Below are 57,671 nucleotides of genomic sequence, written 5' to 3' on the forward strand. Positions count from 1 at the left end.
TGGCCTCGATGAACTCACCACCACAGGTCCGTCCACTGTGTGGGAAATCAGGAACGGGCAAGTCACCGAGCAGCGGTTCTCGCCGGCCGATCTTGGGATCGCCGCGGCGACCGTCGCCGATCTTCGAGGCGGCAACGCCGAGGCGAATGCCGCCGTCGTGCGCGAAGTACTTGACGGGAAGCCGGGCCCGGTCCGGGACGCCGTAGTGCTCAACGCCGCAGCAGGCCTCGTGGCCTTCGACACTGCCGCCGACGGGCCGTTCCTGGAGCGAATGAAGTCGGCCTGGCTGCGGGCTGCGGAATCCATTGATTCCGGAGCGGCCATCCGGGTCCTCGACACCTGGGTGGGACTCACTCAAGGGTAGGCATGACGCCAGGATTCTGGCGGTTACTGCTCGAAGCCCAGCGAAAACGCGGCGTCCAGATCATGCTGCGAGTAGGCGCGGAAGGCGATGTGCGTGGTGGTGTGAACCACTGCCGGGACCTTGGAGAGCTTGTCGGCGATGACGTCCGCCAATTCCTCATGCTTCGCCACACGCGCCACGGCAATAAGGTCCCATTCCCCAGTGACGGAGTAGACCTCGCTGATCCCTTGGATGGCGGAGATCTCCTCGGCCGTCTCCGGGATGCGTGAAGCGTCGGTCTTGATCAGGACGAAAGCGGTGATCACTGGGGGCAGCCTTTCCGAAGTGCAGCACTGGACGTAGCAAGCCTAGTCCATCGGCGGGTGCTTAGGACTGGCGGCTCCGTCGACGGAGCCGCACCACGAGGGCGAGCACGGCGCGGTAGCCAAGCAGCAGGATCGCCAAGCTGATCAAGGCGACAATGATGAACGCGAGCACCACGGTCTGTCCGGTAGCCGCACGCAAAAGCATGCCCACGGCCACGGTTCCAATCCATATGGCGACGCCGGCCGGCCAGGTCTGGAAGGGTGCCCGCCAGGCCCTCACAGCGAGCCATCCGATCGTGGCACCGGCAAGAAACGGCCAGGCCGTGGCAAAGACCCCGGTCAGCACATCAGCCCGCTGGTGTGCGTCGCGGCCGATTGCCGCGAAAACAAGAATGAGAACGGCGTCGGCCAGTCCGGCGATGAGGGCGGTGCGGGGCAGGGCGGGTTTTGCAGCAGGCATGGAAACGACACTATCCCGCACTGATGCCGAACTCTAACCGAAAGTCCCACGCATGCCGCGAGGCTCTTGAACCCGCACCTCTTGAACCAAGGTTGAGTACCGCGGAAGACGTGGCTACGACACGTGAAGCGATGCCAACCCCCGGAGGTCCAACATGAGCCACGTCGACGGGAGCCTCGGGCCGGCCGGAACCGAGGAATGGATGGCCTTCATCAAGGACAGCGAGGGCAACACAGTGGGCCTCGTCGGCCGCGAGGCAAGCCGAGCCTGAAAACCAGGACTGCCGCCGTCGGGCACGAAAAAATTCGGCTGTAGATGGTCCCGGCCGGCGCTGTTAGCATGACGAAAAGGTAGCTGATCGTGCTGCCCCCAAACACTGAGGAGCCATGTAATGACCACGAACCTCAACCCCTACATCAGCTTTCGGGACAACGCCAAGGAGGCCATGGCTTTCTACCAATCGGTCTTCGGCGGCGAGCTGACCCAAAGCACGTTCGCGGAGTTCCACGCGAGCGAAGACCCCGCCGAAAGCGACAAGATCATGCACTCGGCACTCAAAACAGACAACGGATTGCTGCTCATGGCCGCAGACACCCCCAACAGCATGGATTACAGCCCGGGAAACAACATCTCGGTTTCGCTCAGTGGCGACGACGAAGCAGAACTTCGCGGCTACTGGGACGGACTGGCCGACGGCGGGACGGTCACGGTGCCGATGGAGAAGGCGCCCTGGGGGGACATCTTCGGGATGCTGACTGATAAGTTCGGGATTGCCTGGCTGGTCAACGTTTCGGGGGAGCAGCCCCAGTAATACAAAAACGGAAAGCGCCCTCCGTCCCGCGCAATGCGGGTCGGAGGGCGCTTCTGTCTTACGGCTATCCGACCGGGTTGGTTGCCTGGCAGGTCTGGTCCTGGGCGGTCTGGGCAACCACATCGTTGGGCTTGGGGGCGGGAAGTGTCGGCTTGTCCCCGCTAGCGAAGTCTTGTCCGGCGTAGAGCTGGACTCCTTGGACACTGGCGACCTGCTCCACGCTCGTCGCTGGCAACCCGAACATTGTGGCGACGTCCGCGGCAACGTCGGCAAATCCGGCACCGTAGTAGACCATGGTCTGTGGCCTTGCATCGGCTTGGATCTTGGCCAGCTTCGTGAATCCACCGGCGGAGAGAATCGATCCGATCTCCTGGCTTCTGCCGGTCACGCCCGTTCCATTGGCGATGGTGATCGGTTGAAGGGCCTTGTCGTATCCGGCTTTCGAAGTTTCCGTGGATGGAGCAGGGGACGCCGCGGCGCTTGGTGCGGGCTGGCTGAGGTCGGGGCTCTTTGTCAGGGCAGCAAAGAAGTTGCCCGCCGCCGGTTGGTCGAGGTCGAGCCGGTTGGGATCGGACGCGGCCGGGACGTTGGGCACGGTGATGAAGTTGACCTTGGCCGGGTCGATGTTCTTGAGCCTGCCCGCGATGGTCAACAGTGCCGGAACCGATGCGAGTCCGTTGTCGACGGTGAGGTTCTTCGTGACTGTATCGGCGATGCCCAGCATCTTCTGGGGGTTTCCGAGCGTTCCGTCCGCTTTGAGCTTCCGCACAAGGGAACCGAGGAACGATTGCTGAGCCTTGATCCGTCCCAGGTCTCCGCCGTCGGAAAATGCATGGCGGGTGCGCAGGAATGCAAGGGCCTGGTCGCCTTCCACCTGTGAAGTGCCCTTGGGCAAATGCAATCCGGAATCGGGGTCGTTGACCGCAGTGCTCACACAGACGTCGACGCCGCCGACGGCCTTGGATAGTTCGGTCACGGCGTTGAAGTCGGCCATCATGAAGTGGTCAACCTCCAAACCCGTGAGCTTGTTGACGGTATCAACCGCGCAGCCGATGCCGGCCTCGGCCATCGCACTGTTGATCATGGCATTTTGCCGTTCAGGGTATTGCTTGCCGGTTTTGTTGTCAGTACAAGCCGGAACGTCGACCAACAAGTCCCGGGGGAAACTGATGACGTTGACATGGTTGTTGTCCGCGGAAATATCCAACAACATCATGACGTCCGATTGGCCGTAGCCCGAGGACTGGTCGGTGGTGCCGAACTGCCCGTTCTTCCCGCTCCTGGTATCGGTACCCAGAACAAGGATTTGAAGCCGGTCCTTGCTGTCGTCCACCGGTCCTTCCGTCCTGATGCCTCCGGCGCCGAGTGCGGATGACGAGATGTTGGACTGAAGGCGCCATACCCAATAGCCTCCAAACGCGATGACTGCGATCAGCAAGACAGCCACTGCGGCGCTGGTGATTTTGAACCAACGGGGCGAACGGCGAAAGCTGAACCGCCGGCTGCGGGCAGCCAGCTTTCCCTGGCCCGGGTAGGCAACAGGGGGTGACTGACCCGGCTCCGGGCTGGGTGCATCGTGGCGAGTGACCAAAAGGGAACTACCTCTCCGGGGGAAATACGGACGGCCCTATTGTAGCCGGGGGGTCTGGGTAGCTTCCGTGAGGCCCGCGGCACCCAGTGCGGATACCACTCAATGATTCAATGGGAACATGACTCTGAGTTCACTCGTGGCGTTCGTCGGATTGTGCGTGATTTTGGCCCTCACTCCGGGCCCTGACTCGTTCCTCGTCTTGAGGTACAGCCTGTCAAACGTCAAGGCTGGCCTCTCAGCGGGTCTCGGTTCCTCACTCGGCAGCATCTTTTGGGCAGGGCTTGTCGGCGTTGGATTGGCGGCCCTTCTGGAGCAGTCGGCCGAGGCCTACCGGGTAGTGAAGATCATTGGTGGGTTGTATCTGATCTACCTGGGGATCAGCGCCTTTATCCACAGCCGGCGCGGGCAGCCAGCCCACCAGGAAGAGGACTTCCCCGGGTCGGTCCCCAAACTGCGCTCAAGCTTCTTCGCGGGACTTGTTTCGTGCATGCTCAATCCTAAAGTTGGCCTGTTTTTCCTCGCTGTAGTGCCCCAGTTCCTTCCTCCCGGGGAAGCATCCCTTGGGCTGACGATGATGCTCGGAGTCATCGACTTCGCAATTTCGATGCTTTACCTCGCAGTCCTGTCCGTAGTGGCAACCAAGGCCGTTCTCTGGCTGAAGAGGCCATCTGTGACGAAAGCACTCGAACGGACCTCTGCCGCGATCCTTACGGCGCTTGGCCTGGGGACGGCGGTTTCAGCAAACAGCTGAGGGGGAATCACCTATTCGTTGTGAATAGTATTTGATCCCGTGGAAGGGGCTGGCAGCGTCCTGTACTTACTGTTCCCGGTATGAGGGCTCTTTCAGTACGCAAGCCGTTGGCTGTGCAATTGTCCATGTTCGTGCTCGCGGGTGCCGTTGGAGCTCTAGGGCTCGGCGCTCCTCCTGCACATGCTGCGCCAACAGCTCTTTCCGTCGCTCCGGATCCAACTCCCACCAAACTAGACTTCGCCAACGTCAATGGAGACACGTGGATCGTACCGGCCGGTGTGCGCTCCATCGATGTCCGGGCCACGGGCTCCGCCGGCGGCGGTGGCGGACCAATCAATATTCCAGGTACCGCTTTTGTTGTGAGCAATGATGGTCCCGGCGGAGCAGGGGCCGACATTCGCGCCACGCTGCAGGTGACGCCCGGCGAGACCCTGAAGATTTACGCTTCAATACCTGGCGGGGGAACAGGGTCGCGACACAACCCAGGCGGCGGGGGACTGGGTTTCATTCGCGGAGGGTCAGGTGGTACCGGTTCCCTCGCTGGATCTGCTGGTGGGGGTGGCGGCGGCGCGAGTGCCGTAGTCAACGGGCAAGGGACGCCGCTTGTTGTCGCCGCCGGTGGGGGCGGAGGTGCAGGCCACGGAGCTGCCTTCGTGTACTGCAACGGCGGTGCGGGCGGTGCCGCCAACCAGAATGGCCAGTCAGCTGACGGGTGGTGTGCGGGCGGGGCACCTGGCGCTGGCTCTGGAGTTATCGGGCCTGTCGGCGCAGCGGGAACCGGCGGTGGTGGAGCCGGAAATTCGTCCAGCGGCGGCGGTGGAGGCGGTGGCGGCGGCGGTTGGCTAAGTGGTTCAGGTGCTCTTGGCAGCCGCGTAGGTGGCGCCGGGGGCGGTGGTGGCGGCGGCGGCAGCAGCTACGTTGACCCCACCGCGAGCAACGTGATCAGGGGCTACAACGCGGGTAGCGGCTGGGTCAGCATCTGGTACACCCCCGACTACGCAACAACGACCAGCGTCGTCGCGACGACGAATCCTTCCATCTTCGGCACTCCCGGCGGCTACGTCGCAACAGTCGTCAACTCCGACCTTGGCATGGCGGTTCCAAGCGGCGAGGTTGCAGTCACGGACAATAGCGGCACGGAGCTTGCAACAGCTCCTGTCGACGCCGCCGGGACCGCCAACATCAGCGCAATCGACCTACCCGCGGGTTCCCACGATCTCACCTTCACTTACCGGCCACGCAACACTGATTCCTACAAATTCCAGTCCTCCATGGCATCCTTGACCCAACTCGTACAGCCTCTCCCCACGCGGTTTGTCAATACGACGGTTTCCGCAGACCTGCTGAGCAAGCCTCCTACGATAACGGGCACGGTGTCTGCTGACACGACCGCGGTGACCGCGAAGGTCGCGACTGCTTCAAGCGCTTCTTCTCCTGCTGTGCCCACGGGGCACGTGACGTTGACTTTGAACGGCAACGTCCTCGGAACGGCACTCCTGGATTCACGAGGCGACTTCACAATCGCGATCCCCTGGGTTGAGGGCAACCGCACAGTTCAACTCAGCTACGACGGCGACACCAACTTCAGGCCCGCAGAACCGGTCACGGTCCAAGTGAACGCCGCGCGGGCCCAAGCGACCGTCCTTCTTGTTCCATCGTCAACTTCCGTCGTGGAAGGCCGAACCGTGGACGTACGGGTAAACGTCGCCGCGAGCAGTTCACTCCCGGTGCAGCCAGGCGGAACCGTCATTGTGACAGTTGACAACCAGGTCCGTCTGCCCGCGGTGACCCTGGTCTCCGGCTCGGTCACTGTCCCCCTTCCGGCGCTGTCCACGGGGAACCACGAAATAAAAGTGGACTACTCAGGCGACGCCTATTTCCTGCCCGCTTCGGGAGCGCCCGCTTCAATTGCCGTGAAGGCTCCGGTCGTGCCCACGGTTCCGGCAGCAGTGCCCGGCGTGGCGGGCACGGCGTCGTCCACCGTGGTCTTGCCCGCAGCGTCGACGGCGTCGTTCGGCACCTTGGCGTACACCGGGTCCAACGGTCCCGTCTTTGCCGAATTGGGACTCGGGGCCGTTGCCGCGCTCGTCCTGGGTTTGTTCCTCCGGCTCTGGAGCCGACCCCCACACCTTGGCGGACCCCGCGGCCCACAGGGAAGAAAAGGGTGATTTGCCCATAAAATGGCGGCATGGCGTCACGCACGGTCGTACATCCCGGACTATCAAACGATGACACTCCCGCCGCTGTATTGAAACGCACACGCCAATACAGCGGCGGGATTGTTGTGCTCACCGGGATCCAGGGGATAGGAAAAACGACGTGGTGCTTGCAGCTCATGGATACCCTGAAGCGGGCGAACGTAGTGGCATGCAGTGCGGACGCTTTTGAAAGTACCCTTCCACTCTCCTTTGTTGACAAGCTTCTTGTAGCTCTAGGCCATCGCGAGGCCGAGCCCCTCTCAGATCCTGTCATTGCCGCACGCCAACTATTGTCTGCGCTAGCTTCCCGGCCCAAGAACATAAGTTGCATTGTCATAGACAATGCCCAATGGATAGATGAACGCTCCGCCAGGGCCCTGCGGTTCGTGCTTCAGAGACTCGCCGACGACAAGATCACAGTTGTCTTGGCAGGCGTCTCAGGAGCCGGTACCGCCGCCATCGATCGGATGGTGAGTGATGACCTGTCCTGGGGCATTATCAAACGGGTCACCCTGGAACCGCTGAGTCCTGAACAGGTGCAGGACTACGTGGCGCGAGTCTGGGATCGGACGATGTCGGCGCGCACTGCGGAACGGCTTCGAGGGAGCACCGGAGGTACTCCCTTGTTGATCAACGCCGCAATGGAGCATGCCGCCGGGCCGGAATATTCCGCCCGGGACCCCTGGCCCGATGCGATACCGTATGTCGCCCCCGGAAACAATCCATTTGCCACCATGCTCGACGCATTGGAGCTTGGACCTGCCCGATCCGTCGTCGAGCTTGTGTGTGTCAGTCGCGACCCGATTGAACAAGAGCGCGTGCAGCGGATTGGGGACGCTTTGAATGAACCAATGGACGTCGCGGCGGCACTGTCGAGCGGGCTGGTCCGCGGCACACGGACCGGGCAGACCGTGCAATTGCGCCCGTTTCATGATCTGCTCGCAGTCGGGGTACGGGACAATCTCAAGAGCCAACGCTTGTCTTCCATCCACCGCGCAATTGCAGGCGAAGTCGATGACCCGAGACTTGCTTTGCAGCATCGATTGCTTGTACAGGAACCCGGGACGGCCGAACTTTTTGCCGAGGTGACCTCCGGCGTCGACCACGCTTTGGCCGACGGCCAGCCGGAACTCGCGTTGCAATACCTACGCTCGGCGATAGACAGGTTCTGCGGAAGCCGCCGGGACGACTGCATCATCGAAGCCTGTCTCGTTGCGTCCGTCCACCATTGCATTGCCGAAGTGATGGACCTTCTGCCTCAGGTGCAATCCATGCTTCCCGGCGCAGTGCGGGACTTCGCGCTGCTGCAGTTGCTCCAAATGAGGCCGGACCTGGACCGTGTCGGCCAATTTGCCGAGGAGCTGATCGCCAAAGAACTGGACCACCCTGACGAGGCCCTGTTGCGGGCCCACATTTCGTTGGCGATAGTCGTCTCACGGATGGTCTCCGACGATAAGTCCTCCACCGCCGTCGCTGTCGCCCAGGCGCACCGATACTTGGAGCATCTGGGCCAGACCAACGGGGCAGTCCACGACCCCCGGCTTCGGCACCTGCCGTCAGGAACGCATCTAGGCCTGCAATTCGATGGATTCAACCTCATCGGCGCAAGCGGTACCCGGGATCCCGAGCTGATCTCGAAGGCTTTCGCGTCGCTCAGCGCACGGATCGCTGATGCGAACGACAGTACTGCCCTGGCCGACGCGCTGACCTGCAGAGCCGGCTTCCTCAGCGTTACTGGTGGCATCGAGCAGGCCACGGTCGATCTGGAGAGGGCCATGGAGGTCTCCGCCTCGACCGGGGCGGGCCTGGCAACCGGGCACACCAGGGTCGTGCTTGCATACTGCTATTTCCTGTTGGGAAGAGTGCAGGAAATGCTGACGGTGATCCGCACGGCGCAATTGCTCTCCCTGGATGTCAGCGATGTCTCCTCCCGCCCCCTTGTCTTCTCAATGTCCGCGGTCCTCGAGGCAGTGCAAGGCCGTTCGGAAACATACGACGCTGCGTTGCGCCGCGCGGAAGAAGTCCGAATCAGCGAATATGACACTTTTGGAGTCGAACTCAGTGGCCTTGCAAGGCTCGAACGGGCCCGTTCCTTGGCTGAATGGCAACAGCAGTTGGAAGCATCCGAGACGATCACTTTGGCCACGCCGTCGATGCACAGCTACAGGATTGACGCCTTGGCTGGACTAGGTCGGGCGGAGGAAGCGGACAGGTTGTTACAAGCCTGCAAGGACATGAACGGCCGCGGATGGTGGCCAGTGTATGGCTCGCTGGACTGGTTGGAAGGCAGGGTCAGCGAAGCGTATGGACTTTCAAGCCAGGCGGCCAAGTTCTACCGGCTCGCGGCGAAGGAATCACGCTTCCCGTTGTCGCAAGGTATTGCCCACCTCGATCTTGGCCGGCTGCTCATCTCGCTTGGAAATACGAAAGCCGGTGGTACCGCACTGAGGGGCGCCGTACGGATCTTCCTTGCACTCGGTGCCGCCCCGTACCTCAGCCGCGCGATGAAGTTGCTCGACGGGATGAGCGACAGGCCCGGCAATCCGTACCTACAGGCATTCGAGTCCCTTACCGGACGGGAACGGGAAATCGCCTTCTATGCCGAACGCGGCATGACCAATAAGCAAATCGCCGCCCAGCTATTTGTTTCGCCGGCAACTGTGAACTTCCATATTCGGAATGTCCTGGCCAAGCTTGGCCTCCGCTCCCGCCGGGAACTCGGTCAGCTATTCACTGCCGGCTTTGAAGGCTCCGCCCCGAGCCAAGCCCGCACGCCCCAGCGTCATCGCTTCTGATCATCGCGCCGTTTCAATGCTCCGCGCTCAATGCTCCGCGTTCAATGCTCCGCAGCGACGGCCGGAACGCTGCGGTCAAACGCCGTCAGGAGCACCATCGATGCACCGATGGCGAGCAGAATCCAGGCCAGCGCGTGGAAACCCGCGTCGGTGGCAGACGGCCCGAAAGATATGCCGATGAGGCTTGAGGAGCCGATCGCGCCCAGGTACATTGACGTCCGCAGCAACCCCGAGGCAACCGCAATCTCCGCGGCGGTCGTTTGCAGGTACAGCGCCGCCTGATTGGCGAAGCTGCTGAAACCGTTGGTCAGGCCCAGCAGGAGGGTCATCCCGATGAGCAGCGCGACGCCGGAGCCGTGGTTCACGAGCAGCATCACGCCGGCGGAGAGTGTCAACGCGACGCCTGCAAGGATCAACGGCCAACGGACCCACGCCCGACCCGAGACGACCCGCGCCACGACGATGCTCAGAAGGCTCAGCGGAATCAGAACCAGCCCTACCATCGCCGGATTCAGTCCCATGCTTTGTTCCATCCACTGGCTGGCCCCGTACATCGAGGCGTACGTTGCCAGTGCCGCCAGGATCGAACGCAGGTAGGTACGCTGCAACGGCCCGTTCCTGCCCAGCATCCGGACGTCGATCAGCGGACTGCGCGCATGGCGTTCCCGCAACAGCAGCACCCCCGCCAGCACCACGGCGAGGACGGCAAGCCACCAGGCCGGCGTCGTGAGCGCCGAAAGGAACACCAGCAGCGAGATGATCGCACCAGCAAAGAGGGCGATCCCCGGCAGGTCCAGCATGGTGAGCAGGCTACCCAGGCCCTGTTTGCGAACGGGCGCGTCTTTCGCCACTCCGAGCAAAGTGAAGGTGAAGGCAAGCAGGGCCAGCGGAATGTTGACTGCGAACAGGGCCCGCCAGCCGAACGCGCCGGCCAGCACTCCACCAAGGGGCAAGCCGACGACGGCGGTCACCTGGGCTGCGATCGAAAAGTTGCCCAGGACGCGGCCCGGCACGCCGATGCCGGACTCGTCGGCCCGCCTGCGGACCAGCGCCATCGCCGTCGGGTAGCACGCTGAAGTCCCGACGCCAATGAGTGCCCGCGAGATGAGGAGCACGCCCAGGTTTGGAGCCAGCACGCCTACAACCCCAGCCAGCAGAAGGACGGCGACGCCGGAGAGGAACACGCGCCTGGGCCCAAAGAGGACAGAGAGTTTGCCCAAGGTCGGTTGGGCTACTGCGCTGCATAGGTACAGGACGGATATGAGCTCGGCGGTGGCGCCCGGACTCGAGTGAAAGTCAGCCCCGATGCCCACCAGCGCAGTGGCGATCATCGAGCTGTTGATCGGGTTCAGGGTGGAGCCAAGCAGCAGGGGTGCCGTGAACCTCCATCCCAGCGGGTTCGAAGACAGATTCCCATGGTCGGAAGCCGGGGCGCCGGCCGCGTTCCGTGGGGGAGCAAGTGGTGAATTGCCCGAGTCCGCCGACAGGCTCGCTGGCCGGGCAGCGTCGGGCGCGGTCACGGCCGGGTGGCTTCGAGCACGTCCAGGATTTCTTGCGTCGTTCCGCCCTCGCCCAGACGGGGGAAGATCGTCGTGACGGAGTTTTCGTGGGCGTTCATCGTCAGATCTGTCATCGCGTCGAGAGCGAGGGTGACGTTAAGGCCGGCTTCGTGGGCGCTTCGCGCGGTGGATTCCACACCAATGCTGGTGGCTACACCGGTCAGCACCACTTGGGTCACACCAAGGTCTTCCAAGAGTGCGCCGAGACCGGTGTTGGTGAAGGCACCCCATGTCTTCTTAGTGACCAGGTGATCGCTTGGTTGCTGGTTCAGTTCAGGCAGGAGTTCGGCGAAATCGGCGGGGAACTCCCTTCCCCCGCTGCTGCCTTGATCTGTCCGGCCGGGCGCACCGCCGGTGACGTTGACCAGCACCACGGGCAGTCCCTGGCTGCGGAAGGCATCCGCGAGTGCAGCGGAGTTCCGAACCACTGGCTCAAGTGGATGAGCTTTCGGAGAGGCAACTATTCCCCGCTGAAGGTCAACAATAATCAGGGCGGTCTGCGGGTCCAACGTGGTGATGGGCATGTGTGTCACGGCTCCAAAAGGCGTTTGAGTAGGTGAATGGCGCCGGGCAACCGTCCCCGCTCGTCCGGCGTGAGTTTGGACTGGATGGTGCGGTAAAGCCAATCGGCCTTTGCCGCTCGGCTGGCGCTGATGCTCTCCCGGGCTTCGGTTGTGAGGGACAGGATCCTCTGGCGGCCATCGGCAGGATCAGGGCCGCTCTCAACGAGTCCTGCGCTGGAAAGGGCGGAAATGATGGCTCCCATGGACTGGGGACGCATTCCCTCGGCGCGGGCCAGCGCGGACGGCGTGGCGCGGCCGTCACGCTCCAAGTGGATCAGCACGGCTTTTTGCGCATTCGTCAGGTTGTCCACTTGGGACTGCTCACGCAGCCGCCGGGTCAACTGGCCGATGAGGACACGGAGCTCGGCGGCAGCTTCGAGCATGCCCGTCGCATCTGCATCCGGGTGCGGGTTCATAACAATGACGCTACCAGATAGTAAGGCAAACTGAAAAGGTTACCTTACTATCTGTGTTTTTCGTGGCGTGACTGATTACGAGGGATCGGCAATCTCCACGGCTTCACCACTCACGACAATTCCGCCCTTCGGGGGAATGTCGACAGTGAGGACACTCGCGCGGCCGACGTGGCTGCCTTGGTGCACAATCACCCGGCTTGGGGTCTCCACGAGCGAAAGCGACCGGAGGTATCCGCCGAAAGCCGCGGCGGCCGAACCGGTCGCCGGATCTTCAGTGATGGTTCCCACAGGGAATAGGTTGCGCGAGTCAAACTCGCCGATACCGATCTCACGGAGCGTCGTGACGGTGCCGGCCCAGCCTTGGGCATCCATCAGCGCACGCATGGCATCCGGGTCGAAAGCGAAGGAGTCAAAAGTGCTCCGTTCGGCGAATACAAGAATGGGGTGCCAGTTCCCGGCAAAAGCAACCATCGGAGGGTAGCCCGGGTGCAGCTCGCCTTGGCCCACGCCGAGCAATCCGAGCAGGGAATCCAGAACACCGTCAGGGAACTCGGCGACCCGGGGTTCCACGCTCGTGAAGCTTGCCGTGACCGCAGCGCCGTTGCCCGCCGTCTCAATCACCACGGGCCCCACCTCCGTATCGAACACAAAGGTTCCCGCACCATCACGCCCTGACAGCGCGACAGCCAAAGCGATAGTGGCGTGGCCGCAAAACGGTACCTCGGCGATGGGGGAGGAGTACCGCACGCGGTTTCGGCGGGCGTCCCCGTCAACGGTCTTCTCGGTGACGAAGACCGTTTCCGCATAACCGATCTCGGCCGCGATGGCCTGCATCCCGGCGTCGTCAACGCCGCTTGCGTCGAGGACTACTCCTGCCGGATTTCCTCCGTCCGGCGTGGCGGTAAAGGCGGCATAACGCAGTACATCAGGGGTCTGTTCCATCCGGATATCGTCGCACGGAAGGCGCCGTCATGACCGAACCACCTTGGCCATGTTTAGCGTTCGGCGCAGATACCCCGCCTTGGGCGTAAAGGCTTGGGAGAATGAGGGCAAGCAGCGTGGATCCAGAAGGGGTCCGCGGCCGTTGTTCGACGGGGTGAAAAGACATGAGGTTAACGACCACGACCAACGTCTCAGTGGACGGCGTGATGCAGGGATTGGGCGGAGCGGACGAAGATCGCAGAGGCGGCTTTGAGCGCGGGGGATGGGCAATACCACTTCTGGACACCGAAGCCGGGGACTATCTCAGCCAGGTCTATGACGGGGCGGCAGCGTTCCTCTTCGGCCGGCGGACATACGAGATCTTCGCCCCGTATTGGGGAGCGATGATCAATCCCAGCACGAACCCGATCGCGGCCGCGCTGAACAGTCGGCCCAAGTACGTGGCATCAACGAGCCTTACCGACCCGCAATGGGCGGGCACGACGGTCCTGGCCGGCGACCTCGCCACGGCCATCGGCGAGCTGAAGGCGCATCACCACGGCGAACTGCTAGTGCCGGGCAGCGGCGTCCTGGTCCGATGGCTACTCGCCAACGACCTGGTCGACCAGCTCGATCTGCTCACTTATCCCGTGGTCGTCGGCCAGGGCATTCGGTTGTTTCCTGAATCCGGTCCGGACCTCGCGCTCGACCTGGTCAACTCACGGACGACGTCCCGCGGCATCACCATCCAGAGCTATCGGCCGGCCGGGCGCCCGGAGTACGCAACGTCCACGGTGGATCCGGAGGATGTGTTCTGAGGCAGCTGCTGTTAGTGTCCTGTGTCATCTAAATTGGCGCAGATCGCAGGCTTGAGGAGCAGTACGTCAACTGTAATGAAACCAACTCAGCCACAAATGTTCATTACAGTTGACGCAAATCGGCTAATCCTTGTTCGTCAGGGTGAGTCTGGCTGGTGGTTAGGTCCCTATATATGGGAATCCGACCGGCGCCGTCGTTGAGACCCGGCGCCGTGCCGCCGTTGCGTGGGGCGCTAATCCCAGACAAGCCGTCAGGGCGGCACGATGCCTGTGTCAGGATGCCTGGCGGCCTGATGGTTCTTCCTCTGCTTCGCTGCCGCAATCTGTACGGCGATGCCGAAGATCAGAAAGACCACCCCGACGGGGATGAGCAATGCGGCGTAGACCGCGTCGGCTGCCAGTCCGAGGACAATGCCCCCGACTAACCCCATCATCCCCAGACTGAGGACCAAGACCAGGAACCCTTTGGTTGTTTTCATCCACGGAGCGATGCCGATGACCAGGAAGAACAGCCCGACGGGGAGGAGCATGAGGGGGTCGATGGTGCCGGTGATGGGCCAGAGCACAATACTCGCGGCCAACATCACACTCCCTAGGACCAGCAGGGGCATCAGCAGCCTCCTCGAGGCCGCCACTTGTTCCGCCGTCGGCGGCGTGACGGGTGCGCTGCTGCGCGGCGGTTCTAGGATGAGCGCCAGCCCTAAAGCCACCAAGAGCGGGCCCAGGCCGACGACCGGGAGCATGCGGGGCGATCCGAGTGCGAGGATGGTCAAGGGGAGGAAAACAGCGGCCACCCCGATGAGGTTGTAGATTCTCCAGCGCGACCGGGTCAGGGTCAGCCTGATTTTCTTCCGGCCGGCCCTCCCCGACATGACCATGACGGCCAGCGCGACGGTTATCGTTTCCATGATCCCCAGTCCGACCAGGTTGACGGGGTTGAGCCCTGGTGTCTCCCGGACGTAAGGCCAGGTGACGAGGACCGAAACGAGCGCCAAGACTATCATTCCGGCCCCGCACAGCATTCTCAGTCTGGGACTGTCGCTGCGCATGTCGGCCTCGGGATCCATGGCCGGTCCTTCCTCGGTTCGCCGTTACAACGATCATGACCGCGGGCACCGGCGATGACAAGACCGACGGTCCGCTATATATGGGTGGATCATTTGGGAGTGCGACGACCGGACTCCTTGTCTTTGTTCATTTCAGTTGTCGATGGACGGTGAATGGTGTGAACGGCTGCCGGGGTCTGGTGGGCTGAATGAGTCGGACACAAGATCGTCTGCGCGGTCTGCGCGGTCTTCGCGGTCGGCTGGAACTGGATCGACGTTAGTGGCTCTTGCCGCAGTTCAGGCCCTGTTGCATGTGTCGTTCGGCCGTAAGTTGGGGGAGCGGCCGCGGGCGGAGGCCGTACCGGGTCGAACCTGGTGAGCCGACGATGTCTGCCCCTTTGAAGGTCGGTTGCCAATCCGTGTCCATCCAGTGGCGCAGGGAGTCGAAAGCACCTCGTGGCTGCCAGCCGTCGGTCACTTCGTCGCTGATTCTGTCCAGGAACGCGTTTGGGTGCCGTGAGTGCGCGATCCGGGCCCAGAACGGGGATGCGATGGTGGCGGTCAGCGAGACGATGGACGGGTAAAGCGATGCGGCGACCATGGCCTGGCTTTGGCTGTGGCGCGGCTGGTCCGCAGCCAGTGCATCGTAGATCTCGATGGCATGGGTGAAGTGGTGGAACTGGTCGTACCAGCGCCAGTTAATGACGCTGGAGATGTGGAAGGCCTTGCGGACTCGGGAGCGGCTGTGCCGGGTGATGAGGTTCTTGTGGTGGTGCCAGGCGGCAATAATGTCGGGGCAGGCGAGGATGGGTAGTTGGTCTGTGAAGCCTTGGATGCCGTCGCCGATCCATAGCCCGTGGCGGGGGCAGATGACGCGTTCGTGGGTTGTGTAGATTTCAACGTACCGGCCTGCCCCGCGGGCGAGGGCGCAATGCCGGCAGGCGGTACCGAGGATCGTCCGGTCCGGGCGGCCTACCAGCTTGGACCGCGGGACGGCCGTTTCGTTGCGTTGGCGGAGCTGGGGCATTGCCAGTGACAGCACCTGCGGGTTGTCGCCCGTCCAGGCGGCGAGTGTTTCGATCCATGGGCGTCGGGCCCGGCGGAGTGTCTTTCGCAGCTGGCCCGGGTGCAGCGCGTTGGCTGTTTCCAGTCTGTGGAGGAAGGACCGTGTCGTCTCGTCCGGGTGGGGGTGGATCTTCAGGGGCAGGGGGCGCATCCGGCTCTGGTCCGCAGCGTCTACTACTTCTGTCCTTGTCGCCGGGGTTGTCATGGCAGCCGTTAAGCGTGGATGGCCGGCCGCGGGACGAGTGATTCGGCCGCGTGATCGAGGATGGTTGCATCCAGCAGTTCCCGGTCGATCCGTTCGGTCTGGAAGAGAATGGCGCTGATGGCGGCTTGCCGGATCAGATGCGAGAGGCTGCTGATCCCGCCCCCGGTGCGATGATGCAGGTATTTGGACTCGCGTGTGAGCGTGCCCTGGTCATGGTCGTGGAGCCGGAGTGCCTCCTCAAGGGAGGCAACCAAGGATTTCCATTCATCACCGTAGGGGAACGGGCCGGTGTTGGTGAGAATGGAGCGGGCGGAGATCTGCCGGCCGCGCAGCCCGGTGAAGAGTCCTGAATTCTCCACGTTGATCCCGGCGTAGATGAAGGTGGCCGGCATGTGCTCGGCGAAATATTTCAGATGGTCCGACATGTCCTCACCGGCGCTGGTAGCCAGGTTCAGGTTATGAATTTCGTCGACGATAACAAGGTCGGTCCGGGCAGCGGTAAGGACATTACAGACCGCGTCGGCAATGTCGGTGACGTTGTGCCGCGGGCGCTGGGGAAGTCCAAGGAAATTGGCGAATTCACTGGCCAGCTTCCGCGGGGAGCCTTTGGGCGGCGTCGTGATGTAGACGACGGGGATACGGTTTTGGCCGGGGTAGCGGAGCCTGACCCGCAGTTCGTGGGTCTTTCCGAGTTGTTTGATGGCCGTCGTTTTCCCCGAAGCCCACGGGCCCGAGACGATCAGGCCGCGCCGGGCGCTGACTTCGCGCTGGTTGAGCATGGTCAGCAGCCGTCCCTGGTGGATGATGCCGCGAACTGTCGAGGTCTGGACGATGACGAGTTCGGAGTGGTAGCTGACCCGTTTCTCATCGTAGAGTTCACGCCGCGCCGGGGTGAGCGCGTTCAGATCACTGCCGGCGAGCAGGGCGATATCCATGGGTTCGCTGTTCACGAAGCTGCGCCACCCTTCCAGGGTGGTCGTCGGTGCACGGCTGAAGGTGGGAAGGTCCGGGTTTACCACCATTTTTCTGCCTCTTTCCGGGCATCGTAGATCTTCAGCGGGATGATTTTCGCCAGTTCCCCGGCATCGTCGTGATCAGCCGGGGTGTCATAGGGATCCGTCGATTCGTCGCTGATTTCTTGCGTCTGCTTCGCTGGCGGGCGGGGCCAGCTGGGTTCCGTGGTGGCGGCCTGCCGGGCAACGGTTCGTTTGTCTTTTGCCGACTTCCGACGCTTATTCGGTGCCGGTGAGGCCCTGTCCAGCAGGTCATCCACTGCGGCCGCAATGGTCGCTTGGGAGGGGCCGGTCACACCGCGTTCGGCGACGATTTGGCGTCCGCGTTCCCAGATCGCTTCCCCGAAGGGCTGGGGTGCGGCGTTCAGATGCCGCCAGTAGGCGGTGATCCATCCGCCGTCGTGGTGGTTGCGTATCCAGATGCGGGTGATGTCGTAGGGGTCGTAGTGGATTTCCCAAAGTTGATTGAGGGCTTTTATCCCCGAGGCCTGGCCCCGGTACGGGTTGAGTTCCTTGGCATCGTAGATGCGGTGTCGGATCTTGATGCCGTAAGAGTTGATGACCCGGGTTTGGGCCGGGAGCAGCTCGATGTAGTCGGTGCCGCTCAGCGGCACGGGAACATATCCGGTGATGGCGAGCAGAGCAGCGTACTTTTCGTTGGGGGTGAGGACGCGGTCCGGGGTAAAGGGGTCGCGCAGCCCCTCATGGGGGCGGTTCTGCCAGCCGGTGATGATCCACTCATCCAGAAGGTCCTGCAGCTCCGGGACCGAGAAAACGGCGTCATGCTCGGCGTTTTTACCCCGCCGTTCGATGGATGAGCCGAGATAGCCGGTGACGTACTGGGCGAATAACGTGCCAACGGACTGCAGGGTCCGTTCGACGACGGGCTTGTCGGTCGGAGTGTCCGGGTGTGCAGGTTGAAGGCTGATGCCCAGGGAATGGCAGGCGTTTTTAAACGCGGCGGACAGGTAGGCCTTGCCGTGGTCACACACAATGGTTTCGGGCATGATCACCGGTTTCGCGGCGGCTCCCTCCAATCGTTCGTCGACTGAGCGCATGGACCGGTAAGGCAGTGCCGATGCGGCCATGGACACGGCCTCGGGCCAGCCGGGCCGCATTAACTCCGGTGTCATGCAGCGTGCCAGGAGCAGGGCCGCATCGACGGCTTTGGTGGTGGGACGCAGCACCGCCGCGCAAATGCTGCGCGTGGCGATATCTACGAGTGCTGTCAGTTCCACCCTGCCGACGGTCTCCGGGCCGAGTTCGACAGCGATGTCCACGGGAGTGGAATCTATTTGCATCAACTCGCCGGGGCGCACCGGGTACACGGCTCCGAATGGCCCATCGGGTTGCTGGTCCAGGGTCCTGCGGGTCCGGGCCGAACCCGTCGCATGACGGCCTTCCCGTAGCCTGGCGACCAGGCGCCGGAATGTTGATAGCGACGGAAAGCTGACCGGTTCATCCACGTTTTCGGCGGCGACGCGCTTCTTCACCTCCCGGAAGAGCCGGTCCATGGTCCCTGAAGAGCGGTTCGTGTTCTCTTCCAGAACCCGCAGCAGCACCTCTACGACCCGGGAATCCACTCGGCCGGCCACCGGTGTGCGGCGCATGAGCCGCTGGTCAACGAGGGCTGTGATGCCGCGCTGCTGGTAGCCGGCGCGGAGCCGTTGGAAGGACCGGAACGGCAGGCTCTCACCGTCGGCGATGAGCTCTTCGTGCTTGGCCAGTTCGCGCTGCCGCAGTGTACGCAGGACCGGGTCGTAGGCAGGGCGTGGCCTGGAGCCCGGTTCGGCCACGACGGGCAGGCCGTCGATGACTTCGGTGATGTGTGCTTCCAGCCATCGTGCCCGGTGCTGAACGTCTGGCGGAAGTGCCTCGAAGATCGCTGACGAGGCAGGGGACTGGCGGCCGGGAGCGGACCGAGTGCTGGGTTTGAATGATGGATCGGCGAAGAGTTCATGGACGTTGACGGCGGTGGGAGCCATCTCCGGGGCGGTAAGGACGGCGATGTTTCCGTTCAGGCTGAGCAGGCGGTATGCCTGACCGTGGAGTTCAAGGTGTCCGCCGACCCGGAGTGTAGGGTCTGCCATAGGACTCATCGCTATTCTGCAATCCGAAGGGTGCTATGGGGGCCCAGCGGGGCTTCATGGAGCTCCGCGGTGACGGTGCCGCGCCACATCAGGTGAAACAGGGTCGGATAGACGATGACGGGATCGCCGACGGCGGATGCCACCTGACCAATCGTGCGGGGCACAGGGGCTGCGTTGAGGAATTCGGTGATGGAAGCTGCTGTGCTGGCCACCAGGCACCGGGAGTGGCGGTAGCCCGAGAGCCATCTCAGATTCGCCATATAGACGCGGGGGAGTTCACCGACACGCTTGTAGAGCCAGCCAAGTAGTTGGCAGAGTGCATCTGTCGCGTCGAAGACTGTGCGGTCCCGGTCCTTGATCCTGTTGTCGGGGCGGACATCGACCACAAGGGCAGATCCGTCATCTAGGCGGACGAAATAGTCCGGGACATGCCACCGGGGCCCCTCGGGCAGATTGAAATCGATTCTGAATGGTTGGGAGGCGACGCCGACGACAGTCGGAGCGAAGTCCATCCTGACCAGGTGATCGCGTTCCAGCCACGACTCGTACGGGACCATGCGGTGGTTGGTTGAGCACCACCACTCGCCGGAGAAATTACGCTGTCCCTTGTAGGCGGTGGTCGACCGGACCGGCGCGAAGTCCTCGAACTTCAAGCTTGACGCTCCTGCCGCACCCTGCGTACTCAGCGGCGCACGGGCGTGTTCCCGCACCGTAAACACGCCTGAGCGGTCGAGTTGATCAGGCTTGCTTAACTCGTGCATATTCAGCGCCGCCGACGTGAACATGCGTCAACTGTAGTGACGCGGCTAACGGTAATGCGTCAACTGAAGTGAAACACGCCGACCAATGCGTCAATTTAGATGAATCTGCGTCAACTTGGATGGAAAAGGACAGTTAGGGGATACGCGTGATCTTCATCAGATGCAACAATCACGACTTTACTTTACATAATGTAGATTATCGGCGTTAAAACCACGGGAGTAGAAGTGGATGCGATAACTCCCGTTCACCGAAGACTCGGACGTTTCCCAAAGGCTCACCGCCGGGACCAGGCATAGCCGGAATCGTCCGCCACACCCTGAAAGAAAGCGCCAGCACGGAACAGGCGGACGAGGCGGCCGTGAAGCCGGTGATGGCGTCGGACTTGGTCACCCATAGTCGGACTTGGTCACCCATAGTCGGACTTGGTCACCCATAATGGGAAGAGCATTCGCACCGCGAAGCCCATCAAACTCACAAAACTCACAGGCACTTACACCGAGGTCGACTTCGCCATCCCCGGTCTACGCCAACACCTCCGCGCGCAAGCAAGAACCTGACGACGCGCAACCCTGCCCGGATAACGACCAGGCGCCGCAGCCCAAGCCAGCGCTGGTGACCACAAGCGCAAGAATCGACCGCGACGCTGGGATTCCTACCAGTCTCGGGTTTCAAAGTGCCCTCGATGCAGAAGAAGTCCCTCCTGGTCCGCCTTTGAAGCGAAAGATCGTCCGGATTGGGCCTGGTACAGAAAGAATCCCGGGCAAAGGTTGTCATCGAATTCGCATTGGCCTTTGTCAGCCCGTTTCAACTGTCAAGTTTCTGACAATTGAAGGCTCTGAAGATGTCTCCTTTCACGTCCTGACAGTTGAAAACCAAAGCCCTTCTCTCGGATTGCGATTTGTCCGGCTCTCTACAAACAGGACCACCCCAAGCGTGGTCGTCGCGCGTATGGGCGCGGTTGAAGAGAGGGGAACATAAGTGAGTCAAAGAGGATTCGAACGAGACCCCGGCACCCCGCCGGGACAGACAACGGGCTGGCGGGCGTTCGCCAAGACCGGTGCCCTGGCAGTCGCCGGCGCCTTGACCCTGTCCGCCGTCGGAGCCGGTGGCATCTTTGCCGCGCCTGCAGCGCAGGCGGCAACTGATCTGCCGGGCATGCACCAATCGGGCATCAAAGTCCAGGCTCCGCCGCCCCGGGCGTTTGGAGATTGGTCGATGTGGCTGGGATCCCTGAACCTGAACGGTACCGCCGGGGGTCCCACGGCGTTCTGCTTCGATGTCGGGATTCCGGCCGGGCCGGCCGGATCCGGAGCTGTGGGTTCCCTGGGCAACCCGCAGCTTAACTACGCGATCCAGAAGTACCAGGGTGACCCTGCTAACCATCCCGCTTTGGCGTACCTGGCGCACGAGCTCGCGGATCCGAGGTTCAACGTGCCGTGGAACGGCACTGGGGCTCCCTACCCTAACCTACGGGACTCATCTGATCCGCAACTGCCCGGTGTCCGCGCTCAGGCCGCGGCGATGCTCGCCGACGCCCGGGCCAATTCCGGTCCGTATTCCACGCAACCTAAACTCTCGATGGACGCAAACGGTCGTGGCGGCACGGTCACCTCGACGGAACTGGTTTCCGCAGCGGGGAACAAGCTAAGCGGCTTCTCGGCCCGCGCTGTCCTGAACGGCCCCGCCGTGTGGGCAGGTACGAATTCCCAGGCAGTCAACCTCCATGCCGGTGATCAGCTGGGCTTCGCGGCTACAGGAAACGGGACAGTGTCCGTGACGCTGACGATCGACGCCCCCGGGGTGTCGGCCACAACCTATTCGGTGCCGGGGTTCCAGAACCTTCTCGTTGCCGGCGGCGCTCAACCCGTCGCGGGAACGTCAGCGGATGCCAAGGTGGTCTTCGACTTCCAACCCGAAGCAACGTCGACAGCTGGCCGATTTGTGGAGGGCGGCCAGCCCCTGTTGGATGTCCTGCACGTGAATACGTCCACGGGAAACGCCAGTGACTGGGCATTCGTGAACGGTGGCAACGTTCCGGCCCGCTTCGACGTCGACTGGTATTACAGCCCGGTCAAACTCGCCCCGACCGCCCAGATCCCGGCAGCGGTCGTGAAGGTTGCTTCCGGAACGGGCACCGCAACGGGACCCGGTGACGTCAAGGTGACCGCAGACAAGACGGCGGACAAGGCCGGCTACTATTACCCGGTTGCCCGCTTCTCCAAGGCGGCCCAGCCCGCCAAGCTGCAGCAGTACTTCCGTGCTGACTGGACGGCAGGCTTCAACGATCCTCATGAGGAGACGATCCAGAAGTACCAGCCCGAAGTGGTGACCAAGGCATCGGTCATTGAAAACGGCAAGGTCCACGATGTCATCACCGTGACCGGCAACGAGCCCGGCAAGGAACTCTCCGTGACAACGGATCTGGTTCTGACCTCTGCCGCCCCGGTTGCCGGCGGCACCGACACAGCGCCGGCTGATGCCGAGATCATCAGTACTGTCACCACGAAAGTCACCGGCAACGGCGAGTTCAAGACCCCGGCCATCGAAGTTCCGTGGGAGACGATCGTCACCGAGAAGTGGGCCAAAGGCCTGAAAGCCAACCTCTACTTCTCCGAGAAGATCGACGGTACCGAGTCCACCAAGGCGTGGAACGGCAAGCAACTGCTACCCAACGAAACAGTTCCGGTCGACAAGCCTTCCATAGTCACCAAAGCCTCCGAGGGCGGCGTTGTCCCTCTCGTCGCTCACGATATCGGCATTGTCACCGGCTCCATCCCGTCGGGCACCGGCGTCAAAGTCACCACGAAGGTGAACCAGTACAAGTTTGACGATTCGACTGACGGTTCCGCCCAGGCCGTCTGCGCCAACCCGTCCTGGACCTCCACGGATCAGGGCGTCACCACCACAGGTGAAATCACCTACCCGAGCCACACCATCGCCCACAAAGGCACCTACGGGTACGTCGAGGAACTTAAGCTGACCATCGACAAGGGCCAGGGCAAGGAACCGTTCACCGCGCAGTTGCACAAGGGCAACTGCGGCGAAAAGAACGAAAGCGTCATCGCCTTCCCCGAACCCGTCACTGTCACACCGGACAAGCCGGCCCTGATGGTCAACACCGGATTCGCGCCCATCACTGGCACGGCACAGGAAGCCGGGCCGAACATGCCTCTGCTGATCGCAGGCGGCACCGCCACCGCGCTGGCCATCCTCGCCGGAGCAGGACTGTTCTACCGCAAACGCTTCGCCAATCGCGGAGCTGAAGCGGCCAACGTCCAGGACGAACTCCCCAACTAGAACCCCTTAGCCGACCACCAAAAACAGACGCGGGGCACCCGGATCCATCCATCCCGGGAGATCGGCCGGGCGCCCCGCCCCACACCCAAGGAAAGCCCAATGATCGAAACCCGTAACTATCCCGGAGCCAAGTGGAACCGCCTCGTTGCACTGACTGTCGTGGTCTTTTGTGGCGTGGCCGGAGCCACCGCGGGCGTCTTGGCGTTCGCATCACCGCCTACTCCCCCACCGGCTCCGCAGGCACCTGTACTGGCACCTTTTACGGCGGCGGGACCGGACACCTACACCGGCCCGGCCGAGATCTCCAGCCTTCCGCCTAACACGCTCTCCATCCCCGGCGTGGGCCTCAAAGTAGGGCTCGTGGACGAAGGTCGTGACGATTCCGGCTACCTGGTGGTCCCGGAAGCCTCCAAAGCTGCCCGCTACACAGGGTCCGCGGCCGTCTGTGCCGTCAAAGGATCGACCTTGCTGGCCGGGCACGTGAACTTTCCGGATGGGTCGCTGGCGCCGATGGCTTCCCTCGTGCGGGTGACCAAGGGCATGCCCCTCTATGTATCCGACAAGTCCGGCGGTACCTGCCGGTACAAAATCACCAGCCTGGAATCGCTGTCCAAAACGTCCCTGCCCGCAGGTACTCCCGCCGCCGAGGGCCCACCCGTTCTGCGGGTCGTCACCTGTGATCTTGCCAGCCCCTTCGTGCCCATTGCCGGGCTTACCCAGTTCGCTAACAACACAGTGGCCACTGCGGTTCCCTGGCCGTGACAATCCCATGACGCGAGGAAAACCTCATGCAGGGATGTCCTCTCGGGAATGCATCACGAGCGACGAGTAGGTATTTGTTCGGGTCTTCTTGGGTCTCGCTTTGTTCCAGACCAGCGATGCCAACGCCGCCTGGACCCCGGGCAGGGCCAGAGCATTGGCAGGGGAAATTCCGTGGAGGCGGCCCCAGAGATATCCGCGTTCGCTGCACACGAAGTCCACAAGTGCCCTTTTGTGGCCCTTGGGCACGCAGCTCAACGCCCTGTTCGTTTCCAGCCGGGACATCGCGGCCCCCGGCTCTGACCGGAATCCGGCCTCCTCCATGTGCCGGGCTGCTCGATGCTCGATCACCTGCAGACCCTGCTCTGCGACGTCCCCACGCCAGCCAGCCCTGATCAACAACGCCTTCAGTTCCTCCCAGAGAGGCGATGAACCGGCGGGTAATGGGGACATGGCCAGCGGAATCTGAGGCCACTCGCACTCATGGCCATACACCGATACCAGCGGCGCTCCCTCCCCCAGGCCGTGGTTCTCCTTCACATCCGCCCAGGCGCCGTCCCGCACATCACGCTCTGAGAGCCAGTGGCGTTGGGTGACAGTCAAGGTTCGGAGCCCATTGCGGACAACCGTTAGGAGCCATGCGCAGGCCGGGACATCAGCGGGGATCCCGCTGTCGCAAAGTACTTCCGTGGCGTAGAACAGTGGATCTTCGGGGTCAATCGAGGGGAACTCGTGCTGAAAACGAGACAGCAGCGCCGGAAGAAATGAACCGAACAACTCCCGGGTCGATGGACCGTTTTGGTCTTCGCGCTGCCAGCTTGCTACCAAGTCCCGCAAAAAGGTGTCGCGTTCGGCTGAAATCGAAAACCGGCCGTGGGTTCCGGAACTCATGCGGCGACGCCCCACTGCCTCGCAACATCGCTCATCAGTTCCGCGGCAGCGTGGAACTGGGCGGCCACGCGGCGTCGTCGTACCGGATGCGCCTCGGGCAGTCGGCGGACGACAAGCTCAGACGCTCCGAGATTCCGGATGGAATCCATCAGCTCCCGCAGCTGGAGTTCCGCCAGCACGGCGGCGTCGGAAGGACCATGATCCACGCCCAAGGCGCCGACATCCGCGAGGAACCCCTCCACATCGAAGATTCCCTCGTTGGAATCAGAGTTGGAATCAGGGTGAACCACTTCGCCCGCGATCGCTGCGCGTGCATTGCGGCGTATTTTGCCGTCTAATGACAACCTCACGGGCGGCAGCGTTCCACCCTCTGCAACGCCCTTTGCGAGCAGGGTTTTCACGGTCTCGTGGGATACGCCCAGGACCGGGGCGATGGCACGCAACGACAAATTTCCGGCCGCCAGCTCCATCGCGACACTCACCCGGGCATTGCCTCTCAGGCCGGGAAGGACCAGCCGTTCAGCCTCCACCAGTTCAGCCCACGTACTCAGGCCAAAGGCCTTCCACGCCCTCGCCTCATACAACTCCAAGGCGAGCTTCACGACGTGGCCGAGCAATCGGTCGACCACACCCACTTGGCGGTCAAGCTCAGCCAAACGCAGGCGCAACCGGTTCACCTTGACACGCGCTCCCCCGACATCCAGCTCCCGCTGCATACCTGCGCACCTCCCCAAAAGCACTAAGGACCACCCTGTTTGCCGTCCAGCCGCTCGATGAACTTGGTGAAACGGTCAAATGAGCTGTTATTAGAACTAGTGGTTCGTCGCTTCAATTTGTGTCGCAGAAGCTTTTGGGCCCTGAATGCGGTTGAGTCCGCGGCTCGCCGGAAAACGGCGGAAACCCCTCAAAAACGTCCACTTTTCCACCCTCTACCATTGTCAACAGCATCTTCGTCGCCAACAATGAAGCATGCCGGTCTACGTGAGGTCTCTGGAAACTGCCGTACCGCCCACAGTGCTTGTGCAACCACAAGCGCGCGACGTTTTTGCATCCCAACCCGGTCTGACACGGCTTGGATCCCGGCTGGTGCGAACCTGCTTCGATTCAGCAGCCATCGACACCCGCTTCACCGCCGTCGCCGAATTGTCCCTTGATAATCACTCCGAGAATCCGTCGTTCTTTGATCCTGCCACCGGCCGTGTGCTTAGCCCCAGCACCAAGGTCCGCAACGAAATCTTCGCGGTCGAAGCCACCAAATTGTTCATTGAGGCCGCCAAAGCCGCCGTCGGGAAATGTCCCGACATTGATTTACTTGACATAACTCATGTCATCACTGTTTCCTGCACCGGATTTTTCAATCCCGGACCCGACTACAAAGTAGTCCGGGCCCTCGGACTCAGCCCGGCCGTGCAGCGCTATCACCTTGGCTTCATGGGTTGCTACGCGGCGTTCCCCGCCCTCCGTGCAGCCCGGCAGTTCTGCCAGGCTGATCCCGATGCCGTCGTCCTCGTTATCTGCGTGGAGCTTTGTTCACTCCACGTCCGCACCTCAAACGATCCGGACACCATCATGGGCTCGGCGATCTTTGCGGACGGCGCGGCGGCCGCCGTCGTGACTTCCCGTGAACCCGAGGGGCCGGACCCGGTGATCAGGCTGGATCACTTCGAGACGGTCCTGACGCCGGTCGGCGAAGAAGCCATGGCCTGGAATATCGGCGACGAAGGCTTCGAGATGGTTCTCGGCACGTACGTGCCGCACATCATCGAGGAACACATCACCGGCGCGCTCAAGCCGCTGCTTGCCCGGGACCGCTCCTTGGCTGGGCTCCCCTACCGGGACATTACGCATTGGGCCATCCATCCGGGTGGCCGCAGCATCCTCGACAAAGTCGAGTCGAAACTTGAACTCACCGAAGAACAGATGATTCCCGCGCGCGAAGTCCTTCGCGACTACGGCAACATGAGCAGCGCCACCGTGCTTTTCGTCTTGAAACACATTCTGGGGCAAACTCCGGCAGAGCGGGAGGAACGCATCTGTTCCATGGCATTCGGGCCCGGCCTCACCGTGGAGACGGGGCTGTTCACCCGGGTCTCCCCGGCTCTGTGATGCCGAGTCTGTGATGCCTGCCCTCCCCCGCCCAACCGGCTTTCTCAACGCGCGGGATGAAGCCGCGGTGGAAGACATGGACCGCCCCGATTGCGAGCTTGATCGCCTCAACAGGAGTTACGCGCGGTTTCCGATCGTCAACGCTGTGGTGTCCGGCTGGCGGGATACCTACAAATCACGGATCAAGCCATTGCTCACGACGGCGACCCCCACCACGGTACTTGATATCGGCTGCGGTGGTGGAGACGTCGCCCGTAGCCTCGCGCTCCGGGCCGCCGTAGACGGTTACCGCCTGGAAGTCACCGGAATCGACCCGGACGAACGCGCCTTCCATTTCGCGAACTCTGCCCCGCCCGTGGAAGGCGTCAGCTACAGAAAAGCCCTCAGCTCAGAGCTCGTCTCAGAAGGGCGCACGTTCGACGTCGTTATTTCCAACCATGTCCTGCACCACTTGACCAACCTGGAACTAGCCTCGTTCCTTCGCGATTCCGAACAGCTTTGCGGCCGGATTGCCCTGCACAACGACCTCACCCGCAGCCGCGTCGCATACGCACTTTTCTGGGCCGGATCCTTGCCCCTCGGCATTGGATCCTATATCCACGGTGACGGCCTCACATCGATCAGACGGAGCTACACAGCAGCAGAACTACGTGCCGCGGCTCCTCCGGCCTGGACGGTTGAACCGAGCGGCTTGTGGCACAACCTGCTGGTCTACCGGCGCGGCGAGGTCCCCGATGTTTGACGTCGTGGTGGTTGGAGCCGGACCTGTCGGGCTGTTCATGGCAGCCTTGCTGCTGCAGAACGGGCACCGCGTTGCAGTTCTGGAAAGGCGCGCGACGTCGGGCCGCCAGACGCGCGCCATCGGAATCCATCCTCCTGCCTTGGCAGCTTTGGACGCAGTTGGTGCTGCCCATCCACTGGTCTCTTCAGGCGTCCGGATCACCCACGGTGCCGCGTACAGCGGCGGCAGGAAAGTTGCGGACATGGACTTCGCCCGCCCCTCGGCTGAGTACCCTTTCATCCTTTCCGTTCCGCAATATCTCACCACCCGTGCCCTTGAGTCCAGGGTGATCGACCTCGATCCAAAGGCAATCCACCGCGGGGTGCAGGTTGAGGAAGTCGTCGACGACGGCGGGCACCTGAGTTTGCGCGGACAGCAAGTTGGGGCTCCAGTGGAGTTTCTGGGCCGCTTCGTGGTGGCAGCCGACGGTGTCCATTCGGCAGTGCGCGAAGGACTGGGACTGGAGCCGCGCTTGCGCACGTATCCCGACTACTACGTGATGGGCGATTTCCGGGATGAATCGATGTACGGCAACAACGCTGTCCTTTTCCTTGAGCCGGGAGGAATCGTGGAGTCCTTTCCCTTACCGGGCGGCATCCGCCGGTGGGTGGTCCGGCTTGGCGCCCCGTGTCAGGAACCCACTCCCCATGCGCTCGCCGCCCTCATCAGGAAGCGGACCGGCAGTGCGGTGGACTCTGCAAGCAATACGATGATCAGCACCTTCGGCGTCACCTCGCGGCTGGTCTCGAGGATGGTCCACGGACGGGTCGCCCTGCTTGGAGACGCCGCGCACGAGATCAGCCCGATCGGTGGCCAAGGCATGAACCTGGGCTGGTTGGACGCCGTTGCCTTGGCGCCGATCGTCAGCGATGCATTGCGAACATCCGCGGGTGGCCCTGCCAGCAAGGAACTCGCGGGCTTCGAACGGGACCGTCAGCGTGCGGCGAAGAAAGCCATTTGGCAGGCGAGCCTGAACATGGCGCTGGGCCGACCCCTGCCCCCGAAGGTCCTCAGCGCACGGAATGCCCTGATAGGCCGGGCCATTACCCTGCCCATGTTCTCGGAGCTTGTTGCCCGGAGATTCACGATGCACTAAGAGCGTCGCACTAAGCTCAATCCATGGACTTTGAGACCCGCCCCCTGGCTGCCGGCCCGGACACGACGTTTACTGCCTCCGAAATCCGCAGGGCAGTTCAGGACCTACTCGGTCTCGACGGCCTCCCGCCCATCCTGCAGCTCGGCCATCCCGTGCTGCGCCAGCGCGCCGCGCCCTACGACGGCCAGCTCGAGGACACCGAATTGGCGCAGCTGATCGAACGGATGCGGGATGTCATGCATGCCGCTCCCGGCGTGGGCCTCGCAGCACCGCAGCTCGGCATCCCCTTGCAGCTGGCTGTGCTCGAAGATCATTTCGATGTTGATCCTGTTGCCTCGGAGATCCGGCAAAGGACTCCGCTGGGTTTCTTCGCGATACTGAATCCCAGCTACGAGCCCGAGGGGACTTCAACGGCGTCGTTCTACGAAGGTTGCCTGTCGATGCGCGGATACCAGGCCGTGGTCACACGGCACCGCGACGTTCGCCTCCACTACCAGCGTCCTGACGGCAGTGCAGCCTCGGACGGATTCTCCGGATGGCAGGCCCGGATAGTCCAGCACGAGACCGACCACCTGCGCGGCGGACTCTATGTGGACCGCGCCGAGCTGCGGTCACTGGCAAACGATGGGGAGTACTCCGCCCACTGGGCGTACCCCGGAATCGACGAGGCACGCCGGGGGCTGGGTTTCCTCAACCCGTAATTGAACCGGTCTCGTGCGGCGGGTTTGCTGCGGAAGGCAGGTGCCTTGCCCACCACGCGAGGATCTGTTCGAAACGCTGTCGCCTGTGGTGTGGGGTGCCCGACCGCGATAGTTCGTGGTCTTCACCCGGGAAGAGGAGCAACGCCGCCTCCACACCTTGCGCCTTGAGCGCGGCAAAGTAGCGCTGGCCCTGTTCAACCGGGCATCGGAGATCGTCCTCACTGTGGATCACCAGGGTAGGCGTCCGGACTCCGGTCACTACGGCCATGGGGCTTTGGGCCGTCATCTGCTCGGGCGAGCCGCCCGTGTATTGGCCGCCGAAGAACCATCCGATATCCGAGGAACCCGCAAAGCTCACCGGGTCAAGGAATCCGCGCTCCACAATGGCTGCTTTGAAGCGGTGTTCGTGGCCGATAACCCAGGCAGTCAGATATCCGCCGTAGGACCCGCCCATGATGCCGATCGATTCCCTGTCCATCGCCGGGAAGGCTTCCAGGGCGCCCTCCAGGAAGGTGAGGACATCCGCCATGTCCACGGTGCCCATCTTTTCCTTGATGGCTCCACCGTGCGCCTGGCCGTATCCGGCCGAACCCCGCGGGTTGCACATCAGCACGGCGTATCCCGCCCCGGCGTACACCTGGGCCTCGTCGAAGAAGGCCCCTGTGTACTGGGCGAAAGGGCCGCCGTGGATCGTGAGGAGCACGGGGTGGGGTCCGGGGCCCTCGGGCAATACAGCCCAGCCGTGGACCGGGTAGCCCTGAGCGCCGGTGGCAGTGAACTCATGCGGCTCCAGGATGGTTGCTTCGTCCCGGAGCGCCTTCGTGAAATCAGTGAGTACCCGGAGTTCACCCTTCTCCAGAACGCCGAGCTCGCCATTGCTGGAAGCGTCACCGTAAGTGACAGACACCAGGTCTCCCACCGCGGAAGCGCCGATCACTACCCGGGGTCCCTTGACGAGGACCTCGCTCTCGCCGTCGGCCGTCCATAGGATCAGCTGGACGCTCCCACGGCTCGTGTTGAGCGCGAGCACCCCATCCACTCCAAAAGTTTCGAGGCGGCCGCCAATGTCCTGGTTTTCGACGTTGCTCAGCATCGTTGCCTTGCCGCCCCCGACCGGCATTGCGTACAGCGCCGTGTTCCTCGCGACGAAGTCCAGGCCGTCCTCGCCGAGGTCCTGTGCCGTAAAGAACAGCCACTCACCGTTCGCGGATTCGCAGACTTCTTGCACGGACTGCGGCGCAGCGTCCGGACGCAGCGCCGTGGCCTCGCCGCCCGCGGCGGGGACGCGATAGATACCCGAGGCGACATCCGCGTCGTGCCCTTCGTGGAGCGAGGCGACAAAGTAGACGCTCTCCCCGTTGCGGCTGAAGGACGGCGAGGTGTGGTCGGCTTCGCCGAACGTCAACTGCACGGCCGGCGGCGCCAGGCCCGCCGCATCGGCCCCGCGGGCTTTGGCAGCCCTCCCCACAGGAACCACGGGAGGTTCCGCTCCGAGCTCGGGGACGTCGACGACGAACAGCTGGGCGGGCTTGTCTGCGGTGTAGCCCAGTCCATTGAGCCTGTATTGGTTGTCGGTGATCAACCGGGGGTCTTCGCTGCCTGCGCCGACCCCGTCAACTGTTCCGTAACGGCCTTCTTCGGGAACCCGTGAGGAAAACACAATCCTGCGCGAATCGGGCGCCCAGGAAAACTCGGAGACTCCCAATTTCTGTTCCGTCATCGCTTGCGGTTCCCCGCCGTCGGCCTCCACCACGTGCAGTTGCGGTTTGCCGTCCGGCGTCGCCCGAAGGAATGCCAACGCGCCGCCGTCGGGCGAGAATGCGGGCGCGGTGTCCCGGAAGCCACGGGTGATCCGACGGGGTGGTATCGCGGGGTCGAAAGGAACACTCCAGAGCTGCCCGACGTACGCATCGGCGTCGAAGTCGGGCCGCGTGACGGACACGACGGCTCGGGTGCCGTCGGGATGGGAGGCAGGGGCGGAGACGGAATACAGCAGCGGGAGTTGTTCGGCTTTCACGCTGGTGAGCCTAGCGGCCGTCACGGCATGACGATATGTGCCACTCCGCCCGCCGTAGGATTGTCCATATGCTTTCCGACGCCGTCTCCGCCTTGCGCTGCCCGGTCTGCCAGGGTCCTTTCGGCCTGAGCGGCGCAGCGCCGTTCTCGTTGAGTTGCGTCGCCGGCCACAGTTTCGACGCCGCCAAACAGGGTTACTTCAACCTGCTCACCGGCAAGGGCACGGTCTTCGAGGCCGACACGGCAGAGATGGTCGCGGCCCGCAACGATTTCCTCGGCGCGGGCCATTACGGTCCCCTCGCTGAGGCCATCGCGGAGTTGGCGGCACCGGTCCTGCCGGCGCCGGGATCCCTCGTCCTGGATTCGGGGACCGGCACCGGCCACTACCTCCGCGCAGTGCTGGACCGAACTCCCGCAGCAGCCATCGGCATCGACATCTCGAAGTTCGCCCTCCGCCGGGCAGCACGGTTGAATCCCGGCGCCATCAATCTCGTGTGGGATATCTGGCGTCCCCTGCCGCTCGCGGACCATGCCGTGGATGCCATCATCGTGGTCTTTGCGCCGCGGAATCCCCCGGAATTTGCCCGCGTGCTGCGTCCAGGCGGCCGGGTCATCGTGGTGACTCCGCGCAAGGGACACCTTGGGGAGATTGCGGAACGGGCTGGAATGTTGGGCATTGAGCCGGGCAAAGACGAGCGCCTCGCCGAGTCCATGCAGGAGTTCTTCACGCTTGCGGACACTATTCAACTCGACGTGGATCTCAAGCTCGACGGGCGGGACATCGCCGATGTCGCCTTCATGGGACCGGCAGGCCACCACCTTGAGCGCTCCGCCCTCCTGGCGTCGACGGCCGCGGAAACATCCGTCCATGCCACCGCGAAGTTCACCCTCAGCGTTTTCACAGCGGCGGAGCAAGGCTCCTAACGGGAACCTTCGCGCCGGGCTAGGATGGAAAAACAGCGACTGTGATCTTGCCGACGCTGCAGTCCGGATCAGGCGGGCTGCCGCCGCAGGTTCCGAAACAGGGGGAACGATGTTTGAATGGCTTGGCAGCAACTGGTGGGCCCTCTGGCTCACCGTGTTTCTCGCATTTGCCGTGGTGGAGATGCTCACGCTCAGCTTCTTCTTCATCATGCTCGGGGCCGGTGCGCTGGCTGCCCTCGTCGCTGACTTCGCCGGAGCCGATCTCTGGTTGCAGATCGTCGTCCTTTGCATCGTGTCCCTGCTGATGATTGCTTTCGTGCGTCCTATCGCACTCAAGCATCTGCACAAGGGGCCCGCCGAGCAACGTACCAACGTGGACCGCCTGATCGGCCAATCGGCGCTCGTCATGGAGCCCGTCAGTGCGACGGCGGGACTGGTCAAGATCGGGGGCGACGTGTGGAGCGCCCGCAGCGCGGCAGGAATCATCGACGCCGGCCAGACCGTGCAGGTCACCCGGATTGACGGCGCGACGGCGGTAGTCGCCTCGACGGCGGAAAACAGCCCGCGCTGAGCAGTGCCCCGCCAGGGCTCAAGCCGCTGCGTTCGACGACGAGCGTTCTACGCCGAGCGATCGGCACATTGCCGCACACAACCGCATCAAATACGTAACTGGGGAATGAAGGAGATGTATGGACAGCTTGGGAGGAACTGCAGCCGCGATCGTGCTGCTAGTTCTCGTCATATTCGTGATTATCGTTTTGGTCCGCTCGATCAGGATCATCCCGCAAGCGCGCGCCGGCGTCGTGGAACGCCTCGGTAAGTACCAGCGCACGCTCAACCCCGGGCTCACCATCCTGATCCCCTTCGTCGACCGCCTGCTGCCGCTGTTGGATCTCCGCGAACAAGTGGTTTCCTTCCCGCCGCAGCCTGTGATCACCGAGGACAACCTGGTTGTCTCTATCGACACCGTGGTCTACTTCCAGGTCACGGATCCCCGGGCCGCGACCTACGAGATCGCCAACTACATCCAGGCTGTTGAACAGCTGACCACCACGACGCTCCGCAACGTCGTCGGCGGCTTGAACCTTGAAGAAGCGCTCACCTCGCGCGACCAGATCAACGGCCAGCTCCGAGGGGTCCTGGACGAAGCCACCGGACGCTGGGGAATCCGCGTTTCGCGAGTGGAACTCAAGGCAATCGACCCGCCGCACTCCATCCAGGACTCAATGGAGAAGCAGATGCGGGCCGAGCGCGACCGGCGTGCTGCCATTCTGACCGCCGAAGGCACCAAGCAGTCGCAGATCCTCACCGCCGAAGGGCAACGGCAAGCAGCAATCCTGGCCGCAGAAGGTGACGCCAAGGCAGCCATCCTCCGCGCCGATGGCGAAGCCCAGGCCATTCAGAAGGTCTTCGACGCCATCCACAAAGGCAACCCGGACCAAAAGCTGCTGGCCTACCAGTACCTCCAGACCCTGCCGAAGATCGCGGAGGGATCATCCAACAAGCTATGGATCATCCCCAGCGAGATCGGTGAGGCCCTCAAGGGCATCGGCGGCGCACTGGGTGGCGCCAACGGGGGATCAGGCGTCGCAGACCTGTTCAGCGATCCCGCAAAGCCGTCAGCTGAGGTCCCTGCACCGGCAAGCACCCCAGCTGTAGGTTCCGGACACGCCCCCTCGACGCCTGCTCCACAAGAACCGCCGGCGTAACTGAGGACACTTTGCAGGGGACCGGCCAAATTCTCTGGCCGGTCCCCTTCGCTTTGTCCTGTCCGCTTCGATCCGCGTATAATGGTGTATTTGTCCGGCCGGTTCAATCCGAACGGAACATTAACGCTTGGTCAGGCGTTTCATCTAGTGATGCAACGTGTGCAGACAGTAGTCCGGGCGACGCCATTGTGGCGTCCGGCTAGCGCGGAGCCTGGTTCCGCGAACAGACAGAGGGAGTAATCATGAGCGATCGCAGCCTGCGGGGCATGCGTCTTGGCGCCCAGAGCATGGAAACCGAATCCGGCGTGGAGCCGGCGCCGCGTCAGAGGGTTGAATACCGCTGCGCGGACGGAGAGCAGGTCTTCGTTACCTTCTCCTCCGAAGCCGAGATCCCTCCCGTCTGGGTTTCCAAGACCGGCAAGGAAGCGCTCCTGGTTGATGGCGAACGCCCCGTTGACACCAACGAGAAGGCTGTCCGCACGCACTGGGATATGCTGCTGGAACGCCGCAGCCTTCCGGAGCTCGAGCAGATCCTCGAAGACCGCCTGAACATCCTGCGCGAGCGTCGCGGAGAGCGCCGCTCGGCATAACGGCACTGTTGACGACAAAGGCCGGGTCCGCACTCTTCGCAGAGCGCGGACCCGGCCTTTGTCTTTTCGGCCTACTTTGAGACCGGGGTCTTCTTCCCGGTCAACGCGGCCCAACGGGAGGCCAGCCCCCATTTGGTGACGTTGATCATGGCCTCAATAACAATGTTGCCGCTCATCTTGGACGCCCCGAGCTCGCGCTCAACGAAGGTGATGGGGCGTTCGACGATCTTCAGGCCAAGTTTGGCGACCCGCCACGCCAGGTCCACCTGGAAGCCGTAGCCAACCGATTCGACCTGGTCCAGCTTGAGCGCCTCAAGGGTGCTGCGTCGGAACGCACGGTATCCGCCGGTGATGTCCTTGATCTTCAAGCCAAGCATGAGCCGGGCATAGGTGCTTCCCGTGCGTGAAATCGCTTGACGGTAGAGCGGCCAGTTCACGGTGCCGCCACCCGGAACCCAGCGTGAACCCATGGCGAGGTCGGCGCCGTCGTTGATCGCATCCAACAGCAACGGCAGTTGCTCGGGTTGGTGCGAACCATCGGCGTCCATCTCGACGAGGACGTCGTAGCCGGCCGCCAGGCCCCATTTGAATCCGGCGATGTACGCGGCCCCAAGGCCTTCCTTGCCCTTGCGGTGCAGGACATGGACCTGGCTGTCCTCGGCGGCGATGCTGTCGGCGAGCTGTCCCGTGCCGTCAGGGCTGTTGTCGTCGACAACCAGGACGTCGGAGGCGGGCACAGCCGCGCGCAGCCGTCCGAGGGTCTTGGGTAGCGATTCCAGCTCGTTGTACGTGGGGATGATCGTCAGGACACGCAAGAAGAGGCCTTTCCTTGATGGAGCGGTCAGTGGGCCGGAGCAGCAGCGTGGCTGGCATTCAGGCGCAACTCTCCATTATAGGACGACAACTTGACGTACCCGGGGCCACCTGTGGCATCCGCCACACGGGGCATCCTTGGTCGCGGGCAGGTCCACTAGCCCAGGTCCAGTGCCGGCCCGCGTGTTGAACTCGAGGCCGAACCGTTTTCTGCGGCACAGTGGACCTGCCCACTACGAGTGCCACGGTCTTGGAAAACGGGTCCGATGACTGTTTTTGGCAGCGGACCCCACCGCGGCCAGACAACCAGGTGTTCCCTGTGGAAGCCTGTTGACCCTAAATGCTACGGACTTCACAAATCCTGTCAAGCGCCGTCTGAACTGGGGCTTTATCTATACTCGCAGGTCAGGCGCCCTCAAAGCCAGCAAGGCTATCTGCAACTATGACCGCAAAGTTTCACTCGCGAAGATCTCCTCGCCTTCCCGCACGGTCTGTAAGCAAGCGGGATCGCTACCGCTGTCCAGCGCGGGGAGGAGCGGCGTTCGTGCGCGCGGATCGGTAGACCAGGACTGGACGCGGTCATCGGCCACCTGCACCATCAGCTCTTCGACTTCCCACACTGCGAAACTTGCAGGGGCCCCGGGAACCAATTGCCCCATGAGCGGATTGCGCTCTTTGCCGGCCCGCCAACCAGCCCGGGTGTGTCCGAGGAACGCCGCCCGCGCCGAAATGCGTTGATCCGGATTGCTGTGTTCCAAGCATGCCCTGACACTGGACCATGGGCGCAACGGGGTGACCGGGCTATCGCTTCCAAAGCAGACAGGCACGCCGGTGGAGTAGTACGAAGCGAAGGGGTTCATGGCCAAGCTTCGCGCCCCCAGGCGCTGTTCGTACAGTTTTCCCGCCCCGCCCCAGGTGGCATCGAAGGCGGGCTGTGCGCTCACTGTAATCGAATACTTCGCAAGCCGGGCGAGATCGCCGGCATCCGCCATTTCCACATGTTCCAGGCGGTGCGCGGCGGAACGGACCCGTTGCTCCCCCACTTCCGACGCGGCAAGGTCCAAGGCATCCAGTGCCGTCTTCAGTCCCGCGTCGCCAATGACGTGGAAGCCTGCCTGGATACCGAGCACTGAACAGGCCGCAATGTGGCCGGCGGCTTCGTCCACGGAGACATAGAGGCTTCCGCGGTGGCCGGGCGCGTCTGCGTAGTCTGCGCTGAGGGCAGCCGTTCGCGAACCGATGGAGCCATCGATGTTCAAATCACCGGCCAGGCCAAGAACGGGCACGCCCAAGCCTTCCAGGATGGCAGCGGCATGCTCGGCCGATGTGGCGAGTTCGCCCCAATAGGGAAGGATCCCGGGGACGCCCGCGCTGCCCTCGTTCCCCGAAGCGGAGTACCACGACGCAGACATCCGAAGGTCATCGACGCTGCAAATGTGCGGGGCCGCCATTTCGGCCAGGGCGACGTAGCCGTTGGCCGCAGCCTCCCGCAGGGCCAGTTCCTGGTATCGGCGGCGTTCGGTGTCGGGGAATTGCCTGGCGACGAGCCGCGCCGCGGTGTGGGCAGCCCTCAGGACGTGGGCGGAACGGTCGTACCCGTCAAGGCCGTTCAGGCCCGCGGCGGATGCCAAGGAGGACGAGGCAAGGGCGGAGTGTGCGTCCACGCGCGCCAGGTACACCTTGCGCCCGCCCGCCGCCCGGTCGAGCTCCTCCGGCGTGGGCAGCGTCTTTTCGTGCCAGAGCGAGTCATCCCAACCGTGGCCAAGCACGGCGCCGGTGGCGCCCAGAGCCCTGGCAGCCAGGGCGACGGCGTCGAGCAGCTCCCGTGCCGAGTGGACCCCGGCGAGCTGGAGGGAATCGGAAGCAATTCCGGTCTCCGTGAGGTGCATGTGGGAGTCTACGAAACCCGGCGCCAGCAAGGCTCCCCGGAGATCGATGATTTCCATCGAAGAATCGGCAATCGAGGTGGCTGCCTGCTCCGAACCAACCCAGGCAACGGTGTCTCCGTCAACCAGCATTGCCGTCGCGAAGGGATCCGCGGCTGTGTAAACGGAACCGTTCCGGTACATCGTGACCTTGCGGGGCCGGGTATCGGCGGGCACGCCTGGATGAGTCATGGTTATGCTCCTTGCTGGGAATCTGTGGTGTGTCAGGAGACGTTGGAGTACGCGACGACGCCGCGGCGGACCAGATCGATCGCTTCGCGGCACGTCTTGGTTTGGCGCCGTTCAAGCCCTGGAATCTTTGCCATCTGGTCCAGCAGGTCGATGACCTGCTTCGCCCAGCGCACAAAGTCGCCTGCGGCGAGGTCGGTGCCGCTGAGAACCTCTTGAAGATGGCGGCCCTTCGCCCATTTGAAGATGGGCCAGACAAGTCCGAGCTCCGGCTCGGCGGTCAACGGCAGCCTGTTTTTGTCCTCGACGTCCTCCAGCGCGGACCACTCACGCACTACGATGTCCACGGACGTTTCGAGGGATACGGACGGCATTTTGGGCCGCAGGCCGCGATCGTCCCGCTTGGCTTGGTAGACCATCGTGCTGGCCAGCGCGGCCAGCTCGGCGGCATCGAGGTCCTTGATGGCCCCTTGGCGTATGGATTGGGAGATCAGCAGGTCTTTTTCGCCGTAGATGCGGCGCAGGCGCTGGCCGTCCGCGCTGATAGTGACATGGCCGGCGTCGGACGTCTGGAGGTAACCGTAGGCAGCGAGGACATCGCACACGCGGTCGAATGTCTTCGCGATCGTGTTGGTACGGCCCTGGATCTGCCGGACGAGCCCGTCGGTCTCATGGCGAAGCTTCCACCAGCGCTCGGCCCAGCGGGCATGGTCCTCGCGTTCGCTGCAGCCGTGGCAGGGATGGGCGCGCAGTGCGCGGCGGAGGTCTGCGATCTTCTTTTCCTGGTCCGGCATGTAGCGGGCCCGGCCGAAGTCTTCGCTCCGGTTCGTGCCGCGGGCCGGCGGACGTCCTTCACGCACGGCATTCCGCATGGCGGATGCCAGGTCACGACGGGATTTGGGCAGCTTAGCGTTGAACGACTTCGGAATCCGGATCCAGGACACGGGAGCGACCGGACCTTCGACTTCGTGGGCACCGATCCTGTGCAGCTGGTTGTCTTCCGTGAGGACCGCGGGGCGCGGTTCCCGCGAGTTGGGATCGGCGTTGAGCACGACGGCGTATCCCGGCGAGCGTCCGCCCGGAACCTTGACGATGTCGCCGGGCATGAGCCGGGCCAGCGAGTCCACGGTCAATGATTTGCGGGCCCGCGAGGTGCTCCTCGAGGCAAATTGCTCGGCCTCGCCGAGGTCCCGCCGGAGTTTTGCGTACTCGGTGAAGTCGCCCAGGTGGCACTTCATGGATTCCGCATAGCCGGCCAGCGACTCTTCGCGGCTTCGAACCTGCCGGGCCAGCCCCACCACGGAACGGTCCGCCTGGAACTGGGCGAATGAGGATTCGAGGATTTGCCGTGCCCTGGGCCGACCGAACTGCGCAATCAGGTTGATGCTCATGTTGTAAGTAGGCCGGAAACTTGAGTTGAGCGGGTAGGTGCGCCGCGAAGCGAGGCCGGCGACGGCAGCAGGGTCAGTACCCGGTTGCCAAAGGACCACGGCGTGGCCTTCGACGTCGATTCCACGCCTTCCCGCGCGGCCGGTCAACTGCGTGTACTCCCCCGCGGTGATGTTGACGTGGGCTTCACCGTTGAACTTGTCAAGCTTCTCGAGGACGACGCAGCGGGCGGGCATGTTGACGCCCAGGGCGAGGGTCTCCGTGGCAAAAACGGCTTTCACCAGGCCATCGGCGAAGAGCTTCTCCACGACTTCCTTGAAGGTCGGCAGCAAACCGGCATGGTGCGCCGCGAGCCCGCGGAGCAGGCCGTCCCGCCAGCTCCAAAAACCCAGGACATCGAGGTCGTCGGCTGGAATCTCGCGGCTCGCCTCATCCACCCGGGACGCGATGATCTGTTGTTCCCGCTCCGTCGTGAGCCACAGCCCGGCGGCGGCACACTGCGCGACCGCCCCGTCGCAGCCGGCACGGGAAAAAATGAACGTAATGGCCGGAAGCAGTCCTTGGCGGTCCAGGCTCGCAATGATCTGGGGCCGGCTGGCCTTGCGCACCGGGCTGCGCTGCTCCCCGGCAGTGTTGTCACGCTGACGGTCCTGGCGGCGGCGACTGCGTCCGCCATGGCCAAAGCGACCACGGAAGTTCATCTGGCTTTCTGCCCGGGCCATGGACAGCAGCTCCGGGTTGACCTCGAATTCCCGTTGCAGGGGATTCCGGTCCGGCTCGCGCACTGCCTCCGGCGCGGGCGCTTCGCCGTCCGGTGCCTCCGGAGCGATCTCGTCAAAGCTGGTATCCCCGGCGAAGAGATCGACGATCTCGCGCCCCACCATGACGTGCTGCCACAAGGGGACAGGACGGTGTTCGGAGACAATCACGTCAGTGTGTCCGCGCACTGTGTCCAGCCACGCACCAAACTCTTCCGCGTTGGACACTGTTGCGCTGAGGGAAACCACTTGCACCTCGCTGGGCAGATGGATGATCACCTCTTCCCACACGGCGCCGCGGAAGCGGTCTGCCAGGTAGTGCACCTCATCCATCACCACGTAGCCAAGGTCCCCCAGGGTGTCCGAGTCCGCGTACAGCATGTTCCTCAGGACCTCAGTGGTCATCACGACAATCGGAGCCTCGCCGTTGATCGTGGTGTCACCGGTCAGCAGTCCCACGCTTGAGGCACCGTACTTCGCCGAGAGCTCGGAGAACTTCTGGTTGCTTAGTGCCTTGATCGGCGTTGTATAAAACGCCTTGAGCCCGCGTTCGAGCGCCAGATAGATGGCAAACTCGCCGACGATTGTCTTCCCGGCCCCCGTGGGGGCCGCCACGAGCACTCCCTTGCCTTCCTGGAGCGAACGGCACGCGTCACGCTGGAATTCGTCAAGCTCGAACTCCAGTGTCCGGGCAAAGGTGCCAAGATAGGTTTGCGACTCAGCACTCCGTTGCGCTGCGGCTTGAAAGGCGTCTGAGGGCGAAAGGGCCCCTGAATTGGAGGACATACTTCAAGCCTAGTGGCCGTGAGACTACAGATTCTCCAGATCGGAGGCAGGTGTGGCGACATCGGCCGTGGCTTCCGTCTCGGCGGCAATCTTCGACTGCTGGCGCGCGCGCCGTTTGTCGTTCAACATGCAGAGTCCGATCGCGGCAAAGAACAGCACCAAGAGGGGACCGGCGAGCATGAACATTGACAGCGCGTCCGCACCGGGCGCGGCAACGGCAGCCAGGACAAACACGAGGAAGACCGTGATGCGCCAGGCCTTGAGGATGGTCCTGCCGCTCAAGACGCCTGCCATATTGACGCCCACCAACACCACCGGCACCAGGAAGGCGATGCCGAGGAAAAGAAGCATGTGCGTGGCAAACGTCAAGTACTGGGATGCGTCGATGTTGTTCGCGCCGTTTTGCGGCGTGAACTGCAGAAGCGCGCGGACGACGTTCGGGATGACCGTCCATGCAACATACACGCCAACCAGGAACAATGGCACCGCCGCGGCCATGTACCCGAGCGTGTAGCGGCGCTCCTTCTTGGTCAGGCCGGGAGTAATGAATGCCCAAACCTGGTAGATCCAGATGGGGCTGGAGAGCACCAAGCCGATCTGGATGGCGATACGGAGCTTGAAGTCGAAGGGATCCCCCACGCTCGCGAAGTTGAGGACCGCGGTCCGTTTGGTCTCCTGGGCGATCTTGATCAACGGATCCGACAGGCTGTTGACCACCGGCTCATAGAGGAACCACCCTGCCACGGCGCCAAGGAGAACGCCGATGGCCGACTTGATCAGCCGATTCTTAAGCTCCTTCAGGTGCTCTAGGAGCGCCATCCGCCCTTCGGGGTTGGCTTTGCGGCCCGTCTTCGTTGCCACTACTGCTTAGCTACGGTTTGCAGGCGGAACGTCAGTGTCGTTGCCGCTCTTGTTCGTTTCGGGGTGGTTGACCACTTTGCCTTCAACGGGGTCCGAATCGTCCTTGGCCGCCGGCTTCCCGTCGTTCTTCATTTCCTTGACTTCGGATCTGATGATGCGCATCGACTGGCCGAGGCTGCGGGCCATGGCGGGCAGCTTGGGTGCCGCAAACAGCAGCAGGGCCACGATGATGATAATGACAATTGGCCAAGGGCCATCAAATAGTCGTCCCACGGGAAGTCCTTTCGTTGGAATACATCCTACGTCTAACTGAAATCGATGTCGTGCAGAGACTGGGGTTGGCCCCGTTCTGCTTTGCGCTTAACGCGCTTTTGGCGACGCACTTCCTGGCGGGAGGCCTTGGCCGTCACGTAATCATGACGCATCTGTTCCGGTGAGGCAAAAACGGCCGCGCCAAGCACTTTCGGCGACGCTTCGCCGTCGTCGTCGGCGTGTTCGCGAAGGTGCGTGCGATGACCGAGCTGCTCCCCCGCGGCACTCAATTCATGCACCGTAGCCATGAACTTCCGGAAGAGCCGGACGCCCAGCAGGACATAGCAAAGCAGCGACAAGGCAATCAGCGCGAGCCACAAAAGGATCCAGGACCACCAAGGCATTTGAGTAGTCTAACCAGCCTTCATTGCTTGTACTGCGCAAGTGCGGCGGCCACCCAGGCTACCGAGGCGTCGGCGAGATCTGTGGGCTGCAATATGCGGGCCGCACCGCCGTGCTGCGCTACGAACATCGGCAACCAGTCCGCATTTCCGAACCGGACCTCGGCGAGCAAGCCGCCGTCAGGAAGCACGGCCGTCCGCTCCGCATAATAGTCGTCCGCCAGCCCGACGCCCTGCCGGGTCAATTGGAGGACGACGACGACGTCGTCGTCGTTGGGCGTGTACAGCTTCACCGGGACGCCTTCCTCGACGCCTGCGCTCTTGGAAACCGGACGGCCGTTGGGCGCGATCTCCTCGATGCGGTCGAGGCGGAAGTTCCGCAGTCCGGCTTTGCTATGGCAGTAAGCCTCGAAGTACCAGGTGTTGTCCAAGGAATAGAGCCGGAAAGGGTCGACGTCGCGTTCGGAAACTGAGTCGTGTTGCTGTGACAGGTAACGAAGCCGCAATTGATGACCCGACTGGATCGCCCGGGTGATGGTGTCGAACGCCCCGGCGTCGGCCGGGGTCACGGGTGGGCCGGCGACGGCCGCCGCCAAGCGGCCGGCCTCCCCCGCAGCGCCGGTGAGCTTCAGGGTCACGGACTCCAGGGCTCCGCTTTGCTCGTCCTCCGACATTCCTGCCTGGGCGGGAAGTCCGCCCAGGGTTGCCAAGCCCGTCAGCAGGGCACAAGCCTCGTCGACGCTGAAGCCGATGGGCCGGTTGAGGTCGAGGTGCTCGCGGATGTAGACGTGCTCGTTTTCCCAATCGATATCGAACAAGTCATCCGGATAGCCTTCGGGGCGGCCGGAGCAAATCAGGATCTTCAGGTCCTCGACCAGTTCCTCACGGGTGACTCCGAAACGGTCCGCTACCTCCTGGATGGGCAGGCCCTGGTTGTGGACAAGGAAGGGGACCAGCTGGAGCATGCGGTTCAGTTGGTCTTCCGAGGTCCGTTTGCGCGTCCGCGGCGCTGGTCCGGTGCCGGAGAAGCGGACCTCGACGGCTGGGCTCGACGCGAACGCCGCGGCAGCTTCAAGGCGGCGGATCACGGCGTCGCGCAGCTCGGGAGGTCCGGCCACGAGCACGTGGGGACCATAGGAGGCTAGTTCTTCGGCGAGCAGCTCACTATCCCGGAACGGCACCGAGAGGCTGTCCCTGCCCGCTTGGGAGCCGCTGGCGCCGGCGGCACCGTTGACACCCGCCGCGCGCCTGCGAAGACCCAGCAAACGGCCTTCGGCCACGTCGAGGCGGGCCTCCTGCAAGGGAAGTTCATTGAGGCTGTCCAGTTCGGCACGGGTATCAAACCCTGGAGGTGTCTTGCAGTGAAACCCGGTCTCAACATGGACATCGCTCGTCATCCGGGACAGCCGGAAAAAGCGTTTCGCCTTCCGGTCCCGGTCGAAGCCCACCAGGTACCACTGGCCGAAGCGGCTCCCGAGGCCCCAGGGCTCCACCATGCGAAGTTCGTCTTTGCCGGTGCTCGCGGCACGGTAGCCGAAACTTACGGGGTGCCGGCCGTTCATGGCCACGATGATGTCGTCAAAAGCCTGGCCGGCGGGCTTGATGCGCGGCTGCACCCCGGCGGGGAGTTCGACGTCGGCGAGGTCGCCGGAAGCCTGCAGCTTCCGTAGCGCGCTTGCAGCGGCCGAGCCGAGCGCCGCGCGTTCCCACAGCTGGGCAGCCAGGAGCAGGACCGTGCCCTCAGCCGGCGTCAGGTGCACATACGGCAAGCGATTGGATTCCTTGCCGATGCGATAGCGGGTCGAAGCGGGATCGTCCGAACCGAACCCGTGGTCGAGGAGTGTTTCGATGTCGAAGCCAAAGCGCTTCAGCTCTGACTTGTCTCGTTCAAACATGCGTCCGAACGCGACGTCGCTGTCGCCGGCGTCGTGATAGACCTTCTGCCTGAGAACGGCCCGGGACAGCCCGTATTTCGTGTTCAGAAGGGCGATCAGCAGGTTCAGGAGTCGTTCGGTACGTGATGCGGACACGCTTGCTACGTTACTAAATTCCTCCGGCAAAGGCGGAAGGCGCGTCTGCGGTCGGATTTCTCCGGCTGCAGGCGCGCCTTCCCATGCGTTGGAACTTAGGGCTGTGAAACCTAGCGGACTGCCACGAGGTCCACCACGAAGATGAGGGCTTCGTTGGGCTTGATGGCCCCGCCCGCGCCACGGGAGCCGTAGGCGAGCTCGGAGGGGATTTCAAGGCGGCGGCGGCCGCCGACCTTCATGCCAAGCAGCCCCTGGTCCCAGCCCTGGATGACCTGGCCGACGCCCACGCGGAAGTCCAGCGGTGCGCCACGGCCCCACGACGCGTCGAATTCCTCGCCGGTGGACCAAGCAACGCCAACGTAGTGGGTGGAGACGGTGTCGCCGGCCTGGGCCTCGGCGCCGTCACCAACGATGATGTCTTTGATAACGAGTTCCGTGGGGACGTCGCCCTCCGGGAAGTCGATCTCCGGCTTAGTGCGGTCGTAATCACGCTGACCAAATGACATGGGTACTCCTCAATTTGATAGGGACGGTGTTATGGAAGTTTACGGAAGGCTACTGGGCGCCCAGGATGTCCACGACGAAGACGAGGTCGCCCGTGGGCTGGCCCTGGGCTGCGGCGGCGTCGCCATATGCGAGGCTCTTCGGGATAACCAGGAGGACACGGGAGCCGACCGTCTTGCCCGCAAGGCCCTGCGTCCAGCCCTTGATGACGCCGTTGAGCGCGAAGCTGGCGGTCTGGCCCTTGTCGTAGCTGGAGTCGAATTTCTTGCCATCAGCCAAGGTGACGCCGACATAGTTGACCGTCAGGGTGTCCGTTTCCTTGACGACTGCGCCCTTGCCCTTGATGAGGTCCTGGGAGACGAGGGCCTGCGGCGCCTTCGCGCCGTCGACGGAAATTTGCGGAATTCCCTTGTCATCGACCTTGACCGTTGGGAGGCCTGCGGGCGGAGTGACGGTATCGCCCTCGGGCTTGTCCAAGGGCTTGACTGCGTCCTTGACGCCAGTGATCTTGAAGACCACCAGCTGGGATGACGTTGCCGCTGCTTCAGCCGACGCCGCAGTTCCGGGGACGGCGAAAGCGATGTCAGCGCCCACCTTCGCACCGACGAGCGCGTTGTAAAGCACGGCGCTGCCAGTCTTGAGCTGGTCGTTCAGTTCGACGGGCTGGGACCCTGTCGGGAATGTGTCTTCGAGGGTCTTGCCGTCCTTGCCATCGACGGCAATGTAGGTGATCTGCGCCACCTGTCCGGCTTTCACCTTGTCGCCGGTGCCGTCGCTGACCATTTTGATGGTCGGCTGCGTTACGTCCAGCGGCTTGTTGAATTCCAGGCCGGGTGCCTTCTTGTCTCCATTGTCGGAGACCTTGAGGGAATCCAGCTTGGCTACTTCGCCGGCGGACTGACTGGTGGGCTCCGGGGTCGCTGTTGTTGCCGGACTTCCGCCGCAGGCGGTGACCAGCAAGAGGCCGGGGATAAGAATTGCTAGTAGACGTCGCACAAATTGAACTTTCGTCGGGGCAAAAGGAGGGCATGGCCGGGCCATGCGCGTAGAGGCCTGTTAAAAGGCCAACCTCCAGAGTAGCCGGTGAAGCTGGGAGTCAGCTCATCGAGTCCAGGAGGGCATCCACTCTTTCGTCGACGCTACGGAAGGGATCCTTGCACAAAATCGTCTGGTGCGCGCGGTCGTTCAACTTCAGATGGACCCAATCCACGGTGTAGTCACGGCCGAGTTCCTGGGCGCGCCGCACGAAGTCGCCGCGGAGTTTTGCCCGGGTGGTCTGCGGCGGCGCATCCACGGCATCCTTGATGTCCGTGTCGGCCACGAGGCGCCGCGCCGCGCCGCGGGACTGGATCAGGAAGAAGAGCCCGCGCTTGCGCGAGATGTCGTGATAGGTGAGGTCCAGTTGCGCGATCCTCGAGGAGTCGAGGCCGATTCCATGGCGACGCATGTATCCGTCCATCAGCTTCTTCTTGATGGCCCAGTCAACTTCCGTGTCTATTGCGCTGGTGTCGCCGCTATCGATCGCGTCCAGCGTCCGTTCCCAAAGATCCAGGATGAGCGGCACGTGCGGATTGTGGGCTCCATTTGATGCTACAAAGGCCGTGACCTTGGCGAGGTACTCACGCTGGATGTCCAGGGCCGTCAGTTGCCTGCCGTTGGCCAGGCGCACCAAGGCTTTACCGCTGAGATCGTGGGAAATTTCCCGGATACTGCGGATGGGGTTCTCCATGCGCATATCCCGCATGATCACTCCGGCCTCAATCATGCGCAGGAGCAGATCCACTGTTCCCACCTTCAACAGGGCGGTGGTCTCGGACATGTTGGAATCGCCGACGATCACGTGCAGACGGCGGAAGAACTCGGCATCGGCGTGAGGCTCATCACGCGTGTTGATGATGGGGCGGGATCTCGTCGTCGCGGAAGACACGCCTTCCCAAATGTGGTCGGCACGTTGGGAGAATGCGAACGTGGCCCCATGGGGTGTCTTCAGGACCTTGCCCGCACCGGCGATCAGTTGCCGTGTGACGAGGAAGGGGATGAGGATCTCGGCGAGCCGCGAGAACTCACCCCGCCGAGGAATCAGGTAGTTTTCGTGGCTGCCGTAGGAATTGCCGGCGGAATCGGTGTTGTTCTTGAACAGGTAGACCGTTCCGTTGAATCCCTCCGCAGCGAGCCGCGCCTGCGCTTCGTCAACCAGGTCATCGAGAATGAGCTCCCCGGCCCGGTCGTGGGCGATCAGCTGCGCGAGGTCGTCGCATTCCGCGGTGGCGTACTCCGGGTGCGAGCCGACATCCAGGTACAGGCGGGAGCCATTCGTGAGGAACACGTTGGAGGAACGTCCCCAGCTCACCACTTTGCGGAAGAGATACCTGGCGACCTCCTCGGGAGCCAATGGCCGTGAGTCGGGGCTCGAGTACGAAATACCGAACTCCGTTTCGATCCCGAATATCCTTTTGTCCATCTCAGGCCTCCCCTGCCAGCAGCTGCGTGATTTCTTCTGCCCTGAGCCGCCGGAAGGCCCGCCGGGATCCGCGCCCGCTTTCCGGACTTCGGTCCAACACGGCGGCCTCAACCGCGGTGCCGGGCAGGGCGTCCACTTCCTTGTCCGTGGCCAGCGCCTTGACGGCCAGTCGCAGTGCACCGGCCAGATCGAGGTCAGCCTTCCAACCGCGGGCCACGGTCTCGGCTACTTGCTCGGCCAAGCCGCCCATCACTACAAAGCCGTTCTCGTCGGCAATCGAACCGTCGAAAGTCAGCCGATAAAGATGGTCCTCGGCCTGCGTGTGCCCGACCTCGGCCACGGCAAGCTCCACTTCGAACGGCTTTTGTTCCGCGGTGAAGACCGCGCCAAGGCTCTGCGCGTAGACGCTTGCCAGCCCGCGGGCAGTGACGTCCTCGCGATCGTATGAATAGCCGCGGACGTCGGCATAGCGGACACCCGCTTGCCGAAGGCTCTCAAACTCGTTGTACTTGCCCACGGCGGCGAACGCGATCTTGTCGTAGATCTCACCGATCTTGTGGAGCGACGGCGACGGGTTCTCAGCCACCAGCGCGATGCCGTCAGCGCAACTGATCACCACGACGGAACGGCCGCGGGCAATGCCCTTCCGCGCGAAATCCGCGCGGTCCTTCATCAGTTGTTCGGGCGAAACATAAAACTGCTGGGTCATCTCAGGCCTCCCGTCCGGCAACTGTGCGTGATTCAACAATGGATCCAGCGATCGCCGCCAACTCCCGTTCCGACACCCGGCGGGCACCGGCGCGGTTGACGGTATATACCACCGGCCAGAGTTGCCGGACGGGGTCCGGACCGCCCGTGGCGGAGTCGTCGTCGGCGGCGTCATAGAGGGCTTCAACCGCGACGGCGACCGCCTCGTCTTCGGTGAGGTTCGGCCGCCACAGCTTCTTCAAGGCACCACGCGCGAAGACGGAACCGGAGCCGACCGAATGGTGCTCCAATTCCTCGTACCGTCCCCCGGTGACATCGTAGGAAAAAAGCCGTCCGACGCCGGCTGCCTGGTCGAAGCCCGCGAAGAGCGGGATCACTGCGAGGCCCTGCATGGCCATCGGCAGGTTTCCCCGGATCATGGCTCCAAGCCTGTTGGCTTTGCCGTCCAAGCTCAGCAGCGTGCCCTCGATCTTTTCGTAGTGTTCAAGTTCCACCTGGAACAACCGTGTGATGTCGATGGCCAGGCCCGCGGTTCCGGCAATTCCCAGGACGGAATATTCGTCGGCCGGGAAGACCTTCTCGATATGCCGGCTGGCGATCACGTTGCCCATGGTGGCACGCCGATCCCCCGCCATCAGGACGCCGCCGGGGTAGCTGAGGGCGACGATTGTTGTGGCATGGGGCACCGGCGGAATCTGTCCCGCGGGCAGCGCTTGACTAAAGGGAAGGAGTTCAGGCCTGGAGCGTTGCAGATGCTCTATGAACGAAGACGTTGCTTGGGTGGCCAGGTGGCCGGCTGATGGATCCTGCATTGCTGCGCTCCTTCGACTCTGACATCCGATGCCCGGCGGCCTCGCGCCGGCCGGGCCCTTGGCTTAGCTGGCGGCTGGCTACTGGCCGCCCTTTTGCACAAATGCCCTGACGAACTCTTCGGCGTTCGATTCAAGAACACCGTCGATTTCGTCGAGGAGATCGTCTACGCCCTGTGTGGCGACCGAAGCCTGTGCCTCCGGCGCTGCGGGCGGCGCCTCGGGGGCGTCGGCCTCTGCCTCGACGTCCCGCGACTGCGGTTGCTGCTGCTCCTGAGCTGCCATTTCCTTCTCCATTCTGTCCATCCCCGGCAACGGGGACTTCCTGTAATGCCATACTGCCACGGGGCGGGCCGCGACGCTGCGGTTTTAAGGGCCCGTTTGGCAGCCTTTAGTCGACCGCCCGTTCAGGCGGGCGGGGCCGGGTCCAGGCCGAGCAATTCACGGAGGAATGCACCCGCTGTGGCGTGTTTCCGAAACAGCTGTCCGGTGAGTGCTTCCGTGCCGCGGAGCGGTTCCCGGGTGGGCACACGCTGAAGTTTCCCGATGCCGGGAACGTCGAAGATGACCGAATCCCAGCTGGCGCCGACCACGTCCTTGCCAAAGCTGGAAACACACTTCCCCCGGAAATATGCGCGAGTGTCCGACGGCGGTTCGACCACAGCGCGGCTGATCGTGGCGTCGTCGACGATCGTCTGCATCCGGTCGCGGGAAAGCATGCGGTAGTACAGGCCCTTTTCCGGCCTCACGTCGGACCATTGCAAATCGACGAGACCCAGCCGGGCGTCGTTCCATTCAAGGCCGTCACGGTTCCTGTAGCCATCCAGCAGCGACATTTTGGCCAGCCATTCGACGGAAGACGCGGCACCCGCGGGGTTGCTCCCCAAGAGCCCCAACGTCGACTCCCACCGTTCCAGGACATCCCGGGTGTGGCCGTCGCCACTGAAGGAATCGGAGACCCCGGTTTCCTGGCCAAGTTTGGCCGCTGCCTCGTAGTACATCCACTGGATATCCAGCGCTGTTACGCGCCGTCCGTCAAGAAGCCTGACCGTGGCAGTGAGGGAGGTGTCGTGGCTGATTGCCTGCAAGCCCGCCACGGGCTCATGTACTTCGATCTTCGGAGCCTGGCCGGCTTCGATGAGGCTGAGGACCAATGCCGTCGTGCCGAACTTCAAGTAGTTCGACACCTGGCTCAGGTTGGCATCGCCGATGATCACATGCAGGCGCCGGTATTTGTCCGCGGTGGCATGCGGTTCATCCCGGGTATTGATGATCGGACGCCTGATGGTGGTTTCCAGCCCTACCTCGGCTTCGAAGAAATCCGCACGCTGGCTGATCTGGAATCCGGAAGTTGAACCGTCTTGGCCCTTGCCGAGCCGCCCCGCACCGCAGACGACCTGGCGTGTGACGAAGAACGGCGTCAGGCCGCGGACGATGTCTCCGAAAGGCACCGAGCGCGGCATGAGGTAGTTCTCGTGGGAACCGTAGGACACCGATTTGTTGTCCGTGTTGTTCTTGTACAGATTGATCGCCGGCAGATCAGGATCGGCGGCCACCTTCCGAACCGTGGCCAGGGCAACGAGGTCGCCGGCCGCGTCCCACGCGACGATGTCACGGGGATTCGTGACCTCGGGACTGGAATATTCCGGATGGGCATGGTCCACGTACAGGCGGGCCCCGTTGCCGAGGACCATGTTCATCAGCAACGATCCTGACTCATCGCCGCCGTCAGCTTCGAGCTCCTGCCGCCCGTATGCCAACGCAACGGCCTCGGCGTCGAGCACGGGAGGCCTGTCGGTCAGCTGGCTGGGGTCTGCTGCGCTGCGCTCAACTGTCCAACCGCGTGCATCATGCAGGGGTTCTTCGTCCGTGTAGTCCCAGCGGGTTTCAGCGCCCCCCGCCGCCCGCTGTCGCGTCAGGTTGGCATAGGCCTGGATGATCCGCGCGGACATCATCGTGGCGTTCGCCCCTGGCGCAGAAGGCGCGTGGATACCGTATTCAGTTTCCGAACCCATGACCCGCATGGCCCCGCCCACGGGAAGCTTGTCCGAAGGCAGGCCTTCCGGCCGGGCCGTCACAGGTACTGGCCGGTGTTTGGAGTCGTCTCGATCGACTTCCCGGGCTCCTGGCCGGCCTTGCCCTGGACGATTGTACGGATGTAGGTGATGCGTTCGCCCTTCTTGCCTGAGATGCGTGCCCAGTCATCCGGGTTGGTGGTGTTGGGCATGTCCTCGTGTTCGCGGAATTCGTCGACGACGGCGCGCAGGAAGTGGTCGATCCGCAGGCCTTTCTGCTGGGTCAGCAGGAGGTCCTTGATGGCGTACTTCTTGGCCCGGTCCACGACGTTCTGGACAACCGCGCCGGAATTGAAGTCCTTGAAGTAGAGCATCTCGGTATCGCCGTTGGCGTAGGTCACTTCGAGATATTCGTTGGATTTCTCCGTCGAATACATGGCTTCAACGGTGCGCTGGATGATGGCGTCGACTGTGGCCTGGACGTCGCCGCCGTGCTCTGCCAGATCCGTCGCGTGGAAAGGAAGGTCGGTGGTGATGTACTTGGCGAAAATGTCGGCGGCCGCTTCGGCGTCGGGCCGCTGGATCTTGACCTTCACGTCAAGCCGGCCGGGACGAAGAATAGCCGGATCGATCATGTCCTCGCGGTTCGACGCGCCGATCACGATGACGTTGTCCAGCCGTTCGACGCCGTCGATCTCGCTCAGGAGCTGCGGGACGATGGTTGTTTCGACGTCGGAGGACACACCGGTGCCGCGGGTGCGGAACAGTGAGTCCATTTCGTCGAAGAACACCACCACGGGGCTGCCATCCGAGGCCTTCTCCCGGGCACGTGCAAAAATCAGGCGGATGTGCCGCTCTGTTTCGCCGACGTACTTGTCAAGGAGTTCAGGTCCCTTGATGTTCAGGAAGTAGCTCTTCAGGTCCACGTTGCCGGCCCGTTCGGAGGCGCGCGCGGCAAGGGAATTGGCAACGGCCTTCGCGATCAGCGTCTTGCCGCAACCCGGAGGCCCGTAAAGCAGGATGCCCTTGGGCGCCTTGAGCCCGTGTTCGCGGTACAGGTCCGGGTGCAGGAACGGGAGTTCCACGGCGTCGCGGATCTGTTCGATTTGCGGGCCCAGGCCGCCGATGTCCTCGTAAGTAATGTCAGGGACTTCCTCGAGGACAAGGTTTTCGACCTCTGCCCGGGGCACCTTCTCCAGGGCGTAGCCCGTGCGGGAATCCAGCGACAAAGCATCGCCGACGCGCAGGTGCACCTTCTGCAAGGCGCCTGAAAGCCTGACTACCCGCTCTTCATCGGCCCTGCCCACTACCAGTGCGCGGTCCGTGCCAAGCATTTCCTTGAGCGTGACGAGTTCGCCTGCCCGTTCATAGCCCAGGCCGGTCACCACGAGCAGGGCCTCGTTGAGGAGGACTTCCTGTCCGACAGCCAGCTGGTTGATGTTTACGAGCGGGCTGACGCCCACACGCATCTTGCGGCCGGCATTGAAGATGTCGACTGATTCCTCGGTGGCCGCCTGGCCGGTGCTGCCTGCCGTTGGCTGCCGCCTCGGATTGATCTGCAGGATGGTCCCGAAGCTGTACGGCGGTTGGCCGTCCTGCTCGAGGGCTCCTTTGAGCCGCAGGATTTCGGCCTTCGCCGTTTCCAGCATGGTCACGAGCTTGGTGTTGTTCTGGGTGGCGGCGGCAAGCTGACGGTCGATGTGGCGCAGTTTGTCTCGAAGGATGTTTATCTGGCGTTCCGCGACAGTGAGTTCCGCGGCGTCGTCCACCGGTTGGATTGCCCCACCCCCGTGTCCCGCTTTTCCCTCGGCCACAGCCTTGTTCGCTGGCTCCTCCGGCGTCGTTCGCCCGAAGTCATTGTTCGACGTATCCACGAAGCATCAGCTCCTTCCCGCTTTCTATAAATAGACCTTAGCCCTCAAAAGCGTCGGGAAACCTGTGACATCCGGAATGCGGACCAGTTTGTGATCTTTCCTCAGGGAGCGGGCGTGGGGTCGTCCTTGACGTTGGTGCCGGCAATCGCATCCCGCGCCGCCCGCCGCAGTTTCTTGTCGGAAACCGCACGCTCTCCTACGGCTCCAGGTGTCCAGGCATTCAGGTCTTCCTCGCTGAACTCGGTCTTGGACGGACGCCGCTTGACGGAGATCCCGGTCACGCCGTCTGCGAGGCGACGGGTCACGAGGAGGAATCCGGTGTGGGCCACCATGCGGTGGTCGGGACGGACAGCGAGGCCCTCAAGGTGCCAGCCGCGGACCATGGACTCCCACGCGTCCGGTTCCGTGAAACGGCCGTCGGCACGGATGGCTTCTGCGGTACGGGAGAGCTGGGTCACGGTGGCGACATAGTTGATCCACACGCCGCCGGGGGCCAAAACGGTGGCTACGGCGTCGAGGCATTCCCAAGGAGCGAGCATGTCCAGCACCACGCGGTCCACGGATCCGGGCTCCTCCGAGCGCACAACTTCCTCCTGGAAGTCGCCCAATGAGATCTTCCAGGCAGGGTGCGGACCGCCGAAAATGGTTTCCACGTTGCCGCGGGCGATGTCGGCGAATTCTTCGCGGCGCTCGAAAGAGTGCAGGTAGCCGTTGTCGCCCACCGCGCGAAGCAGGGAGATCGAAAGGGCGCCGGAACCAACGCCGGCTTCCACAACCCGCGCGCCCGGGAAGATATCGGCCATGGTGACGATCTGGCCGGCATCCTTGGGATACACGACGGCGGCACCGCGGGGCATGGACAACACGAAGTCCGAGAGCAACGGGCGGAGCGTCTGGTATTGCTGGCCTATGTTGTTGGCCACCACGGAACCGTCAACCTGACCGATGATTTCGTCATGGTTGAGGAAGCCGCGGTGCGTGTGGAAGGCTCCGCCTTCCTCCAAGGTGATGGTGTTCATCCGGCCGCGTTCGTCCGTGAGTTGAACCCGCTCGCCCACACGGAACGGCCCTCGGCGCCGTGCCGCACCAGTCGGCTGGATGGCGGTGTCGGCGGCGCCGGTGGCCGTGTAGTTGGCGGCGGTTTCGCTGCTCATGGGTGTTTCCTCGCTCCTGTACGGCTGGGCCGTCATTTGTTGCCGCAGTTACTGCTTGGTGATGCGCACTGCCGGCCGGGTTATTTCACGGCCGGCAGGTAACTCTACCGGGAAGGTCCTATGGGCGTCCGCTCCGTCGGGCTACTTTACCTGTAATGGCTGTCACTACGGCCTGCTGACGCAGCAGGCCCATGACCGTACCGCGTTCGTCCACGACGGCGTATTCGGCGCCGCTGAGCTGCGCCAAATACTGGATCAGTTCCTGGCCGCTGGAGGTCCATGGGACGTAGGCGCCGTCGGCGAGCGGGGTCGAAACCGCCGTGACCAACGTTGTGTAAACCTCGGAGGGCGGCACGGCTGCGGTGGCATGCGGATCGACAAGACCTTGGGGCCGGCCGTCGGGTCCGCAGATCACGACGGCGGGAGTGCCGTAGGGTGCCACGCGCAGCACGTCGGCGACGGTGGCCGAGTTCGGAATCCCGACGGCGGGCTCCGCCAAAGCTGAGGCACTCACCAAGGGGAGGCGGCCGCGGAGCGTCGCCTGCTGAATGGCGCCTGAGGCACCCATCCACAGGAAGCTACAAACCAGGAGGGCGATGAGCGCCTGAAGAAGATCAGGGCTGTTTCCGCCCAGCAACGGCGGGACGATGAAGCTCACAGCCAGGACGATCGCGATGACCCGCCCCGCCCAACCGGCGGCAACCGTACCCTTCTCCTGGCTGCCCGTGGCTTTCCATACGGCGGATTCCACCAAGCGGCCCCCGTCAAGGGGCAGGCCCGGGAGCACATTGAAGATGCCGATCAGCAAATTGGCCCACATGAGGATGTTCGTCAGGGTGTCCCCCACCCCGGTGAAGACACCGGACTGCAGCAACAGCCAGGCACCGCCCGCGAGGACAAAGTTGGCTGCGGGTCCCGCCAAGGCGACAACCACCGAACGGCCCGGGGACGCGATGAAGCTCTCGAACTGGGTGTGCCCGCCCCAGAGATTCAAAACGATCTTCTCCGTGGGCCACTTGAAAGCCTTGGCGCTCAAGGCATGGGCAAGTTCATGGACGAGCACGGAAAGGGCCAGGAGCACCGCATAGCCAAAGGCCACAAGGTAGGCGCCGATTCCCAAGGAATGGTTCCGGACGAGCAGCGCTGGTCCATAGGCGACCACCGTGAACGCCGCGATGACGAACCAGGAGTACGCAAGGTACACGGGGATTCCCGCGATGCGGCCGAGTGGAATTCCGTCCTTGCTGCTGCTACGGGTGCTATGGCCGCGGTTTCCGGGAGTGCTCACTTAGTTTGCCTGTCCAAGGAAAGCGCCGGCCGGCACATTGGCGGATGCCCGGGCGGCAACAAGTGCTTCGAGGTCGGCGACCTTCCGTCCCTGAAGGGTGTCCCAGGTTGCCCGGCGGGGGTCCTCGGGCAGTGGCATCTGGTGTGGAATTCCGACCGTGACCACGCCGGAGGCGATCGCGGAAGCAACTCCCGGGACGGAATCCTCGAGTGCGACGCAATGATCCACGGTCAGCCCGGGGTCGGTGTCCCGGAGCCGCTCGACGGCAGCTAGGTAAGCCTCCGGGTGGGGCTTTCCTTGGCTGACGGTGTCCCCAGTGACGAGGAACTCGAAGTAGGGCAGGGGGAGGTTGGCCACGACTTCCCGCGCCATCGGGCCTTCGGACATCGTCACGAGGGCACAACGGACGCCCGATTGGTACAGCTCGTCAAGCAATTCCCTGGCTCCGGGCCGCCACGGCACCTCGACGCGGAGACGGTCGATGACCTGGGCGCTCAAGGAGTCAACGATCTCGCGCTTTTCCAGGTTCACTCCAGCCCTTTGGAGAATGCCAGCTGAGTGCATCAGCGACTGCCCTACGAGCTGCATGGCTTGTTCATGGCCCCAGACGCCGCCGTGGGACTCTACGAGGGTGCGCTCTGCAGCAATCCAGTATGGCTCGGTGTCCACCAGGGTGCCATCCATGTCCCATAGCGCGGCTTTGAGCAAGGACTGGGTGGCTGAAGCAAGCATGCCTAAAGTCTACGTGGAACGAGGAGGGGCAATTGCCGCTCTACGCCCGAGGCGAAGTCTGGCCACGCCGGTCCCCTCACGCCATGCATCGGCGGCGGTGTTGGACGTAGGGTGAGTGAATGAACAGTTTGGACGGAGCCCCTGACGGACAGGCCACTTCACCGGAGCCTGAGCGCCTTCTCCAGCCTGTAGCCGAAGGCCAGCGCATCACGGTGATGCTGGCGGCTTTCGAGGGTTGGAACGACGCCGGCGAGGCGGCCAGCGATTCCCTGCACTACTTGAACAAGTTGTGGCAAGGAAAGAAAGTGGCATCCGTTGATGCCGACGACTATTACGACTTCCAGTTCACCAGGCCGACCGTGCGACGCACGGCAGCCGGAACGCGCAAGGTGAAATGGCCTTCCACGCGCCTGTACAAAGCAAGCGTCCCGGACAGCAACGTCGATGTGGTGTTCGTGCTCGGCACCGAGCCTTCCTACCGCTGGCGCGCCTACACGGCCGAACTCCTGGTCCACGCCGAAACGCTCAAAGTCGACTACGTTGTCCTGATTGGCGCCCTTCTGGCCGATGTCCCGCACAGCCGCCCGATCCCCGTCAGCACCACCTCGGACGACAGCGGATTGCGGCAGCGCTTGAACCTGGAGGCTTCGCAGTACGAGGGGCCGGTTGGCATTGTGGGGGTACTGGCGGAATTCGCGTTGCTCGCGGGCTTGCCTACGGTGTCGCTGTGGGCGGCCGTGCCGCACTATGTCGCGCAGCCCCCCTCCCCCAAGGCGCAACTGGCCATTTTGAACAGGATCGAGGATTTGCTCCAAGTGCCGCTGGACACCCATGCCCTCAACGAGGAATCGGAGGCTTGGGAGCGCGGTGTGGACGAACTGGCCACTGAAGACCCCGAAATCGCCGCCTACGTGCGGCAGCTCGAAGAGGCCAAGGACACGGCTGACCTGCCGGAGGCCAGCGGCGAATCCATCGCGCGCGAATTCGAGCGCTACCTCAAGCGCAGGGGCAAGGACAAGCCCTGACGGTCCTCCCGCCAGGGCCTGTCCGCTTCAGCCAGTGTCGCCTTCCGCTCCCGAAGTTCCCTTAGAGCTCGACGCCGAGCAATCCGTTGATCGCGTCGCTCACCAGGGCGGAATCCAGCGCAGAGGGATTGGCGCCGGACGCGCTGCCGAGGGCCGCCGCAGCCCAGGCATCGACGGCGGCGACCGCGCCGGGAGCATTGAGGTCGTTGGCCAGCTCGGCACGCATCCGCGTCAGCAGCTCCGCCGCTGTTCCCTCGGGAGCAATGTCGCGGGCGGCCCGCCACGTGTTGAGGCGTTCCTTGGCCTGGGCGAACCCTTCATCGGTCCAGGACCAATCCGAACGGTAGTGGTTGGCCAGGATCGCCAGGCGGACTGCGGCAGGCTCTTCGCCCGCGGCACGGAGCTTCGACACAAGCACGAGGTTTCCTTTGGACTTGCTCATCTTTTCGCCGTCCAGGCCCACCATTCCGGCGTGGGCGTAGTGGCGTGCCAAGGGAATGCCGCTGAGCGAATAGGCGTGTCCGGCGCCCATTTCGTGGTGCGGGAAGACGAGGTCCGATCCGCCGCCCTGAACAGTGAACGGAGCCGGCAGGTACTTCTGGGCGATGACGGTGCATTCAATATGCCAGCCCGGGCGTCCGTCACCGAGGCTTGCGCCGGGCCAGCTCGGTTCGCCGTCGCGGGCTACGCGCCATAGCAGGGGATCAAGGGGATTCCGTTTGCCCGACCGGCCGGGATCGCCGCCGCGTTCGGCGAAAAGCTCCAACATTTCCACTTCGCCGAGCCCCGAGATGTCACCGAGTGTCCACGCGTCCGGGCTATCCGAAGCCTTGCCGGCCGCCTCGACGTCGTAATAGACGTCGCCGTCGGGTTCGCCGCCGGTGCCGTGCACGCGGTAGGCGAGCTTGTCCGCGATCAGTTTCTCGATAGCCGGGACAATCATCGGGATCGCCTCGACGGCTCCGATGTAGTGACTCGGAGCCAGCACATTGAGGGCGTCCATGTCGGTCTGGAATAGCTCGATCTGGCTCGCTGCCAGTTCCCGCCAGTCAACGCCGGTGGCGGTGGCGCGCTCCAGGAGGGGATCGTCGACG

51 protein-coding genes (2 of these 51 cut by a window edge) are annotated in these 57,671 nt (G+C 63.3%); 17 read left to right on the plus strand and 34 right to left on the minus strand.

The features are described from left to right. On the plus strand, positions 1-364 hold the end of the coding sequence (trpD, locus tag AB4Z38_RS10270) for an anthranilate phosphoribosyltransferase (RefSeq protein WP_441429611.1). The gene continues 695 nt to the left of window position 1, outside the view; 364 of the gene's 1,059 nt are visible here — the last part of the coding sequence; its start codon lies beyond the left edge, outside the window; its stop codon occupies positions 362-364. A 23-nt stretch (positions 365-387) separates the two neighbouring features. On the opposite strand, the gene AB4Z38_RS10275 is transcribed toward trpD, so the two are convergent. After that, positions 388-669: an Lrp/AsnC family transcriptional regulator gene (locus AB4Z38_RS10275; RefSeq protein WP_078108932.1), complete on the minus strand. Its 282-nt coding sequence runs from the start codon at positions 667-669 to the stop codon at positions 388-390. A gap of 61 nt (positions 670-730) precedes the next feature. After that, on the minus strand, positions 731-1,129 hold the full coding sequence (locus tag AB4Z38_RS10280) for a DUF3054 domain-containing protein (RefSeq protein ID WP_441429612.1): 399 nt from the start codon (positions 1,127-1,129) through the stop codon (positions 731-733). 391 nt (positions 1,130-1,520) lie between these two features. On the opposite strand from AB4Z38_RS10280, the gene AB4Z38_RS10285 reads away from it, so the two are divergent. Further along, on the plus strand, positions 1,521-1,940 hold the full coding sequence (locus AB4Z38_RS10285) for a VOC family protein (RefSeq protein ID WP_284982903.1): 420 nt from the start codon (positions 1,521-1,523) through the stop codon (positions 1,938-1,940). Positions 1,941-2,004: 64 nt separating this feature from the next. On the opposite strand, the gene AB4Z38_RS10290 is transcribed toward AB4Z38_RS10285, so the two are convergent. Continuing rightward, a complete protein-coding gene (locus tag AB4Z38_RS10290) occupies positions 2,005-3,531 on the minus strand; it encodes an LCP family protein (RefSeq protein ID WP_441429613.1) in 1,527 nt (508 codons plus the stop codon). A gap of 118 nt (positions 3,532-3,649) precedes the next feature. On the opposite strand from AB4Z38_RS10290, the gene AB4Z38_RS10295 reads away from it, so the two are divergent. The 3 genes from AB4Z38_RS10295 (at position 3,650) to AB4Z38_RS10305 (ending at position 9,275) form a co-directional block, all read left to right on the plus strand. Then, positions 3,650-4,282 (plus strand): LysE family translocator, encoded by a 633-nt coding sequence (locus AB4Z38_RS10295; RefSeq protein ID WP_441429614.1) that lies wholly within the window; start codon positions 3,650-3,652, stop codon positions 4,280-4,282. 113 nt (positions 4,283-4,395) lie between these two features. Beyond that, positions 4,396-6,450 carry an Ig-like domain-containing protein gene (locus AB4Z38_RS10300; RefSeq protein ID WP_441429615.1) on the plus strand — a complete coding sequence of 685 codons (2,055 nt, stop codon included), beginning with the start codon at positions 4,396-4,398 and terminating at the stop codon, positions 6,448-6,450. Positions 6,451-6,470: 20 nt separating this feature from the next. After that, positions 6,471-9,275, plus strand: coding sequence for a LuxR C-terminal-related transcriptional regulator (locus AB4Z38_RS10305; protein ID WP_441429616.1), 2,805 nt, complete (start codon positions 6,471-6,473; stop codon positions 9,273-9,275). 41 nt (positions 9,276-9,316) lie between these two features. Here the strand turns inward: AB4Z38_RS10305 and AB4Z38_RS10310 are convergent, their stop codons facing one another. From AB4Z38_RS10310 to AB4Z38_RS10325, 4 genes are all read right to left on the minus strand, one after another. Beyond that, positions 9,317-10,795: an MFS transporter gene (locus AB4Z38_RS10310; RefSeq protein WP_441429617.1), complete on the minus strand. Its 1,479-nt coding sequence runs from the start codon at positions 10,793-10,795 to the stop codon at positions 9,317-9,319. Beyond that, on the minus strand, positions 10,792-11,358 hold the full coding sequence (locus AB4Z38_RS10315) for a cysteine hydrolase family protein (RefSeq protein WP_441429668.1): 567 nt from the start codon (positions 11,356-11,358) through the stop codon (positions 10,792-10,794). Before AB4Z38_RS10315 ends, AB4Z38_RS10310 begins: the two co-directional genes overlap by 4 nt. Before the next feature lie 5 nt (positions 11,359-11,363). Beyond that, entirely contained in the window at positions 11,364-11,813 is a 450-nt protein-coding gene (locus tag AB4Z38_RS10320) for a MarR family winged helix-turn-helix transcriptional regulator (protein ID WP_441429618.1), read from the minus strand. A 75-nt stretch (positions 11,814-11,888) separates the two neighbouring features. Continuing rightward, the gene (locus AB4Z38_RS10325; protein WP_441429619.1) at positions 11,889-12,755 is read right to left on the minus strand and encodes a PhzF family phenazine biosynthesis protein; all 867 of its coding nucleotides are present in this window, start codon (positions 12,753-12,755) and stop codon (positions 11,889-11,891) included. Between the two features lie 164 nt (positions 12,756-12,919). Here AB4Z38_RS10325 and AB4Z38_RS10330 point away from each other — a divergent pair, with 164 nt between their 5' ends. Continuing rightward, positions 12,920-13,552 carry a dihydrofolate reductase family protein gene (locus AB4Z38_RS10330; RefSeq protein ID WP_441429620.1) on the plus strand — a complete coding sequence of 211 codons (633 nt, stop codon included), beginning with the start codon at positions 12,920-12,922 and terminating at the stop codon, positions 13,550-13,552. A 251-nt stretch (positions 13,553-13,803) separates the two neighbouring features. Here the strand turns inward: AB4Z38_RS10330 and AB4Z38_RS10335 are convergent, their stop codons facing one another. From AB4Z38_RS10335 to AB4Z38_RS10355, 5 genes are all read right to left on the minus strand, one after another. Then, the gene (locus AB4Z38_RS10335) at positions 13,804-14,619 is read right to left on the minus strand and encodes a hypothetical protein (protein ID WP_441429621.1); all 816 of its coding nucleotides are present in this window, start codon (positions 14,617-14,619) and stop codon (positions 13,804-13,806) included. Between the two features lie 256 nt (positions 14,620-14,875). Continuing rightward, positions 14,876-15,868: a hypothetical protein gene (locus tag AB4Z38_RS10340; protein WP_441429622.1), complete on the minus strand. Its 993-nt coding sequence runs from the start codon at positions 15,866-15,868 to the stop codon at positions 14,876-14,878. Positions 15,869-15,876: 8 nt separating this feature from the next. Further along, positions 15,877-16,890 carry a TniB family NTP-binding protein gene (locus tag AB4Z38_RS10345; RefSeq protein WP_441429623.1) on the minus strand — a complete coding sequence of 338 codons (1,014 nt, stop codon included), beginning with the start codon at positions 16,888-16,890 and terminating at the stop codon, positions 15,877-15,879. After that, on the minus strand, positions 16,881-18,971 hold the full coding sequence (locus AB4Z38_RS10350) for a Mu transposase C-terminal domain-containing protein (RefSeq protein ID WP_441429624.1): 2,091 nt from the start codon (positions 18,969-18,971) through the stop codon (positions 16,881-16,883). Before AB4Z38_RS10350 ends, AB4Z38_RS10345 begins: the two co-directional genes overlap by 10 nt. A gap of 11 nt (positions 18,972-18,982) precedes the next feature. Further along, positions 18,983-19,756 carry a TnsA-like heteromeric transposase endonuclease subunit gene (locus tag AB4Z38_RS10355; protein ID WP_441429625.1) on the minus strand — a complete coding sequence of 258 codons (774 nt, stop codon included), beginning with the start codon at positions 19,754-19,756 and terminating at the stop codon, positions 18,983-18,985. 955 nt (positions 19,757-20,711) lie between these two features. On the opposite strand from AB4Z38_RS10355, the gene AB4Z38_RS10360 reads away from it, so the two are divergent. Continuing rightward, complete coding sequence (locus tag AB4Z38_RS10360) at positions 20,712-23,030, plus strand: hypothetical protein (protein ID WP_441429626.1); 2,319 nt, start codon at positions 20,712-20,714, stop codon at positions 23,028-23,030. 99 nt (positions 23,031-23,129) lie between these two features. Then, positions 23,130-23,792, plus strand: a complete 663-nt coding sequence (locus tag AB4Z38_RS10365) for a class F sortase (RefSeq protein ID WP_441429627.1) — start codon at positions 23,130-23,132, stop codon at positions 23,790-23,792. A 24-nt stretch (positions 23,793-23,816) separates the two neighbouring features. Here the strand turns inward: AB4Z38_RS10365 and AB4Z38_RS10370 are convergent, their stop codons facing one another. Both AB4Z38_RS10370 and AB4Z38_RS10375 read right to left on the minus strand, forming a co-directional pair. Further along, a complete protein-coding gene (locus AB4Z38_RS10370) occupies positions 23,817-24,680 on the minus strand; it encodes a hypothetical protein (protein ID WP_441429628.1) in 864 nt (287 codons plus the stop codon). Continuing rightward, on the minus strand, positions 24,677-25,396 hold the full coding sequence (locus AB4Z38_RS10375) for a hypothetical protein (protein ID WP_441429629.1): 720 nt from the start codon (positions 25,394-25,396) through the stop codon (positions 24,677-24,679). Before AB4Z38_RS10375 ends, AB4Z38_RS10370 begins: the two co-directional genes overlap by 4 nt. Before the next feature lie 253 nt (positions 25,397-25,649). On the opposite strand from AB4Z38_RS10375, the gene AB4Z38_RS10380 reads away from it, so the two are divergent. From AB4Z38_RS10380 to AB4Z38_RS10395, 4 genes are read left to right on the plus strand one after another with little or no spacing between them, the layout of a single operon-like run. Beyond that, entirely contained in the window at positions 25,650-26,786 is a 1,137-nt protein-coding gene (locus tag AB4Z38_RS10380) for a type III polyketide synthase (RefSeq protein WP_441429630.1), read from the plus strand. Between the two features lie 13 nt (positions 26,787-26,799). Continuing rightward, on the plus strand, positions 26,800-27,528 hold the full coding sequence (locus AB4Z38_RS10385; protein ID WP_441429631.1) for a class I SAM-dependent methyltransferase: 729 nt from the start codon (positions 26,800-26,802) through the stop codon (positions 27,526-27,528). Beyond that, complete coding sequence (locus tag AB4Z38_RS10390; RefSeq protein WP_441429632.1) at positions 27,521-28,663, plus strand: FAD-dependent oxidoreductase; 1,143 nt, start codon at positions 27,521-27,523, stop codon at positions 28,661-28,663. Before AB4Z38_RS10385 ends, AB4Z38_RS10390 begins: the two co-directional genes overlap by 8 nt. Before the next feature lie 23 nt (positions 28,664-28,686). Continuing rightward, entirely contained in the window at positions 28,687-29,364 is a 678-nt protein-coding gene (locus AB4Z38_RS10395; protein ID WP_441429633.1) for a peptide deformylase, read from the plus strand. Here AB4Z38_RS10395 and AB4Z38_RS10400 read toward each other — a convergent pair. Continuing rightward, the gene (locus AB4Z38_RS10400) at positions 29,354-31,381 is read right to left on the minus strand and encodes a S9 family peptidase (protein ID WP_441429634.1); all 2,028 of its coding nucleotides are present in this window, start codon (positions 31,379-31,381) and stop codon (positions 29,354-29,356) included. The genes AB4Z38_RS10395 and AB4Z38_RS10400 overlap by 11 nt on opposite strands. Before the next feature lie 68 nt (positions 31,382-31,449). On the opposite strand from AB4Z38_RS10400, the gene AB4Z38_RS10405 reads away from it, so the two are divergent. The 4 genes from AB4Z38_RS10405 (at position 31,450) to AB4Z38_RS10420 (ending at position 34,603) form a co-directional block, all read left to right on the plus strand. After that, positions 31,450-32,304 (plus strand): methyltransferase domain-containing protein, encoded by an 855-nt coding sequence (locus AB4Z38_RS10405; protein WP_441429635.1) that lies wholly within the window; start codon positions 31,450-31,452, stop codon positions 32,302-32,304. Between the two features lie 109 nt (positions 32,305-32,413). Then, on the plus strand, positions 32,414-32,875 hold the full coding sequence (locus AB4Z38_RS10410) for an NfeD family protein (protein ID WP_441429636.1): 462 nt from the start codon (positions 32,414-32,416) through the stop codon (positions 32,873-32,875). A 118-nt stretch (positions 32,876-32,993) separates the two neighbouring features. After that, positions 32,994-34,013: an SPFH domain-containing protein gene (locus tag AB4Z38_RS10415; protein ID WP_441429637.1), complete on the plus strand. Its 1,020-nt coding sequence runs from the start codon at positions 32,994-32,996 to the stop codon at positions 34,011-34,013. 242 nt (positions 34,014-34,255) lie between these two features. Then, entirely contained in the window at positions 34,256-34,603 is a 348-nt protein-coding gene (locus AB4Z38_RS10420) for an RNA polymerase-binding protein RbpA (RefSeq protein ID WP_059389983.1), read from the plus strand. 71 nt (positions 34,604-34,674) lie between these two features. Here AB4Z38_RS10420 and AB4Z38_RS10425 read toward each other — a convergent pair whose 3' ends face one another. From AB4Z38_RS10425 to AB4Z38_RS10510, 18 genes are all read right to left on the minus strand, one after another. Continuing rightward, entirely contained in the window at positions 34,675-35,418 is a 744-nt protein-coding gene (locus AB4Z38_RS10425) for a polyprenol monophosphomannose synthase (RefSeq protein ID WP_441429638.1), read from the minus strand. A 438-nt stretch (positions 35,419-35,856) separates the two neighbouring features. Continuing rightward, positions 35,857-37,533 carry an amidohydrolase gene (locus AB4Z38_RS10430; RefSeq protein WP_441429639.1) on the minus strand — a complete coding sequence of 559 codons (1,677 nt, stop codon included), beginning with the start codon at positions 37,531-37,533 and terminating at the stop codon, positions 35,857-35,859. 32 nt (positions 37,534-37,565) lie between these two features. Next, entirely contained in the window at positions 37,566-40,463 is a 2,898-nt protein-coding gene (locus AB4Z38_RS10435) for a DEAD/DEAH box helicase (RefSeq protein WP_441429640.1), read from the minus strand. A 24-nt stretch (positions 40,464-40,487) separates the two neighbouring features. After that, a complete protein-coding gene (gene tatC, locus AB4Z38_RS10440; RefSeq protein ID WP_441429669.1) occupies positions 40,488-41,282 on the minus strand; it encodes a twin-arginine translocase subunit TatC in 795 nt (264 codons plus the stop codon). Between the two features lie 48 nt (positions 41,283-41,330). Next, positions 41,331-41,597, minus strand: coding sequence for a Sec-independent protein translocase subunit TatA (tatA, locus tag AB4Z38_RS10445; RefSeq protein ID WP_441429641.1), 267 nt, complete (start codon positions 41,595-41,597; stop codon positions 41,331-41,333). 32 nt (positions 41,598-41,629) lie between these two features. Then, positions 41,630-41,980 carry a hypothetical protein gene (locus tag AB4Z38_RS10450; protein ID WP_441429642.1) on the minus strand — a complete coding sequence of 117 codons (351 nt, stop codon included), beginning with the start codon at positions 41,978-41,980 and terminating at the stop codon, positions 41,630-41,632. Between the two features lie 20 nt (positions 41,981-42,000). Next, entirely contained in the window at positions 42,001-44,007 is a 2,007-nt protein-coding gene (locus AB4Z38_RS10455) for a helix-turn-helix transcriptional regulator (protein WP_441429643.1), read from the minus strand. 110 nt (positions 44,008-44,117) lie between these two features. Further along, entirely contained in the window at positions 44,118-44,513 is a 396-nt protein-coding gene (locus AB4Z38_RS10460; RefSeq protein ID WP_059389230.1) for an FKBP-type peptidyl-prolyl cis-trans isomerase, read from the minus strand. Between the two features lie 49 nt (positions 44,514-44,562). Further along, on the minus strand, positions 44,563-45,507 hold the full coding sequence (locus AB4Z38_RS10465; RefSeq protein ID WP_441429644.1) for an FKBP-type peptidyl-prolyl cis-trans isomerase: 945 nt from the start codon (positions 45,505-45,507) through the stop codon (positions 44,563-44,565). A gap of 100 nt (positions 45,508-45,607) precedes the next feature. After that, positions 45,608-46,972 (minus strand): Pup--protein ligase, encoded by a 1,365-nt coding sequence (pafA, locus tag AB4Z38_RS10470; RefSeq protein WP_441429645.1) that lies wholly within the window; start codon positions 46,970-46,972, stop codon positions 45,608-45,610. Between the two features lies 1 nt (position 46,973). Continuing rightward, the gene (gene prcA, locus AB4Z38_RS10475; RefSeq protein ID WP_441429646.1) at positions 46,974-47,681 is read right to left on the minus strand and encodes a proteasome subunit alpha; all 708 of its coding nucleotides are present in this window, start codon (positions 47,679-47,681) and stop codon (positions 46,974-46,976) included. Position 47,682: 1 nt separating this feature from the next. After that, positions 47,683-48,492 (minus strand): proteasome subunit beta, encoded by an 810-nt coding sequence (gene prcB / locus AB4Z38_RS10480; RefSeq protein ID WP_441429647.1) that lies wholly within the window; start codon positions 48,490-48,492, stop codon positions 47,683-47,685. A gap of 78 nt (positions 48,493-48,570) precedes the next feature. Beyond that, positions 48,571-48,774, minus strand: coding sequence for a ubiquitin-like protein Pup (locus tag AB4Z38_RS10485; RefSeq protein ID WP_234749319.1), 204 nt, complete (start codon positions 48,772-48,774; stop codon positions 48,571-48,573). Positions 48,775-48,896: 122 nt separating this feature from the next. Beyond that, positions 48,897-50,513: a depupylase/deamidase Dop gene (dop, locus tag AB4Z38_RS10490; protein WP_441429670.1), complete on the minus strand. Its 1,617-nt coding sequence runs from the start codon at positions 50,511-50,513 to the stop codon at positions 48,897-48,899. A gap of 50 nt (positions 50,514-50,563) precedes the next feature. Next, on the minus strand, positions 50,564-52,378 hold the full coding sequence (gene arc / locus AB4Z38_RS10495; protein ID WP_441429648.1) for a proteasome ATPase: 1,815 nt from the start codon (positions 52,376-52,378) through the stop codon (positions 50,564-50,566). A 101-nt stretch (positions 52,379-52,479) separates the two neighbouring features. Next, a complete protein-coding gene (locus AB4Z38_RS10500; protein ID WP_059389235.1) occupies positions 52,480-53,532 on the minus strand; it encodes a tRNA (adenine-N1)-methyltransferase in 1,053 nt (350 codons plus the stop codon). A 118-nt stretch (positions 53,533-53,650) separates the two neighbouring features. After that, positions 53,651-54,820 carry a site-2 protease family protein gene (locus tag AB4Z38_RS10505; RefSeq protein ID WP_441429649.1) on the minus strand — a complete coding sequence of 390 codons (1,170 nt, stop codon included), beginning with the start codon at positions 54,818-54,820 and terminating at the stop codon, positions 53,651-53,653. Beyond that, positions 54,821-55,552, minus strand: a complete 732-nt coding sequence (locus AB4Z38_RS10510) for an HAD family hydrolase (protein WP_441429650.1) — start codon at positions 55,550-55,552, stop codon at positions 54,821-54,823. A gap of 119 nt (positions 55,553-55,671) precedes the next feature. On the opposite strand from AB4Z38_RS10510, the gene AB4Z38_RS10515 reads away from it, so the two are divergent. Continuing rightward, entirely contained in the window at positions 55,672-56,577 is a 906-nt protein-coding gene (locus AB4Z38_RS10515; protein WP_284755619.1) for a PAC2 family protein, read from the plus strand. Positions 56,578-56,638: 61 nt separating this feature from the next. On the opposite strand, the gene mshC is transcribed toward AB4Z38_RS10515, so the two are convergent. Further along, positions 56,639-57,671, minus strand: partial view of a cysteine--1-D-myo-inosityl 2-amino-2-deoxy-alpha-D-glucopyranoside ligase gene (mshC, locus tag AB4Z38_RS10520; protein WP_441429651.1) — the 3' portion only. Its footprint extends 251 nt past the window's final position; only the last 1,033 of its 1,284 coding nucleotides appear in the window; its start codon lies off the right edge, out of view; the stop codon is at positions 56,639-56,641.

Origin of the sequence: Arthrobacter sp. 2RAF6 (assembly GCF_052115205.1) — a bacterium.
Classification (GTDB): domain Bacteria; phylum Actinomycetota; class Actinomycetes; order Actinomycetales; family Micrococcaceae; genus Arthrobacter.

What these genes read in the sequence shown, in the direction of transcription:
- AB4Z38_RS10280 (WP_441429612.1), bottom strand. Translation starts at nt 1,129, where the DNA reads ATGCCTGCTGCAAAACCCGCCCTGCCCCGCACCGCCCTCATCGCCGGA.
- AB4Z38_RS10285 (WP_284982903.1), top strand. Translation starts at nt 1,521, where the DNA reads ATGACCACGAACCTCAACCCCTACATCAGCTTTCGGGACAACGCCAAG.
- AB4Z38_RS10295 (WP_441429614.1), top strand. Translation starts at nt 3,650, where the DNA reads ATGACTCTGAGTTCACTCGTGGCGTTCGTCGGATTGTGCGTGATTTTG.
- AB4Z38_RS10305 (WP_441429616.1), top strand. Translation starts at nt 6,471, where the DNA reads ATGGCGTCACGCACGGTCGTACATCCCGGACTATCAAACGATGACACT.
- AB4Z38_RS10315 (WP_441429668.1), bottom strand. Translation starts at nt 11,358, where the DNA reads ATGCCCATCACCACGTTGGACCCGCAGACCGCCCTGATTATTGTTGAC.
- AB4Z38_RS10320 (WP_441429618.1), bottom strand. Translation starts at nt 11,813, where the DNA reads ATGAACCCGCACCCGGATGCAGATGCGACGGGCATGCTCGAAGCTGCC.
- AB4Z38_RS10325 (WP_441429619.1), bottom strand. Translation starts at nt 12,755, where the DNA reads ATGGAACAGACCCCTGATGTACTGCGTTATGCCGCCTTTACCGCCACG.
- AB4Z38_RS10330 (WP_441429620.1), top strand. Translation starts at nt 12,920, where the DNA reads ATGAGGTTAACGACCACGACCAACGTCTCAGTGGACGGCGTGATGCAG.
- AB4Z38_RS10335 (WP_441429621.1), bottom strand. Translation starts at nt 14,619, where the DNA reads ATGGATCCCGAGGCCGACATGCGCAGCGACAGTCCCAGACTGAGAATG.
- AB4Z38_RS10340 (WP_441429622.1), bottom strand. Translation starts at nt 15,868, where the DNA reads ATGACAACCCCGGCGACAAGGACAGAAGTAGTAGACGCTGCGGACCAG.
- AB4Z38_RS10345 (WP_441429623.1), bottom strand. Translation starts at nt 16,890, where the DNA reads ATGGTGGTAAACCCGGACCTTCCCACCTTCAGCCGTGCACCGACGACC.
- AB4Z38_RS10350 (WP_441429624.1), bottom strand. Translation starts at nt 18,971, where the DNA reads ATGGCAGACCCTACACTCCGGGTCGGCGGACACCTTGAACTCCACGGT.
- AB4Z38_RS10355 (WP_441429625.1), bottom strand. Translation starts at nt 19,756, where the DNA reads ATGTTCACGTCGGCGGCGCTGAATATGCACGAGTTAAGCAAGCCTGAT.
- AB4Z38_RS10365 (WP_441429627.1), top strand. Translation starts at nt 23,130, where the DNA reads ATGATCGAAACCCGTAACTATCCCGGAGCCAAGTGGAACCGCCTCGTT.
- AB4Z38_RS10370 (WP_441429628.1), bottom strand. Translation starts at nt 24,680, where the DNA reads ATGAGTTCCGGAACCCACGGCCGGTTTTCGATTTCAGCCGAACGCGAC.
- AB4Z38_RS10375 (WP_441429629.1), bottom strand. Translation starts at nt 25,396, where the DNA reads ATGCAGCGGGAGCTGGATGTCGGGGGAGCGCGTGTCAAGGTGAACCGG.
- AB4Z38_RS10380 (WP_441429630.1), top strand. Translation starts at nt 25,650, where the DNA reads ATGCCGGTCTACGTGAGGTCTCTGGAAACTGCCGTACCGCCCACAGTG.
- AB4Z38_RS10385 (WP_441429631.1), top strand. Translation starts at nt 26,800, where the DNA reads ATGCCTGCCCTCCCCCGCCCAACCGGCTTTCTCAACGCGCGGGATGAA.
- AB4Z38_RS10390 (WP_441429632.1), top strand. Translation starts at nt 27,521, where the DNA reads ATGTTTGACGTCGTGGTGGTTGGAGCCGGACCTGTCGGGCTGTTCATG.
- AB4Z38_RS10395 (WP_441429633.1), top strand. Translation starts at nt 28,687, where the DNA reads ATGGACTTTGAGACCCGCCCCCTGGCTGCCGGCCCGGACACGACGTTT.
- AB4Z38_RS10405 (WP_441429635.1), top strand. Translation starts at nt 31,450, where the DNA reads ATGCTTTCCGACGCCGTCTCCGCCTTGCGCTGCCCGGTCTGCCAGGGT.
- AB4Z38_RS10410 (WP_441429636.1), top strand. Translation starts at nt 32,414, where the DNA reads ATGTTTGAATGGCTTGGCAGCAACTGGTGGGCCCTCTGGCTCACCGTG.
- AB4Z38_RS10415 (WP_441429637.1), top strand. Translation starts at nt 32,994, where the DNA reads ATGGACAGCTTGGGAGGAACTGCAGCCGCGATCGTGCTGCTAGTTCTC.
- AB4Z38_RS10420 (WP_059389983.1), top strand. Translation starts at nt 34,256, where the DNA reads ATGAGCGATCGCAGCCTGCGGGGCATGCGTCTTGGCGCCCAGAGCATG.
- AB4Z38_RS10430 (WP_441429639.1), bottom strand. Translation starts at nt 37,533, where the DNA reads ATGACTCATCCAGGCGTGCCCGCCGATACCCGGCCCCGCAAGGTCACG.
- AB4Z38_RS10435 (WP_441429640.1), bottom strand. Translation starts at nt 40,463, where the DNA reads ATGTCCTCCAATTCAGGGGCCCTTTCGCCCTCAGACGCCTTTCAAGCC.
- tatC (WP_441429669.1), bottom strand. Translation starts at nt 41,282, where the DNA reads ATGGCGCTCCTAGAGCACCTGAAGGAGCTTAAGAATCGGCTGATCAAG.
- AB4Z38_RS10450 (WP_441429642.1), bottom strand. Translation starts at nt 41,980, where the DNA reads ATGCCTTGGTGGTCCTGGATCCTTTTGTGGCTCGCGCTGATTGCCTTG.
- AB4Z38_RS10460 (WP_059389230.1), bottom strand. Translation starts at nt 44,513, where the DNA reads ATGTCATTTGGTCAGCGTGATTACGACCGCACTAAGCCGGAGATCGAC.
- pafA (WP_441429645.1), bottom strand. Translation starts at nt 46,972, where the DNA reads ATGGACAAAAGGATATTCGGGATCGAAACGGAGTTCGGTATTTCGTAC.
- prcA (WP_441429646.1), bottom strand. Translation starts at nt 47,681, where the DNA reads ATGACCCAGCAGTTTTATGTTTCGCCCGAACAACTGATGAAGGACCGC.
- prcB (WP_441429647.1), bottom strand. Translation starts at nt 48,492, where the DNA reads ATGCAGGATCCATCAGCCGGCCACCTGGCCACCCAAGCAACGTCTTCG.
- AB4Z38_RS10485 (WP_234749319.1), bottom strand. Translation starts at nt 48,774, where the DNA reads ATGGCAGCTCAGGAGCAGCAGCAACCGCAGTCGCGGGACGTCGAGGCA.
- dop (WP_441429670.1), bottom strand. Translation starts at nt 50,513, where the DNA reads ATGCGGGTCATGGGTTCGGAAACTGAATACGGTATCCACGCGCCTTCT.
- AB4Z38_RS10500 (WP_059389235.1), bottom strand. Translation starts at nt 53,532, where the DNA reads ATGAGCAGCGAAACCGCCGCCAACTACACGGCCACCGGCGCCGCCGAC.
- AB4Z38_RS10510 (WP_441429650.1), bottom strand. Translation starts at nt 55,552, where the DNA reads ATGCTTGCTTCAGCCACCCAGTCCTTGCTCAAAGCCGCGCTATGGGAC.
- AB4Z38_RS10515 (WP_284755619.1), top strand. Translation starts at nt 55,672, where the DNA reads ATGAACAGTTTGGACGGAGCCCCTGACGGACAGGCCACTTCACCGGAG.